The organism is Aeromonas sp. R1-2, from assembly GCF_040908505.1.
In the GTDB taxonomy this organism is placed as follows: domain Bacteria; phylum Pseudomonadota; class Gammaproteobacteria; order Enterobacterales; family Aeromonadaceae; genus Aeromonas; species Aeromonas veronii.
Genome location: NZ_JBFODU010000012.1, coordinates 173015 through 229620, shown reverse-complemented (window position 1 = coordinate 229620; position 56606 = coordinate 173015). Strand labels below are relative to the sequence as shown.

The 56606-nt window shown below is 60.3% G+C and carries 56 protein-coding genes (2 of these 56 running past the window's edge); 36 read left to right on the top strand and 20 right to left on the bottom strand.

What is annotated here, in order from left to right:
- The 10 genes from mscM to AB5Y76_RS04450 form a co-directional block, all read left to right on the top strand.
- Positions 1–1327, top strand: the final stretch of a protein-coding gene (mscM, locus tag AB5Y76_RS04495) for a miniconductance mechanosensitive channel MscM (RefSeq protein ID WP_263716923.1). It extends 1955 nt beyond the left edge of the window; only the last 1327 of its 3282 coding nucleotides appear in the window; its start codon lies beyond the left edge, outside the window; the stop codon is at positions 1325–1327.
- Positions 1328–1351: 24 nt separating this feature from the next.
- Positions 1352–2035 carry a glycerophosphodiester phosphodiesterase gene (locus AB5Y76_RS04490; RefSeq protein ID WP_263716924.1) on the top strand — a complete coding sequence of 228 codons (684 nt, stop codon included), beginning with the start codon at positions 1352–1354 and terminating at the stop codon, positions 2033–2035.
- Positions 2036–2191: 156 nt separating this feature from the next.
- Positions 2192–4069 (top strand): methyl-accepting chemotaxis protein, encoded by a 1878-nt coding sequence (locus AB5Y76_RS04485; protein WP_263716925.1) that lies wholly within the window; start codon positions 2192–2194, stop codon positions 4067–4069.
- Positions 4070–4578: 509 nt separating this feature from the next.
- The gene (gene frdA, locus AB5Y76_RS04480; RefSeq protein ID WP_005362288.1) at positions 4579–6363 is read left to right on the top strand and encodes a fumarate reductase (quinol) flavoprotein subunit; all 1785 of its coding nucleotides are present in this window, start codon (positions 4579–4581) and stop codon (positions 6361–6363) included.
- Positions 6356–7090, top strand: coding sequence for a succinate dehydrogenase/fumarate reductase iron-sulfur subunit (locus AB5Y76_RS04475; protein ID WP_263716926.1), 735 nt, complete (start codon positions 6356–6358; stop codon positions 7088–7090). The genes frdA and AB5Y76_RS04475 overlap by 8 nt, the downstream gene beginning before the upstream one ends.
- 16 nt (positions 7091–7106) lie before the next feature.
- Positions 7107–7505: a hypothetical protein gene (locus AB5Y76_RS04470; RefSeq protein ID WP_005335058.1), complete on the top strand. Its 399-nt coding sequence runs from the start codon at positions 7107–7109 to the stop codon at positions 7503–7505.
- 10 nt (positions 7506–7515) lie between these two features.
- Entirely contained in the window at positions 7516–7872 is a 357-nt protein-coding gene (gene frdD / locus AB5Y76_RS04465) for a fumarate reductase subunit FrdD (RefSeq protein WP_263716927.1), read from the top strand.
- Positions 7873–8124: 252 nt separating this feature from the next.
- Entirely contained in the window at positions 8125–8853 is a 729-nt protein-coding gene (locus tag AB5Y76_RS04460; RefSeq protein WP_005335061.1) for a nucleoside recognition domain-containing protein, read from the top strand.
- Complete coding sequence (locus AB5Y76_RS04455; protein WP_005335063.1) at positions 8850–9317, top strand: YjiG family protein; 468 nt, start codon at positions 8850–8852, stop codon at positions 9315–9317. Before AB5Y76_RS04460 ends, AB5Y76_RS04455 begins: the two co-directional genes overlap by 4 nt.
- Positions 9318–9342: 25 nt before the next feature.
- Positions 9343–10467: a M20 family metallopeptidase gene (locus AB5Y76_RS04450; RefSeq protein ID WP_263716929.1), complete on the top strand. Its 1125-nt coding sequence runs from the start codon at positions 9343–9345 to the stop codon at positions 10465–10467.
- An 89-nt stretch (positions 10468–10556) separates the two neighbouring features.
- Here AB5Y76_RS04450 and AB5Y76_RS04445 read toward each other — a convergent pair whose 3' ends face one another.
- The 3 genes from AB5Y76_RS04445 to AB5Y76_RS04435 form a co-directional block, all read right to left on the bottom strand.
- Entirely contained in the window at positions 10557–11306 is a 750-nt protein-coding gene (locus AB5Y76_RS04445; protein WP_139473663.1) for an ABC transporter substrate-binding protein, read from the bottom strand.
- 91 nt (positions 11307–11397) lie between these two features.
- A complete protein-coding gene (locus AB5Y76_RS04440) occupies positions 11398–12624 on the bottom strand; it encodes a winged helix-turn-helix domain-containing protein (RefSeq protein ID WP_263716930.1) in 1227 nt (408 codons plus the stop codon).
- Positions 12625–12729: 105 nt separating this feature from the next.
- Positions 12730–13323: a TetR/AcrR family transcriptional regulator gene (locus AB5Y76_RS04435; protein ID WP_236354447.1), complete on the bottom strand. Its 594-nt coding sequence runs from the start codon at positions 13321–13323 to the stop codon at positions 12730–12732.
- A gap of 107 nt (positions 13324–13430) precedes the next feature.
- On the opposite strand from AB5Y76_RS04435, the gene AB5Y76_RS04430 reads away from it, so the two are divergent.
- Together AB5Y76_RS04430 and AB5Y76_RS04425 are read left to right on the top strand one after the other, a co-directional pair.
- Positions 13431–14354: an ABC transporter six-transmembrane domain-containing protein gene (locus AB5Y76_RS04430; RefSeq protein WP_263716931.1), complete on the top strand. Its 924-nt coding sequence runs from the start codon at positions 13431–13433 to the stop codon at positions 14352–14354.
- A gap of 28 nt (positions 14355–14382) precedes the next feature.
- A complete protein-coding gene (locus tag AB5Y76_RS04425) occupies positions 14383–15771 on the top strand; it encodes an FAD-binding oxidoreductase (RefSeq protein WP_263716932.1) in 1389 nt (462 codons plus the stop codon).
- 41 nt (positions 15772–15812) lie between these two features.
- Here AB5Y76_RS04425 and AB5Y76_RS04420 read toward each other — a convergent pair whose 3' ends face one another.
- On the bottom strand, positions 15813–16460 hold the full coding sequence (locus tag AB5Y76_RS04420) for a class I SAM-dependent methyltransferase (RefSeq protein WP_263716933.1): 648 nt from the start codon (positions 16458–16460) through the stop codon (positions 15813–15815).
- A 144-nt stretch (positions 16461–16604) separates the two neighbouring features.
- Here AB5Y76_RS04420 and AB5Y76_RS04415 point away from each other — a divergent pair, with 144 nt between their 5' ends.
- From AB5Y76_RS04415 to AB5Y76_RS04385, 7 genes are all read left to right on the top strand, one after another.
- On the top strand, positions 16605–17279 hold the full coding sequence (locus AB5Y76_RS04415) for a thermostable hemolysin (RefSeq protein WP_263716934.1): 675 nt from the start codon (positions 16605–16607) through the stop codon (positions 17277–17279).
- Positions 17276–18772 carry an AMP-dependent synthetase/ligase gene (locus tag AB5Y76_RS04410; protein WP_263716935.1) on the top strand — a complete coding sequence of 499 codons (1497 nt, stop codon included), beginning with the start codon at positions 17276–17278 and terminating at the stop codon, positions 18770–18772. Before AB5Y76_RS04415 ends, AB5Y76_RS04410 begins: the two co-directional genes overlap by 4 nt.
- A complete protein-coding gene (locus AB5Y76_RS04405; protein ID WP_263716936.1) occupies positions 18769–19422 on the top strand; it encodes a TenA family transcriptional regulator in 654 nt (217 codons plus the stop codon). Before AB5Y76_RS04410 ends, AB5Y76_RS04405 begins: the two co-directional genes overlap by 4 nt.
- Positions 19423–19456: 34 nt before the next feature.
- A complete protein-coding gene (locus tag AB5Y76_RS04400; RefSeq protein ID WP_263716937.1) occupies positions 19457–20326 on the top strand; it encodes an SDR family oxidoreductase in 870 nt (289 codons plus the stop codon).
- A 1-nt stretch (position 20327) separates the two neighbouring features.
- Positions 20328–20960 (top strand): tetratricopeptide repeat protein, encoded by a 633-nt coding sequence (locus AB5Y76_RS04395; RefSeq protein WP_263716938.1) that lies wholly within the window; start codon positions 20328–20330, stop codon positions 20958–20960.
- A gap of 130 nt (positions 20961–21090) precedes the next feature.
- Positions 21091–21777: a response regulator gene (locus tag AB5Y76_RS04390; protein ID WP_005335091.1), complete on the top strand. Its 687-nt coding sequence runs from the start codon at positions 21091–21093 to the stop codon at positions 21775–21777.
- Positions 21774–23216: an ATP-binding protein gene (locus tag AB5Y76_RS04385; RefSeq protein ID WP_263716939.1), complete on the top strand. Its 1443-nt coding sequence runs from the start codon at positions 21774–21776 to the stop codon at positions 23214–23216. Before AB5Y76_RS04390 ends, AB5Y76_RS04385 begins: the two co-directional genes overlap by 4 nt.
- A gap of 95 nt (positions 23217–23311) precedes the next feature.
- Here the strand turns inward: AB5Y76_RS04385 and AB5Y76_RS04380 are convergent, their stop codons facing one another.
- From AB5Y76_RS04380 to AB5Y76_RS04370, 3 genes are all read right to left on the bottom strand, one after another.
- Entirely contained in the window at positions 23312–24604 is a 1293-nt protein-coding gene (locus AB5Y76_RS04380; RefSeq protein ID WP_263716940.1) for a phospholipase, read from the bottom strand.
- A gap of 33 nt (positions 24605–24637) precedes the next feature.
- The gene (locus AB5Y76_RS04375; protein WP_245096328.1) at positions 24638–25114 is read right to left on the bottom strand and encodes a CesT family type III secretion system chaperone; all 477 of its coding nucleotides are present in this window, start codon (positions 25112–25114) and stop codon (positions 24638–24640) included.
- A gap of 138 nt (positions 25115–25252) precedes the next feature.
- Positions 25253–25747, bottom strand: a complete 495-nt coding sequence (locus AB5Y76_RS04370; protein WP_263716941.1) for a RimK/LysX family protein — start codon at positions 25745–25747, stop codon at positions 25253–25255.
- 381 nt (positions 25748–26128) lie between these two features.
- On the opposite strand from AB5Y76_RS04370, the gene AB5Y76_RS04365 reads away from it, so the two are divergent.
- The 5 genes from AB5Y76_RS04365 (at position 26129) to AB5Y76_RS04345 (ending at position 31076) form a co-directional block, all read left to right on the top strand.
- Positions 26129–27172, top strand: coding sequence for a GMP reductase (locus AB5Y76_RS04365; RefSeq protein ID WP_005348017.1), 1044 nt, complete (start codon positions 26129–26131; stop codon positions 27170–27172).
- Between the two features lie 96 nt (positions 27173–27268).
- Positions 27269–28465, top strand: coding sequence for an elongation factor P maturation arginine rhamnosyltransferase EarP (gene earP, locus AB5Y76_RS04360; protein ID WP_368177688.1), 1197 nt, complete (start codon positions 27269–27271; stop codon positions 28463–28465).
- Positions 28466–28510: 45 nt separating this feature from the next.
- Positions 28511–29077 carry an elongation factor P gene (gene efp, locus AB5Y76_RS04355; protein ID WP_005362323.1) on the top strand — a complete coding sequence of 189 codons (567 nt, stop codon included), beginning with the start codon at positions 28511–28513 and terminating at the stop codon, positions 29075–29077.
- A 134-nt stretch (positions 29078–29211) separates the two neighbouring features.
- Positions 29212–29976: an alpha/beta hydrolase family protein gene (locus AB5Y76_RS04350; RefSeq protein WP_263716943.1), complete on the top strand. Its 765-nt coding sequence runs from the start codon at positions 29212–29214 to the stop codon at positions 29974–29976.
- Between the two features lie 143 nt (positions 29977–30119).
- Positions 30120–31076: a D-2-hydroxyacid dehydrogenase gene (locus AB5Y76_RS04345; protein WP_263716944.1), complete on the top strand. Its 957-nt coding sequence runs from the start codon at positions 30120–30122 to the stop codon at positions 31074–31076.
- A gap of 96 nt (positions 31077–31172) precedes the next feature.
- Here the strand turns inward: AB5Y76_RS04345 and AB5Y76_RS04340 are convergent, their stop codons facing one another.
- Positions 31173–31655, bottom strand: coding sequence for a YMGG-like glycine zipper-containing protein (locus tag AB5Y76_RS04340; protein WP_263716945.1), 483 nt, complete (start codon positions 31653–31655; stop codon positions 31173–31175).
- Positions 31656–31902: 247 nt separating this feature from the next.
- On the bottom strand, positions 31903–33453 hold the full coding sequence (locus AB5Y76_RS04335; RefSeq protein ID WP_263716946.1) for a sensor domain-containing diguanylate cyclase: 1551 nt from the start codon (positions 33451–33453) through the stop codon (positions 31903–31905).
- Between the two features lie 248 nt (positions 33454–33701).
- On the opposite strand from AB5Y76_RS04335, the gene AB5Y76_RS04330 reads away from it, so the two are divergent.
- On the top strand, positions 33702–34304 hold the full coding sequence (locus AB5Y76_RS04330) for a nitroreductase family protein (RefSeq protein ID WP_236396609.1): 603 nt from the start codon (positions 33702–33704) through the stop codon (positions 34302–34304).
- Positions 34305–34417: 113 nt separating this feature from the next.
- Here the strand turns inward: AB5Y76_RS04330 and AB5Y76_RS04325 are convergent, their stop codons facing one another.
- Positions 34418–35065, bottom strand: coding sequence for an HAD-IA family hydrolase (locus AB5Y76_RS04325; RefSeq protein WP_263717027.1), 648 nt, complete (start codon positions 35063–35065; stop codon positions 34418–34420).
- Between the two features lie 20 nt (positions 35066–35085).
- Positions 35086–35331 (bottom strand): hypothetical protein, encoded by a 246-nt coding sequence (locus tag AB5Y76_RS04320; protein WP_263716947.1) that lies wholly within the window; start codon positions 35329–35331, stop codon positions 35086–35088.
- Between the two features lie 116 nt (positions 35332–35447).
- Between AB5Y76_RS04320 and AB5Y76_RS04315 the strand changes: the two genes are divergently transcribed.
- A complete protein-coding gene (locus tag AB5Y76_RS04315; RefSeq protein ID WP_100653104.1) occupies positions 35448–36356 on the top strand; it encodes a LysR family transcriptional regulator in 909 nt (302 codons plus the stop codon).
- A gap of 92 nt (positions 36357–36448) precedes the next feature.
- On the opposite strand, the gene AB5Y76_RS04310 is transcribed toward AB5Y76_RS04315, so the two are convergent.
- From AB5Y76_RS04310 to AB5Y76_RS04295, 4 genes are all read right to left on the bottom strand, one after another.
- A complete protein-coding gene (locus AB5Y76_RS04310) occupies positions 36449–37387 on the bottom strand; it encodes a sensor domain-containing diguanylate cyclase (RefSeq protein WP_129503445.1) in 939 nt (312 codons plus the stop codon).
- A 199-nt stretch (positions 37388–37586) separates the two neighbouring features.
- On the bottom strand, positions 37587–38243 hold the full coding sequence (locus AB5Y76_RS04305) for an excalibur calcium-binding domain-containing protein (RefSeq protein WP_263717028.1): 657 nt from the start codon (positions 38241–38243) through the stop codon (positions 37587–37589).
- 132 nt (positions 38244–38375) lie between these two features.
- On the bottom strand, positions 38376–38942 hold the full coding sequence (locus tag AB5Y76_RS04300) for a cysteine hydrolase family protein (protein WP_263716948.1): 567 nt from the start codon (positions 38940–38942) through the stop codon (positions 38376–38378).
- Between the two features lie 49 nt (positions 38943–38991).
- Entirely contained in the window at positions 38992–40155 is a 1164-nt protein-coding gene (locus AB5Y76_RS04295; RefSeq protein WP_263716949.1) for an FAD-dependent oxidoreductase, read from the bottom strand.
- A 265-nt stretch (positions 40156–40420) separates the two neighbouring features.
- Between AB5Y76_RS04295 and miaB the strand changes: the two genes are divergently transcribed.
- From miaB to lnt, 5 genes are all read left to right on the top strand, one after another.
- Entirely contained in the window at positions 40421–41854 is a 1434-nt protein-coding gene (gene miaB, locus AB5Y76_RS04290; RefSeq protein WP_005335132.1) for a tRNA (N6-isopentenyl adenosine(37)-C2)-methylthiotransferase MiaB, read from the top strand.
- A 54-nt stretch (positions 41855–41908) separates the two neighbouring features.
- Positions 41909–42958 (top strand): PhoH family protein, encoded by a 1050-nt coding sequence (locus AB5Y76_RS04285; protein WP_263716950.1) that lies wholly within the window; start codon positions 41909–41911, stop codon positions 42956–42958.
- Entirely contained in the window at positions 42955–43419 is a 465-nt protein-coding gene (gene ybeY, locus AB5Y76_RS04280; protein WP_005354089.1) for an rRNA maturation RNase YbeY, read from the top strand. The genes AB5Y76_RS04285 and ybeY overlap by 4 nt, the downstream gene beginning before the upstream one ends.
- A 95-nt stretch (positions 43420–43514) precedes the next feature.
- Positions 43515–44399, top strand: coding sequence for a CNNM family magnesium/cobalt transport protein CorC (gene corC / locus AB5Y76_RS04275; RefSeq protein WP_005354092.1), 885 nt, complete (start codon positions 43515–43517; stop codon positions 44397–44399).
- Positions 44400–44547: 148 nt separating this feature from the next.
- Positions 44548–46092 (top strand): apolipoprotein N-acyltransferase, encoded by a 1545-nt coding sequence (gene lnt, locus AB5Y76_RS04270; protein ID WP_139426675.1) that lies wholly within the window; start codon positions 44548–44550, stop codon positions 46090–46092.
- 66 nt (positions 46093–46158) lie between these two features.
- Here lnt and AB5Y76_RS04265 read toward each other — a convergent pair whose 3' ends face one another.
- The 3 genes from AB5Y76_RS04265 to AB5Y76_RS04255 form a co-directional block, all read right to left on the bottom strand.
- Positions 46159–47343 (bottom strand): MerR family transcriptional regulator, encoded by a 1185-nt coding sequence (locus tag AB5Y76_RS04265; RefSeq protein WP_263716951.1) that lies wholly within the window; start codon positions 47341–47343, stop codon positions 46159–46161.
- 177 nt (positions 47344–47520) lie between these two features.
- Positions 47521–49251, bottom strand: coding sequence for a single-stranded-DNA-specific exonuclease RecJ (gene recJ, locus AB5Y76_RS04260; RefSeq protein WP_263716952.1), 1731 nt, complete (start codon positions 49249–49251; stop codon positions 47521–47523).
- Positions 49217–49864, bottom strand: coding sequence for a disulfide isomerase DsbC N-terminal domain-containing protein (locus AB5Y76_RS04255; RefSeq protein WP_005335146.1), 648 nt, complete (start codon positions 49862–49864; stop codon positions 49217–49219). The genes recJ and AB5Y76_RS04255 overlap by 35 nt, the downstream gene beginning before the upstream one ends.
- Positions 49865–50180: 316 nt before the next feature.
- Here AB5Y76_RS04255 and mscL point away from each other — a divergent pair, with 316 nt between their 5' ends.
- The gene (mscL, locus tag AB5Y76_RS04250) at positions 50181–50591 is read left to right on the top strand and encodes a large-conductance mechanosensitive channel protein MscL (protein WP_047438040.1); all 411 of its coding nucleotides are present in this window, start codon (positions 50181–50183) and stop codon (positions 50589–50591) included.
- A 72-nt stretch (positions 50592–50663) separates the two neighbouring features.
- On the opposite strand, the gene xerD is transcribed toward mscL, so the two are convergent.
- Positions 50664–51563, bottom strand: coding sequence for a site-specific tyrosine recombinase XerD (gene xerD / locus AB5Y76_RS04245; protein ID WP_263716953.1), 900 nt, complete (start codon positions 51561–51563; stop codon positions 50664–50666).
- Between the two features lie 250 nt (positions 51564–51813).
- Here xerD and fldB point away from each other — a divergent pair, with 250 nt between their 5' ends.
- From fldB to AB5Y76_RS04230, 3 genes are all read left to right on the top strand, one after another.
- A complete protein-coding gene (fldB, locus tag AB5Y76_RS04240) occupies positions 51814–52332 on the top strand; it encodes a flavodoxin FldB (protein ID WP_021229741.1) in 519 nt (172 codons plus the stop codon).
- A gap of 202 nt (positions 52333–52534) precedes the next feature.
- Positions 52535–53935: a TldD/PmbA family protein gene (locus AB5Y76_RS04235; protein WP_263716954.1), complete on the top strand. Its 1401-nt coding sequence runs from the start codon at positions 52535–52537 to the stop codon at positions 53933–53935.
- Complete coding sequence (locus tag AB5Y76_RS04230; protein WP_263716955.1) at positions 53935–55275, top strand: TldD/PmbA family protein; 1341 nt, start codon at positions 53935–53937, stop codon at positions 55273–55275. The genes AB5Y76_RS04235 and AB5Y76_RS04230 overlap by 1 nt, the downstream gene beginning before the upstream one ends.
- A gap of 84 nt (positions 55276–55359) precedes the next feature.
- Here AB5Y76_RS04230 and AB5Y76_RS04225 read toward each other — a convergent pair whose 3' ends face one another.
- A complete protein-coding gene (locus tag AB5Y76_RS04225) occupies positions 55360–55854 on the bottom strand; it encodes a zinc ribbon-containing protein (protein ID WP_005335155.1) in 495 nt (164 codons plus the stop codon).
- Positions 55855–55999: 145 nt separating this feature from the next.
- On the opposite strand from AB5Y76_RS04225, the gene leuS reads away from it, so the two are divergent.
- Positions 56000–56606 carry the 5' end (the start) of a leucine--tRNA ligase gene (gene leuS, locus AB5Y76_RS04220; protein ID WP_263716956.1) on the top strand. Its footprint extends 1970 nt past the window's final position, so the window shows 607 of its 2577 coding nt (coding positions 1–607); it begins with the start codon at positions 56000–56002; its stop codon lies beyond the right edge, outside the window.

The window sequence follows — 56606 nt, the reverse complement described above, 5'->3', positions numbered from 1 at the left end:
CTTTGCCCGTCTCAACCGGGAGCGATTGCCGCTCACCTGGGGCCAGACCGATATGACCAAGCCCCATCTGCTGCACCACTTCATCTGGAACAGCCTGATGCTGGCGCCGCTGCTGGCGGTGATTGGCGCCCTGTTTGGCTACTTCTATACCTCGCGCACCCTGCTGCGCCAGCTGGAGCTTAGCCTGCTGATGGGGCTGGGTTGCCTGCTGGTCTACTATCTGGCCAGACGCTGGATGCTGATCCAGCGCCGCCGCCTCGCCTTCGAGCGCGCCAAGAGCAAGCGGGCCGAGATCCTGGCCCAGCGCGGCCGGGAAGAGGGGCATGACGAGCTCAGCTCCGAGACCCCGGACGTGGTGGAAGAGACTGAGCTGGATCTCGATACCATCAGCGCCCAGTCGCTGGGACTGGTGCGCACCCTGCTGATGCTGGGCTTCACCATGCTGGTGGTGGTGCAATGGTCGGATCTCAACTCCGCCTTCAGTTTCCTCAGCAATATCGAGGTGTGGCAGGTAAGCAGCAAGATTGGCGGCATCGAGCAGCTCTCGGCCATCACCTTGCAGGATCTGATGCTGACCGCCTTCGTTTTCATTCTGACCGTGGTGACTGCCCGCAACCTGCCGGGGCTGATGGAGCTGACCCTGCTGCAACACCTCAGCCTCTCCCCGGGTACCGGCTTTGCCCTCACGACCACCAGCAAGTATCTGGTGATCCTGATCGGTGCCCTCACCGGCTTCTCCATGCTCGGCATCGACTGGTCGAAGACCCAGTGGCTGGTCGCCGCCCTCTCGGTGGGGCTGGGTTTCGGTCTGCAGGAGATCTTCGCCAACTTTGTCTCCGGCCTCATCATCCTGTTTGAGAAGCCAATCCGGCTCGGTGACACCGTCACCATCCGCGATCTCACTGGCACCGTCACCAAGATCAAAACCCGGGCGACGACTATCGTGGATTGGGATCGCAAGGAGATCATCGTGCCCAACAAGGCTTTCATCACCGAACAGTTCATCAACTGGTCACTCTCCGATGCCATCACCCGGGTCAAACTGCGGATCCGGATCGGCCTGACCCGGGATCCGAAACTGGTGCAGCGCATTCTGGAAGAGTCCATCCAGGCATCGACCCTGGTATTGGAGACGCCGACGCCAGAGGTCTTCCTGATCGAATTCACCGACTCGGCACTGATCTACGAGATCCGCCTCTACGTCAACAACATGGATCACCGGATGCCCATCACTCACGAGGTTCACTCGCTGGTGCTGGAGAAGATGCAGCAGCAGGGACTTACCCTGCCCCATCAACAGATCGACATTCACCTGAGCCGCGGCTGATCCGCGAGGTAAAAGGAGCAGAACATGCAGATTATTGCCCATCGTGGCGCCAGCGGTCTGGCACCGGAGAACACCCTCAAGGCGATGGCCAAAGCGCTGGAGCTGGGAGCATCAGCCATCGAGATCGACGTGCAGGCGGCCGATGGCGAGTTGTGGGTCTTCCACGACCGGCGGCTGGAGCGCTGCACCAATGGCAAGGGGGTGCTGACCGAGCAATCGCGCTCCTATCTGGAGCAGCTCGATGCCGGTGAGGGAGAGGTGATCCCGACCCTGTGGCAGGTGATGGAGATCATCGCCGGACGCTGCGAGCTGCATATCGAGCTCAAGGGCGCCCATACCGCCGATGCGGTGGCAGCCCTGACCCGACGGGCAGAAGCCAAGCTGGGCTTTACTCCCGGCCAGTGGGTGGTCTCCTCCTTCCATCACCCGGAGCTGGCCCGATTTGCCGCCTTGCGGCCCGATATCCGGCTCGGTGCCCTGACCGCCAACCAGCCGCTCAACCTGGCGCAGTTTGCCGACGAGCTGGGGGCCTGGTCCATCAATTGCGATGTTGATTTTATCGATGCCGCGCTGGTCGATGATGCACATCGCCGGGGGCTCAAAGTTCTGGTTTATACCGTTGATTATCTAGAAGATTATGAAACGCTCTCTAGCATGGGGGTCGATGGAATCTTCACCAATCGACCAGATCGTTTTCTGGCGCAGTAAGGGGGGGGATACGCGCATGGATAACCACTGATTTAGGCACTAACTTTAAATAGCTGACCGGGATACAAAGAGTTCAACTTCAGCCGATAAACAGAGGCTCATAACAATAACTAGATTCCACACACACTTCAGACTGACGCTCACAAGGATGTAACTATGAACTTATCCATTAAAAACAAGCTTGTCCTGGCTATCGGGGTCATCATTCTGGTGATCACCTGCCTGCAGGTCTGGTACAACACCTCGCAACTGCGCAGCGAGACCCAGCGACTGGTCTGGAACATCATCGACGAAAGCTCCATGGCCAACGTCAAGGGGATCTCCCGCTGGGTCGACTCCCGGATCAGCATGGTCAGTACCACCAAGGAAGCGTTCGCCAAAGAAGACGAGCCCATCAGTCATCTGGCCCAGTCCATGAATGCCGGTGGCTTCGACCTGGTCTATGCCGGTACCGCAGACGGCAAAATGATCCAGAGCAAACCAACCGACTTGCCCGCCGGTTATGACCCACGTCAACGCCCCTGGTACAAGGACGCGGCCGCCGCAGGCAAGCTGGTCATCACAGCCCCCTATGCCGACATCTCCTCCGGCCAGCTGATTGTCACCATTGCCGAACCGTTCCAGCGTGGCAATACCCAGGGGGTCATCGCCGGTGACGTCTCCATCAGCTCACTGATCTCGGATATTCTGGCGGTCACCACCGAGGGCACATACGCCATGCTGGTGGACAGCAATGGCACCATCATCGCGCACCCCGATGCCTCCCTGAGCCTGAAATCCGCCACCGCTCTGGCACCGGAACTGACTGCGGCCTACATCAATCAGGTCGCCCATGACGGCATGATCAACGAGCTGGTGATCAGCGGCAAGAAAGAGGTCTACGACTTTAATGCCATCCCCAATACCAACTGGTATTACGGCATGATGGTGGATGAAGAGATCGCCTACCAGTCGGTACGCCGCATGGTTACCTCCTCTCTCATTCAGGGGCTTATCACCATACTGATCGTGGCAGGCTTCTCCTATGTCGCCATCAACAGCTCGCTGGCCCCTCTGAAAACCCTGGGCGAAGCGATTGCCGATCTCTCCCGTGGCAACGGCGATCTGACCCGCCGCATCAAGATTGAACGTGAGGATGAAGTAGGCGCGGTTGCCAAACACGTCAACACCTTCATCGAGCGGATCCATGTGATGGTGCAGGATATCTCCAACTCCTCCGGCCAACTCAACCAGCAGGCCAAGTCCTCCCACAGCATGGCGGAGAAGGCCAATCAGGGGCTGGCACGCCAGCAAAACGAGATCTCCCAGATCGCCACTGCGGTACACGAGATGTCGGCCACCGCGGTCGAGGTCGCCAGCAACGCGGAGCAGACCGCCGAGGCGGCCCGCAGCTCCTCCAGCAGCTGCGAGCATGGCAAGCAGGTGATCGCCCGCAACCAGCGATCCATCACCGATCTGGCCACCCAGGTGGAACAGGCCTCCAACATCATTCAGGAACTGGAGAAAAACGCTCAGGAGATCAACACCATCCTCTCCACCATTCAGGGCATCGCCGAGCAGACCAACCTGCTGGCACTCAACGCCGCCATCGAAGCAGCACGTGCCGGTGAACAGGGCCGCGGCTTTGCAGTGGTAGCCGACGAGGTGCGCGTCCTGTCACAGCGTACCCACAGCTCCACCGTCGAGATCCGCAATATGATCGAAACCCTGCAACGCAATACCCAGGGAGCGGTCAGCACCATGCACGAAGGCCAGCTGCTGGCCCAGAACAGCGTGGATGACGCCAACAACGCCACCCATGCGCTGGAACAGATCACCACCTCGATCAACCAGATCTCCGACATGGCGACCCAGATCTCCAGCGCGGCTGAAGAGCAGCGGGCCGTCACCGACGAAGTAAGTCGCAACATTCAGGCAGTGAAAGATGTCTCGGACGAACTGGCAGTGGATGCAGACAGCTCACGCCATCTCTCTGAACAACTTAAAAATATTTCGGGTGAACTGAGCAATCAGGTCGGCATGTTCCGCATTTGAGCATGAGCAAAAGGGGCCGTACAGGCCCCTTTTATTTTTCTAAATAGCGCTTAATTTTCAGTGAGTAATCTCACATTACCCGCCAAATACCCCGCCTTGAAATCCTTGTAATTCGTCTGGAATTATCAGATCACCGCCGTGGTCACCGCAGCATTTCGGATTATCTATTTCTATCCGAATAGATAAATGCCAATAATTCTCATTAAAAAATTACAATAAAAAACTTAAAATTTTTTTCGAGAGTACCTAAAAAGAGAGGTGATTCGCATTTTATTGAAAGAAAACTACGTACAATCCAGAAGTTAAAGTGCTCGTAGCTAGGTGTTCAACTGCTCAGTAACACCAAAAAATGACGATAATAACGACATTTTCATCCAGGGATTTGGGTGTTTTATAGAAAAATAACCAATAAAAAGGGAATAAAACCTAGCAGTTTGACTTGCATCAAGCCTGAATTTTTTTCATAGAGCAAAATCGTGCCCAGCAAATCTATCCCTAAGGAGGCAGATGTGGATATTATCAAGACCGATGTGGCCATCATCGGTGCTGGCGGTACCGGCTTACGCGCCGCTATCGCTATAGCCGAATCACAGCCAGACCTGGACATCGCCCTGATTTCCAAGGTTTACCCGATGCGCAGCCACACGGTTGCTGCCGAAGGCGGCGCCGCCGGTGTCGTCCGTGATGACGACTCCCTCGAAAACCACTTCAACGACACCGTCTCCGGTGGTGACTGGCTGTGCGAGCAGGACGTAGTGGAATACTTCGTCAACAACGCGACCAAAGAGATGATCCAACTGGAGCACTGGGGTTGCCCCTGGAGCCGCAAGCCGGATGGTAAAGCCAACGTGCGTCCGTTTGGTGGCATGAAGGTTCCGCGTACCTGGTTCGCCGCAGACAAGTCCGGTTTCCATATTCTGCACACCCTGTTCCAGACCTCCGTCAAATACCCGAGCATCAAGCGCTTCGACGAGCATTTCTGTCTTGATCTGATCGTGGACGATGGCCGCGTTCAGGGCGTACTGACCTTCGACATCCAGAACGGTATCACCCGCTTCATCCAGGCCAAATCCGTGATCGTGGCAACCGGCGGCGCTGGCCGTGTCTATCGCTACAACACCAACGGTGGCATCGTCACCGGCGACGGCATGGCACTGGCCTACCGTCACGGCGTACCGCTGCGTGATATGGAGTTCGTCCAGTATCACCCGACCGGTCTGCCGGGCACCGGCATCCTGATGACCGAAGGTTGTCGTGGTGAGGGTGGCGTCCTGCTGAACAAGGATGGCTACCGCTACCTGCAAGACTACGGCTTGGGCCCGGAAACCCCGATCGGCCAGCCGAAGAGCAAATACATGGAACTGGGTCCGCGCGACCGTGTTTCCCAGGCATTCTGGCAAGAGCAGCAGAAAGGCCGCGTCATTCAGGGCCCGATGGGCGATGTGGTTCACCTCGACCTGCGTCACCTTGGCGAGAAGTACCTGAAAGAGCGTCTGCCGTTCATCTGCGAACTGGCCAAAGCCTACGTCAACGTGGATCCGGCCAAAGAGCCTATCCCGGTACGTCCGACTGCCCACTACACCATGGGTGGTATCGAGACTGACAACAAGTGTGCCACCCGTCTGCCCGGCCTCTACGCCGCGGGCGAATGTGCCTCCGTCGGTCTGCACGGTGCCAACCGTCTGGGTTCCAACTCCCTGTCCGAGATCGTGGTATTCGGCAAGCTGGCCGGTGAGCAGGCAGGTGAATTTGCCAAGACTCAGAAGCATGGCAACACCGAAGCCCTGGCCGCCAAGGCCGAGGCGCTCATCAAGCAGCACCTCTCCCTGATGGACGTAGACGGTACCGAAAACCCGGCCGATATCCGCAACGAACTGGGCATGTCCATGGAAGCCGGTGTCGGTATCTACCGTACCGAAGAGCTGATGCAGGGCACCATCGACAAGATCAACGAGCTGAAAGCCCGTTACAAAAAGGTCAAGATCAACGACAAGTCCTCTGTCTTCAACACCGATCTGCTGTACGCCATCGAACTGGGCTACATGCTGGACGTGGCTGAAGCCATGGCGCACTCCGCCATCAATCGTAAAGAGTCCCGCGGTTCCCACCAGCGTCTGGATGGTTACGAAGAGCGTGATGACGTGAACTTCCTCAAGCACACGCTCTCGTTCTACCAAAATGGCGAAACGCCCTCCATCGATTACTCCGATGTGAAGATCACTAAGTCCCAGCCGGCAAAACGCGTGTACGGCTCCGAGGGTGAGAAACAAGACGAGGCTAAGAAGAATGGCTGAGATGATTGAAATTGAGATCCTGCGCTACCGTCCGGAACAGGATAACGAGCCCTGGATGCAAACCTTCCAGGTGCCATACCAGAGAGAGATGTCTCTGCTGGACGCCCTGCAGTACATCAAGGATCACCTGGACTCTACCCTGAGCTTCCGCTGGTCCTGCCGGATGGCGATCTGCGGCTCCTGCGGCATGATGGTCAACGGTGTTCCCAAGCTGGGTTGCAAGGCATTCCTGCGCGACTATCTGCCGGGCAAGATGACCATCGAGCCGCTCAACAACTTCCCGATCGAGCGTGACCTGGTGGTCGACATGTCCGATTTCATCGAGAAGCTGGAGAGCATCAAGCCGTACATCATCCCGAGCGAGCCGCGCACCCTGTGCGATGGCGAGTACATCCAGACTCCGGCAGAGATGGCGAAGTACAAGCAGTTCTCCCAGTGCATCAACTGTGGTCTCTGCTACGCGGCCTGCCCGCAGTACGGCATCAACAAGAAGTTCACCGGTCCGGCGGCACTGGCTCTGGCCTATCGCTACAACGTCGACAACCGTGATGCCGGCGCCAAAGAGCGTATGCGCATCATCAGCCAGGACGAAGGCGTCTGGGGCTGTACCTTCGTGGGCTACTGCTCCGAAGTGTGCCCGAAAGGCGTCGATCCGGCGGCGGCCATCCAGCTTGGCAAGGTCGAAAGCGCCAAGGACTACATGATCGCCATGTTCAAGCCAGATTGAGAGCAGGATTGAGACCATGAACAACACTGATAGCAAACGTAAACCTTACGTCCGCGAAATGAAGAAAGACTGGTGGCTGAAGAACGCCTTCTACACCGGTTACATGATCCGTGAAGGCACCAGTATCTTCGTCTCCATCTACGCCGTTGTGCTGATGTGGGGCCTGATGCGCCTGGTTCAGGGTCAGGAAGCGTTCAACGGCTGGCTGGAATCCCTGCAAAGCCCGATCGCCATCCTGTTCCATGTCGTCGCTCTGGCGGCGTGCCTGTTCCATGCCAAAACCTGGTTCGCCCTGGCGCCGAAAGCCATGCGTATCTTCCGTGGTGAAGACCTGGTACCGGAGAAGCCGATCGTTCTCGCCCAGTATGTGGCGCTGGCGGTGGTGTCCCTGCTTGTCCTGATCATCGTGGCCTGAGGAGAAAACAATGAGACGTTCTGACGAACCAATTTACTGGGGTCTGTTTGGTGCGGGTGGCATGGTCGTTGCCGTGCTGCTGCCGGTCATTGTCCTCATCACCGGTCTGCTGGTGCCCATGGGCATCATGGACGTGGAAACCATGAGCTATGACCGCGTGCACGCGTTCGCCAGCTCCTGGTGGGGTGCCTGCATCCTGCTGGTGATCATCGCCCTGCCAGTCTGGCACGGCATGCACCGTATCTACCACGGTCTGCATGATCTGGGGATCCACACCACCAAGCTGCACCACTATGTGTTCTATGGCTTTGCCTTCCTGGTATCTGCCATTACCGTCGGCCTGCTGATGGTACTGGTACTCCAGTAATCACATCTGACTGATTGACCAAACCGGGCCTCGTGCCCGGTTTTTTATTGCCCCGCTATCCCGCCCCTGCTTTTTATTCACTCAAACAATTCGATAAAAACCAGATTATCGTCCAAGCATATGGCGATCACAGTCACATAACCCCAATACATTCGTCATTTGTAGCAAACCATTTTGACCACCATCAATTTAGTGACATCCATATCAATTATAATTATTCAGATTAAATAATTATTCATATGGAGCTAGCTAATGACAGACAAAACACGCTCGGTGAGCATAGGCAGTTACCTGGCACTGGCCTTCGCCGTGGTCTTCTTCTCCGGACTGTTGCAATCCGGCGAGTGGTACGGGGTATTCGATTTCACCACGCTGAACGGTTCGTTCGGTACCATGGTCCAGAGCGTCAGCGAGAATGGTGACGGCATCAAGACCGCCATGACCGACATGCGCGGCAAGGGGGGCAACGGGGCGCGAGATGGCTTTCTGTTTGCCCTGACCCTGATCCCCACCGTGATGTTCGCCCTCGGCATGATCAACGTACTGGAGCACTACGGCGCGCTGGAAGCGGCCCGCAAGTTGCTGACCCCGCTGCTGCGTCCACTGATGGGGATCCCCGGTAATACCGGTCTGGCGCTGATCGCCTCCCTGCAGAGTACCGATGCTGGTGCCGCCATGACCCGCCAACTCAAGGATGAAGGGCTCATCACCAAGCGTGAAACCGACGTGTTCACCATGTTCCAGTTCTCCGCTGGTGCCACCATCGTCAACTTCTTCTCCTCCGGTGCAGTGCTGTTCACCCTGACGCTGGCAGATGGCAGCCCGGCGGTCAGCTCCTCCATCGGTCTGGCTGTCATCGTGATGTTCGCCTTCAAATTTGTCGGGGCCAACCTGTTCCGAGTCTACCTCAATATGAGCGAAGGCAAGCAGACCGATAACAACACCCAGCAGACCCTCAACACTCAGGAGCAAGCCAAATGAGCCAGGCCAACATCAAGAAACCCATCGTCACCGATATCTTCGTCGAAGGGGCCAAGAAGGGCTGGGTCATCGCCACCACCTCCACCGTACCCAACGTACTGATGGCCTTCGTCATCATCAAGGCGCTGCAGATCACCGGCGCGCTGGATGCCATGGGCGCCATCTTCTCCCCTGTCATGGCCATCTTCGGGTTGCCCGGTGAGGCGGCAGCCGTGCTGATCGGCGCCTGGATGTCGATGGGGGGCGCAGTCGGTGTGGTCATCACCCTGTTCGATCAGGGGATCCTCAACGGCACCCACATCGCCATTCTGGCGCCAGCCATCTACCTGATGGGCTCCCAGGTACAGTACATGGGCCGCATCCTCGGCTGCATCGGCACCGAAGGGCGTTACATCCCCATCATGGTCGCCATCTCGGTACTCAACGCCTTCGGCGCCATGCTGGTGATGAACATCCTTCTCTGACCCGAACCTGATAGTGGAGCAAGCAATGACTTTTTCTCTGGATCAATACCTGACCGAACTGGCCCCGCTGATCAATCTGGATTGCGGATCCCTGCACCAGCCGGGCATTGCGGCAGTGGCCGACCTGATGGCCGCCAAATATGAGACGATGGGCGGCTGGCAGATCAAGCGGGTCGACTGCGGCGCCGCCGGGGTGGGGCTGGAGATCCGCAACCAGCCTGATGCGGCGCAGATCGATGTAATGCTGATCGGCCATATGGATACCGTCTTCCCCCTCGGTACCGCCGCTGCCCGCCCGATGAGCATCGATGGTGAGCGCGCTTACGGCCCCGGTGTCTCCGACATGAAATCCGGCCTGCTCAACATCGTCTATGCCCTGCGTGAACTGCCCCGCGAGGTGCGCGATCGCCTGAGCATCTGCGTCTGCATGAACCCGGACGAGGAGATCGGCTCCCTGCACTCCAGCGACTGGCTGGCAGCGGTGGCCAAACAGGCGAAACAGGTGCTGGTGGCCGAAGCGGCCCGAGCCGATGGCTCGCTGGTCAAGGCGCGCAAGGGGATGGCCCGTTATCGCATCGACTTCACCGGCAAGGCGGCTCACGCGGGCAACGAACCGCAGAAGGGGCGCAGTGCCATCACCGAGCTGGGCCACTGGATCCTGGCCATCAACGCCCTGACCAACTTCGAGAGCGGCACCACCCTCAACATCGGCATTGTCGAGGGGGGCAATGGCGCCAACATAGTGCCGGCCCATGCCAGCGCCGTGGTAGACGTCCGCTTCTGGGACAATCAGGAGTACCACCAGATCGACGATCATCTGCTGACCCTGGCCGAGCGGCCCCATCTGGACGGCGTCACCATCCAGCTGACCCGCGAGGCCCACAAACCGGCCATGGTGCCGTCAGAGGGCACTCAGGCACTGATGCAACTGGTGGAGGAGTGCGGCGCCGAACTGGGGCTGCCCATTCGCTGGCAAGAGGTAGGGGGCGGCTCCGATGCCAACCTCACTGCCGCCCTCGGCATCCCCACTCTGGATGGTCTGGGCCCTATCGGTGCCGGTTTCCACAGTGACGAGGAGTATCTGGATCTGGCCAGCATTGCCCCGCGCATCGAGCTGCTGGTGAAGGTACTGACCCGCTTGGCGGCCTGAGAGCCTCTCACGTAAAAAAGGGCCAGCCGGTTTGCACCGGCTGGCCCTCTGTTTATCTGCTCCCCCTGAATGACAACCCCCCTTCGCTATTACTCCATCGGTGGCAAGAAGCGGCGCATCACCTCATCCGTATGCCCCCCTTCCTGAAATGCCACCAGCGACTGATTGAGGATGTTCACCAGCTGGTGACCGCGGGGGGAGCCCTTGCTCACCAGCAGATAGAATCCCTTGCGGCTGGGCAGGGCGAGATTGAGCAACCCGCTCTCGCTGCGGTAGATGCCAAGGCTGATGCCTGCCACCAGAGGTTCGATTTCGCTCGGCAGAAAGTCGCAACGATCCCGCTCCAGCATGTCGAGCGCCTGCTGCAACTGTTTGACCCGGCGTGGCTCCTGCGCAAGCCCGTAGGGGGTGTAGTTGTAGCCAATCACCCCGCACACCCGGGAACGATTGACCGTCTGCAGATCCGGCGGTTCGGGGTAGCGGCGCTTGAGATAGAAGAAACCCAGGTGGGTGTAATAGAGGGGAACGCTGTAGAAGGCAAACTCGGCCCGCTCCGGCTTGTAGCTGGCATCCCAGGTCAGCTCGCACAGACCATTCTGGCGATAATCCGCCAGCTCCTGCTGCACCCGCGCCCAGGGCAGATAGCGGATCTGGTGCGAGAGCCCGCTCTGTTGTAATGAATCGAGCACCAGCGTCGTCGCCGAACCGGTCAGGCGGCTGGTATCGGGCACCCCGTCCTTGCGCTCCCAGTAGGTAAAGGGGGCCCACTCGTTGCCCTCCCCCAGACAGATCTTCACTGGTGGCTCTTGCCCCCATAGCGCGGGGGACAAGATGGCCATCGCCAATCCCACCCACCATGTTGCCGCTCGTCTCATCTCCCGCTCCCGAACTGTTTATCCCTCTTGCAGCTTAGCCCAGAAGGGATAGTGCTCACTTTGCAGGGGCGCTTTCATGCCACAACGTCAGCAAATTGGCCGGAATGGCACCATAACGGAGCTGCGGCGTCTGATGCCAGTCAGCCAGCTTTTGCAGGGCTTTCGCCAGATCCTGTGCAAGCGTGCGGGTCACTCTCACCCCGGCTTCCAGATAGAGGCTCTTGACCTCGAAGATCCCCTGCTGGCGATGGGCCTTGGCATCCATCCTGCCCACCAGCTTGCCACGATGGAGCAAGGGCAACACGAAGTAGCCGTACTGACGCTTGGGGGCCGGGGTATAGCACTCGATGCGATAGTCGAAGTTGAACAGTTCACTGGCCCGCTTGCGATCCCACACCAGCGGATCGAACGGCGACAAGACGGTGGTATGGGTTGCCTTGAGGGTGCCCGCCTGTGCCCTTGCCAGCTCATCGGCCAGAGATACGTGCACAAAAGCGCCGTGCTGCCACCCCTCCACCCGTACCGGCAACAGTTCACCCTCATCAGCCAGCTGATGGAGCAGGGCGTCATATTTGCCGCGCCGCAGCCGGTAGTAGTCCGCCACCCAACCGGTTTTGACCAGCCCCAGCGCCCGGCAGCTAGCGCGCACCATATCCCGCTGCGCCTGCTCGGTGCTCGGCAGATCCCGCTCATCACACCACTCGGGGATGACCCGCTCGGCCAGGTCATAGACCCGCTGAAAGTTGCGCCGCTCCCGCACCATCAGCTGACCGGTGGTAAACAACACCTCCAGATGGCGCTTCTCCGGTTTCCAGTCCCACCAGCCATTCCCCTTGCCTGTTGTGCGCTCAAAGTCAGCCGCCCGCACCGGGCCATGGTGGCGAATACGCTCGATAAGCTGGCCAATCTCCTGCTGATGGGTGGCAAGCCAGTTGGCCGAAAACTTCCAGCCCATGGCGACGGGGTCGAGCATCCGGTGGCGCAGCAATCGGTAATCTTCGCGGGGCACAAAGCAGGCCTCGTGGGCCCAATATTCGAAGATCTCGCCGTCAGCCAGCAGTTGCTCCAGCCAACGCGGTTCATACTGGCCAAGCCGGCTAAAGAGCACCAGATAGGGGCTGCGCGCCACCACCGAGATGGTATCGATCTGCAGCAGCGCCATGCGGCGAATGGTGGCCAGCAGATCGGCCGGGGTCGCCTTGCAGCGACGGGGGGCAAGCAGCCCTTGCGCCGCCAGTTGCAGATGACGGGCATCTTGCAGTGACAAATGGGTAATCGACATCAACAACCGCTCCCTGGAATATGACCATCGCGCGCCCGGCGGATAGCCAACAAAACCGGGGGAGGCACCACGCTGGCACGCCTCCCCCCTTGTGTACCTGCGCCGCTATGAGTGGGCCGGGGGCAAGACCAGCAGATTCACCACCAGCATGATCTCTTGATAAGTGGCCTCTACCGTCTCGGGGGTCGGCTCCAGAATAAGGTCATCGGCATAGCCGTTGATGAGGGAGGTGATCTGACGCGCCAGTCGCCGGGCATCGCCCGCCACAAACTCGCCGCTGTCGATCCCCTTTTGCAGGATCTGCTCCAGCACCTCCCGCCACGCCAGAATGATTTTGCGGTAGCTCTCGGCAAACACAGGATCGCGCAGTGACTCGTTCCAGGCATCCAGATAGATGGCCCAGGAGGCATCCTGACTGGTCGGCAGGTTGTCCCGCACAAAGAGCGGCAACGCTTCGCGGGCTGGCAGCGGCAACAACCACTCCCGCTGTTCGGCGATCTCCTGACTGGTGAAGCGCTCCACGGCGCAGAGGCAGAGCTCCTTCCAATCCTTGAAGTAGTGGTAGACGTGACTGCGCGCCAGACCGGTGCGCTCGGCAATATCACGGGTTGACGATGCCGCCATTCCCTTCTCTCGAAACAGGGCCAGTACGGCCTCGATGATCATCTCTTTGCGCTGTTCTGCTGATGGGCGTGCCATCTGACCTCCTGCGATATCAATCGATCTGCTTGACTTTGAGCAGTCGCTCAAACAAACTTTGAGCACTCGCTCAAACTTGGCGTTTCCGACATCTTAGGAGATAACCCATGACAACACCAACCACTTCGGCAGCCAGTTGCGACGAGCAGGCCACGCCGTTGCCACACTCGGCCGGTCGTTCGCTGGGGGCGATTGCGCGGGCCAATCCCCTCAAGCTGGCGGGCACCTTCTCGCTGGTGGCCCTCGAAAACATCCTGCTGGTGGTCTATCCCCTGTTCGCCGGCTTTGCCATCGACGCCATCGTCAAGGGCCAGTGGTGGCAGGCTTCAAGCTACGCCCTCATCGTGCTGCTGTTCTGGCTCATCGGCGCCCTGCGCAGGGCGGTCGATACCCGCACCTTTACCCATATCTATGCGGCACTGGCGGTGCCGGTGATCCTGACCCAGCGCCAGCAGCAAGAGGGGCAATCCACCATAGTGGCGCGGGTCACCCTGGCGCGGGAGTTTGTCGACTTCTTCGAGAAACATATCCCGATCCTGGCCACCAGCCTGATCTCCATCGTCGGGGCGGCCATGATGCTGATGGTGATCGAGTTCTGGGTCGGCATCGCTTGCATGGGGGTATTGCTGCTGTTCGGCCTGCTGCTGCCCGGCTTTTCGCGCAAGAACCAGCTGCTGCACGAGCGGCTCAACGATCGGCTGGAACACGAGGTCAAACTGGTCACCCATGCCCAATCAGCCAGCCTCGCCCGCCACTACCGCGCGCTGGCCTGGCTCCGAATCCGGATTTCGGATCGGGAGGCACTCGCTTTTCTGGCGGTCGGCATCAGCGCCTCCCTGCTGTTCCTGCTGGCCATCACCATGCTGATGGCCCAACCCCAGGTCTCGGCAGGCCATGTCTATGCTGTGATGACCTACCTCTGGAACTTTGTCACCAGCCTGGATGAGGGGCCCGGTCTTGCCGATCAGCTGGCCCGGCTGAGAGACATAGGTCGCCGGGTCAACACCGCCCAACCCGATGAAATGATTTGATATTTTGTATCTGTAACCGGAGTAGAAGATGAATCCGACCACCCTTTGCCAACGAGCGTTGACCATGTGCATCAGCTGTTTTTTCCTCGCCGCCTGCGGCCCCAAGACGAGCGACTTTGAGCCCAACACCAGCTACTGGTTCAAGGAGAAACCGGCAGAGGAGAGTGCCCCGCTGGCGCAAGACCTGAAGGTGGATATCGCCATCATAGGTGGCGGCTACAGCGGCCTCTCCAGCGCCTGGCATCTGGCCAAGGCCAATCCGTCGCTCAAGATCGCCATCTTCGAAGCCACGCAGGTGGGCAGCGGTGCCTCGGGCCGCAACGGCGGCATGGTGTTGCCGGGCTCCGAGGTGATGGACCTCTACGAAGAGGGGGAAGCGAGCAAGCGCCACTACGATCTCACCGTCGCCAGCATGCGCAAGCTGCAGGCGCTGGTCGCCTCAACCGACGTCGAGGCCGACCTCAAGCTCGATGGCTATGTGGAAGCGATCCTCGATGAGGAAGATATCGCCGAGTACCGCGACTATGTGAAAACCGCCAATCGCCTCGGCATCCCGCTCCAGTACTGGAACGCCGATACCACCGAGGAAAAACTCGGCACCGACCGCTACGTGGGGGCGGTCTACGACCCCAATGGCGGTCAGGTACACGCCATGAAGCTGGTCAATGCCCTGCGCAAGGCGGTGGAGCAGGCGGGCGTCACCATCTATGAGCAGAGCCCGGTACTGGGGATCAAGGAGGGCAAGCAGATCGAGCTCAATGTGGCCGACAAGTACAAGGTGACCGCCGACAGCATAGTGCTGGCGACCAACGGCTATACCTCAAAACTTGGCTACTTCAGCGGCCGGGTCTTTCCGGTGCACGCCCAGAGCGCCGTCACCGAGCCGCTTACCAAAAAACAGCTGGCCGCCATCCAGTGGCAGAGTCGGGTGCCCTACTACGACACCCGCAACATCCTGTTCCATCTGGTGTTGACCCCGGATAACCGCATCGTCATCGGTGGCGGCAATGCCGAGTACGTCTTCAACGACGGCCTCAACTACAAGGGCGATCTTAACCGGGTCAGCGAAATGATGATGACCGAGCTGGTGACCCTCTATCCGGCCCTCAAGGGGATCAAATTTGAGCAGGTGTGGGACGGGGTGCTCGGCATGACCGGCGACAGCACCGAAGCGGTGGGGGTGATGGGGGCTCACAAGAACATCTACTATGCCCTCGGCTACAACGGCCACGGCATCAACCTCTCCTTCCTGTTTGGCGACATCGTAGCCAGCCTCTATCAGGGCAAGGGGCACCCCTGGTTCAACCACGCCGAGCAGAGTCTGCCGATGTGGCTGCCGCCAGAGCCGTTCAAGTCAATCGGCGTCAAATCTGCCCTGATGTACTACCAGTGGCAGGACAAGGGCTACAAGGAGTAGCGCCGAGCAAGAACTCGACGAGTAACAGACGAAGGCACGCCTCAGGGCGTGCCTTTCTGCAATACCGCCACATCGGCGTGGGGGAAGCTGAGTTCGGCCTGCCAGCGAGCGGCCAACACCTGAAACGATGCCTCGGCAAAGAAGACGATGTGGGTCGGGTCGTGGCGATAGCGCCAGTTTTTAAACCGCTCGTCACTGAGCACCCGCTGGGTTTGCAGCACCAGCAGGCCGCCGGGCTTGAGACAATCCCACAACTGCGCCAGCACCGTGCGCGGCTCAGCAATATGCTCGATCACCTCGGTACTGGTGATGAAGTCATACTGACGCGTCAGCAACTCGGGAAAATCTGCGTAGAACTTGTCATACCCCGCCATCTGGTAACCCGCCTCGCGCCCCATCGCCACCAGCGCCGGCCCCGGGCCACAGCCAAAGTCGAGGCCACTGGCAGGGGTTGGCACCCGCGCCAGCACCTCACCAAAAGCCCGCATCAGAAAGCTGCGATAACGGGGATCATCCACCCGATTGTCATGACCGTCATAGACCGCCTTCTCCGCAGCCTCATCCAGATGATCCACCTCATCCAGCCAGACCAGCTCGCACGCGAGGCAGCGATGATAGTGCTTGCCCGCCACCGGCAGGGGATAACTGCGATTGCTGGCACACAGGGGGCAGCTGACGGTGGATGACATGGCGGTTCCTCTTGGGGGCTTCCTGTTGGATAACAGCGGCGCAGATTGCCTGCCCGCTGCCTCGCTGACAACTTTTTTTGCTCCTTAAGGGTTTCTTAAGTTTGCCCTTTTACTCTCAAACCATCGCAAGAGAAGGAGTCACCCATGACCATCGAGATCCAGGCCCCCTACCGATTGCTGCTAGCCAAGTCCCCGCAGCAGGTCATGGCGCTGCAAACCTATATCCAGGCCGCCTACACCCTCGAGTTCAACGCCCGCATCCCCCATTTCCTCCCCTCTCTGCTGGGGCTCTATCGGGCCGACGGGACGCTGGTCGGTGCCTGTGGTCTCAATCATGCCAGTGAGGGGACTCTCTATCTGGAACAGTATCTGGATCAACCCATCGAGGCCGCAATCAATACCCGCCTCGGGGTCTATCCGGTACGCAACCGCATTATCGAAGTGGGCAATCTGGCCTGCAGCGAACCGGGCAATGCCCGCCTGATGTTCGCGGCACTGTGTCGTCTGCTGTGTGAAAACGCCCTCGACTACGTGGTCTTTACCGGCACAGCCAAGCTGCGCAACAGCTTTGCCCGCCTGCAACTCAATCCGGTTGAGCTGGCCCCCGCACAGGCCCATCAGGTGGGGGCCGACGCCGACGCCTGGGGTGAGTACTACCGTTGCCAACCCAAGGTGATGGTGGGCGACATCAATCAGGGGCGCGAGGTGCTGGCCCAGAGCAGCCTGCTGCTCAATCTGCTGGCCCCCATGCCAACCCTGTTTGACGATGCTGGCAAGAGCAGTGATAACCAGCCCCATCAAAAAAGGTGCGCCCAATGAGCCTGTTCGACGCCATCGCCAAACATGCCCACGAGCATCCGCAATCCCCTGCGCTGCTGAGCAACCAGCAGCGTCTCGATTACCAAACCCTGTGGCAACAGATCCAGCGTCTGGCCAGCCAGCTGCAACAGCTCGACATCAGCCGTCTGGCGCTGCAACTTGACAACGGCCTGCCCTGGGCGCTGCTGGATCTCGCTTGCACCCGCGCCGGTATCGTGGTGATCCCGGTGCCCCACTTCTTCAGTCAGGCCCAGCAGGCCTGGTTGCTGGAGAGCAGCGGTGCCGATGCGCTGGTAGGCCCACATCATCAGGGGTGGCATGCCGCCGAACCGATCTCGCTGATCACCGGCGAGATACCGCTCTGGCGCCATACCCCGGCCAATCGACCAGCGCTGCCCAAGGGCACTGCCAAGATCACCTACACCTCCGGTACCACGGGCCAGCCCAAGGGCGTCTGCCTGTCACTGACCCAGATGATGGCGGTGAGCCATGCGCTGGCCGAGCGGGTCGCGCCAGCCAAGGTGGAAAAACACCTCACCCTGCTACCTCTGGCCACCCTGCTTGAGAACATCACCGGCCTCTATGTGCCACTGCTGACCGGCGCCTGCAGCCGCATTCCGTCCCTCGGGGAGCTCGGTTTCACCGGTTCCAGTTCGCTCAATCCAGCCATGCTGGGGGAGGCGCTGCTGCGCTGGCCGACCCACAGTCTGGTGCTGGTGCCCGAACTGCTGCGCCTGCTGCTGGCGCTCTGCACCAGCACACCGACGCTGGCCCAGCAGCTCAAGAGCCTGCGCTTTATTGCCGTCGGTGGCGGCAAGGTAGCCCCAGACCTGATCAAACATGCCCGCCAGCTCGGCCTGCCGGTGTATGAGGGATATGGCCTCTCGGAGTGCGGCTCCGTGGTGGCGCTCAACAGCCCGGATGCTGACAAGCCCGGCAGCGTCGGCCGCCCCCTGCCCCACTGTCAGGTCACCATCGCCAGCGACGGCGAAATTATGGTGAGCGGCAGTGCCATGCTGGGCTATCTCGGCAGCAACGCACCGACTCCCGAACAGATCGCCACCAGCGAACCTTCTGCCATGCAGATCGCCACAGGCGATCTGGGTCATCTGGATGATGAAGGCTACCTCCATATCACCGGGCGCAAGAAGAATGTCCAGATCACCGCCTTTGGCCGCAACTTCTCCCCCGAGTGGGTGGAAGCCGAGGCCCAGCTCTGCCCCGCCATCGCCCGCATCGTGGTCTTTGGCGATGGTCAGCCTGCCAACGTGGCGCTGATCCAGCCCCTGCCGGGCAAAGAGGCGGATCTGCCACGCCAGATCGCCGGTCTGAACCAGCGGCTGCCCGATTATGCCCGGCTGCACCACTGGTTGCCGGTGGCACTCGACCAGCATCCCGGCCTGCTGACCGCCAACGGGCGCCCCCGTCGCAACGAGATTTACCAACACTTTTCCCGGCAAATCAGCCAATGCCTTACAGGAGAATCGTCATGAGCTTCTACCAGACTCTGCAACAAGCCACAGCCCAGGAGCGTGAGCATCTGTTCAACGCCCCCATCATCGAAGCCTGTCGCCGTGGCGATATCAGCCGTGACACCTATCTCGCCTTTCTGGCGCAGGCCTACTACCACGTGCGCCACACAGTTCCGCTGCTGATGGCAACCGGCGGCAAGCTGGGTCAGGAGTACGAGTGGGTGCGCGGCGCCATTGCCGAATACATCGACGAGGAGTATGGCCATCAGGAGTGGATACTCAACGATATCCGCGCCTGTGGCGGTGATGCCGAGACGGTGCGCCACGGCCAGCCCGGGCTGCCCATCGAGCTGATGGTCGCCTTCCTCTACGACCAGATCCAGCGCGGCAACCCCATGGGCTTCTTCGGCATGGTGCAGGTACTGGAAGGCACCAGCGTGGCCATCGCCCTCACCGTCGCCGACCAGCTGAAAAAGGGTCTCGGCCTGCCACCCCAGGCGATGAGCTACCTGAGTTCCCACGGCGCCCTGGATCAGGAGCACCTCAAGTTCTTTGAATCCCTGATGGATAAGGTCGAGAGCCCGGCAGATCAGGCCGCCATCATCCACGGGGCCAAGGTGGTCTACCGCCTCTATGGCGAGATGCTCTACAACCTCACCGCCACTGCGTAAATCGGCAGCAGACAGCAAAAAGGGAACCCACACCATGAACCTTGAAGGGAAACTCGTGCTGCTCACCGGCGCCAGTGGTGGCATAGGTGAGGAGCTGGCGCAGGAGCTGGCGGCCCAGGGGGCACACCTGCTGCTGCACGGACGTCGCGGCCCGGCACTGGAGCGGCTGCGCAAGTCACTGCCTCATCCCGAGCGCCATCAGGTGGTGCTCGCCGACCTCGGCTCTGCGCAGGAGCGGGCCAAGCTGTTGCAACACCCTGCGCTGGAGGACGGGATCGACATCCTGATCAACAACGCTGGCTGCAACCAGTTTGCCTGGCTGGAAGATCAGAGCTTCGAGCAGGTGGAGCGCCAGCTGCTGCTCAATATCGAGGCGCCCATCCAGCTCACTCGTGCCCTGCTGCCAACCATGCGCAAGCCGGGGATCATCATGAACATGGGCTCGAGCCTGGGCAGCATCGGCTACCCCGGTTACAGCGTCTACTGCGCCAGCAAATTTGCCCTGCGCGGCTTTAGCGAAGCGCTGGGACGGGAGCTGGAGGGGAGCGGCATCAAGGTGCTGCACTTTGCCCCCCGCGCCACCCGCACCAAACTCAATTCCGAAGCGGCTTACGAGATGAATGCAGCGCTCGGCACCCAGACCGACAGCCCGCAGGAGGTGGCCGAAGAGGCCGTCATCGCCCTGTGCAACGAAACTCGCCGCAGCTGGCTCGGCTGGCCGGAAAAGCTGTTCGTGCGGCTCAATGCCCTGCTGCCCGGCATCGTCGACAAGGCGCTGGCCAGACAGCTGCCGATCATCAAACGTTATGCCCGTCATCTTCAGCCAGGGACGACTGATGCCGGCGCAAACAGTGCGCCACAACCAGACTTGTCCCGCCCGATCCCGACCAAGAAGGAGCATTAATATGAATTTTTCCCGTCAATCAGTGACCTCTTGTGCCATCGCCATCCTGCTGGGGTCCTCCTCGGTCATGGCCGCGAGTGATGCCCTCATCCCCATCCAGCAACAGTGGGCCGTCTGCCAGTATCAACAGAGCGGCAAGGCGAAAGAGAGCTGCCTCGAAACCCTGAGCACCCAGGCCGAAGCGGCCAGCGCCAAGGAGCCTTTTCGCGCCGATCTGCTGATCTGGTCTGCCATCGTCAAGAGCACCTGGGCGGGGGCCAAAGGGGGGCTGGGGGCACTGGGTCTGGTGAAAGAGGCCAAGGCCAAGCTGGAGCTGGCGCTCAAGCAGGATCCCAAGGCGCTGGACGGCTCCGCCTATACCAGCCTGGGCTCCCTCTACTATCAGGTGCCCGGCTGGCCGGTCGGCTTTGGCGATGACGAAAAGGCAGAACAACTGCTCAAGCAAGCGCTGGCCATCAATCCCGATGGCATCGATCCCAACTTCTTCTATGGCGACTTCCTGCTGGATCAGGGTCGCAAGGCCGAGGCCAAAACCTACCTCGACAAGGCGCTGGCCGCCCCGGCCCGCCCGGGTCGCGAAGTGGCCGATGAAGGGCGCAGAATGGAGATCCGCGATCGGCTGGCCAAGCTATAAAACCCTGATGGATCAAAGAACTATTTAAACTCTGCCCACCAGCTTGCATACTGGTGGGCAGGGTTGTTTATGCCACGGCACGCCCTGGCGCTGAGCCAGATCGCCACACCCAACAAACAGGGAGAAAAGAATGCGGATCCTGCTGGTGGAAGATGATGTGATGCTGGGGGATGGTATGCAGGATGCACTGCGCCATAGCGGCTACACGGTGGACTGGCTGCAACAGGGGTTGCCCGCTCTGGCAGCCCTCAAGAGCGACGAGTTCGCCGCCCTGATCCTCGATCTCAACCTGCCCGACATCGATGGCCTCAGCCTGCTGCGCAAGTTGCGGCGTGAAGGACACCAGCTGCCGGTGCTGATCCTCACCGCCCGCGATGCGCTGGACGATCGGGTAGTCGGCCTCGATGCCGGCTCCGACGACTACATGGTCAAGCCCTTCGCCCTGCAGGAGCTCAACGCCCGTCTGCGAGCCCTGGTTCGCCGCAGCAAGGGGCAGGCTCAAGCGGTGCTGGAGTATGGTGATATCCTTATCTATCCCGAATCCCAGCAGGTCACCTATCAGGGGGAAGCGGTCAAACTCACCCCCCACGAATACAAATTGCTGCAGGAGCTGATCAGCCAGAGCGGCCGGGTGCTGAGCAAGGATCAGCTGCAACAGAGCCTCTACGGCTGGGATGAAGGGGCCGAGAGCAACGCGGTAGAGGTGCATATCCACCATCTGCGCAAGAAGTTCTACAGCGACCTCATCCGCAATATTCGCGGGGTCGGCTACATCATTCCCCAGCTCGAACAGCCAAGCCGGACACCCGCACGATGAAACGCCCCCGCTCCATTCGCCGCTTTCTGCTCACCGGTATCCTGACGCTGGTGAGCCTGAGTCTCACCATCAGCGCCTTTATCGGCTACATGGAGGCGAGCCACGAGATGGAGGAGCTGTTTGATGCCCGCCTCGCCCAGTCGGCCCGCATCACCAACCAGCTGCTGGCTCGCTATATGGCCCAGCAGGGGCAGCTGCCCGCCAACGGCACCGTCTATCAGGAGTGGGAGGCGCAGAACCCCGATGAGTGGCAAAAAGACCCCAGCCTCAACCTGACCGGTGAGGATCGGGAGATCACCCCTTACGGCCACGAGTTCGAACGCAATCTCTACTTCCAGCTGCTCGATGAAAAGGGCGGCTTGCTGCTGCGCGCCCCCAGCGCCCCGGAGCAGCCGCTGGTCACCCTGGCTATCGGCTTCGACACGGTCGAAAAAGATAACCACCAGTGGCGCACCTTCACTCTCTACAACCAGCAGGAGCAGACCTGGCTGGTGGTAGCCGAGCGGGACGACGAGCGCAGCGAACTGGCCAGCAAGATGGCCACCCTCACCATGCTGCCGCTGCTGATCACCCTGCCCTTTCTGCTGGCCCTGCTTTGGTGGCTCATCACCCGCGGGCTGGCCCCCCTGCGTCAGCTGGCCCAGGCCATCAGCGAACGTCACCCCGCCAACCTGAGCCCGCTCAGCCTCAAGATAAGCGCGCAGGAGCTGACGCCCCTCACCAACGAGATCAACCGGCTGATGCAAGCGCTGGCGGAGACCATAGAGCGGGAGAAACAGTTCACCAACGAGGCGGCCCACGAGCTGCGCACCCCGCTGGCGGTGCTGCGGATCCACAGTGAAAATGCCCTGGCTGCCGAAGATGAAGTGAGCCGCCAGCAATCCCTGCACAAGATGCTGCAAGCCCTAGACCGCAGCGATCGGCTGATCCGCCAACTGCTGACCCAGGCCCGTATCGACAACCAGCAGGGACTGGTACTAACCGAGCTGGAGATAGGCCACCTGCTGCAAGGCACCCTCGCGACCCTGGCACCCATCGCGCTCAAGAAGGATCAGCAGCTATCGCTGGAGTGTGAATTGCCGCAGCTGGTGATGGGACAGGCCACCCTGCTCGAACTGCTGTTCAGCAATCTCATCGACAATGCGCTGCGCTACACCCAGCCGGAGGGCGAGATCAGGGTGCGGGTACTGCGAGAGGGCAACCGGGTGAGGGTAGATGTGAGCGACAACGGCCCCGGCATTCCCGCCAACGCCTTGCCCCGGCTGTATGAACGCTTCTTTCGGGTCAATCCCCAGCAGGGGGATGGCGTGGGGCTCGGCATGGCCATCGTCTCGCGCATCGCCCAGTTGCACGGCGCCGACCTCGATGTCCACAACCGGCCGGAAGGGGGGCTGGAGGTGAGCGTCTGGCTACCGACCCACACCCACTCCCAGCCCTGATCCGAAAATGACAACGTCTCCCCAAGGGAGGCGTTGTTCATGGATAGTTCGCACACTGACGCTACACGACTTGTTGCGGCGCCATCACCCGTAGATCAGGCAAGCAGTGCATCCAGACCTGCCGTCACCGCCTCCATGCGATGCCCGCCAGAGTGTTCAATCACATAACGCTTGCCCACCTGGGAAGAGGCATCCAGCCCGAACACACCGTGCTCCACCTTCTGGCTCAGCGGATCCCCGCTGGTGTTGACGTGGGTGACATTGGCATCGTCCAGCTTGTGAGCGAGGCGATCACGCAATCCGACATGCAGCCCCATGCTGTTGAACGCCGTGACCTTGAGCCCGTGCTTGATGCCGGCATATTGCGCCAGACCGCCCCCCAATGAGTGGCCTAGCACCTCGACCTTGCCGCCATACTGCTGGGCAAAGGCCTTAACCAGCCGGTCGGCATCTTGAAACGCACTGTCCTTGATGCCAAGGGCCGCGCCAGCATCGCTCTTCAGGGTGCTGGGGCGTTTGGCAGGCTGAGTGCCCACAAACGAGAGCACCATGGTATCGCCACGCTTGTAAACGGCGACCTTGAGCGCAGACCAGGCATCACCTGTCAGGATAAAGGGGTCATTCTCGTTCTTGCCCGGGGTGACATGAAGTGTCAGGGCACTCCCGGTGCCACCGGAACCATCTTCACGGCGGGCCAATATCGAAGGGGGAATATCTGCCAGCGTGGCGTGACTGTAGCCTGCCGGCATCTCCCGATAACTGCTGGAGCAGCTGACCCGCGCCAGCTGGGCCGCATCCACCACAGCTCTCGCCCCCTCGGCAGTCAGTGGTTCCTGCTGCGCCTTCGCCACGAAGGCCGGTTTGATGATCCCCTTGGCGGTACTCAAGGCCTGCTGTGAGCCCTGTTGCAACCGCTCTGACATACCAAGCGGTAGATGGGAGGCCCCCTTCATCACGCTACCCGCCAACCCCAGAGAGGAGGAGGCCACCAGACGCGCCGCTGACTCGCAAAGGTTTTTCACCCCGGCCACCCCAGCCGTCACCGCACCGCTGGCCACGCTGCTGACACCACCGGTGATATTGGCCAGCCCTTTGATGATGGCGCCCGTCCAGTAACGGGCTTTGCCCTTGGCACTCTGGGCATGGGAATCATGGCCGCCCTGGATGGCGATGCCAATCTTGCGAGCCGGGGCACTGAGGGTCAACCACTTGAGCGAGGTGTTCAAGACCTTGCCCGGCTGAACCCGGGAGCCGAAGCCGAGGCTGGTATAGTGAGAGACCAGATTGTGATGAACCGAGTGCTGGCGCGATGAGGATTGCACCTCCCCATGCTCATGAGAGGCCACAGCGCTAGCACGCTGGGGTTGTCCAATGCTTTGAATAGACATCTTCTACTCCTGATTAATACCAATGACGATCCATCAACACGGGATCATGACGCCAGATAACGGGGAGGGAATGGCAGCTGTCTCCTGCCGGGCGTGCAACGCCTGCAATTGCGTCTGCAAGGTGACGCCGAGATCAAGAAATTCGCCCAAGGTCTGCATAAACAGAGTTTTATCGAGCATTTCGATAAGAGAGGAAAAGGTCAGCACCAGATGGTTGCTGCGACTGTCCAGACTGATCTGGCTTCCCCCCGTGGTCAAACCAAACATGTTCAGCTCAAGGGCCGAGCGGGTCAGCTGCAACTGACTTACCGCATCGTCAGGCAGACGCAGCAAGGGGATATAGAGGTAGCATGCCTGCAGATCATCGTTATCGGGCACTTCGACCAGGCACTCGCCATCCAGACCGAATGGCACACGGCAGTGGCCATCGTTGCCCAGACTCAAGGCTACGCCCTGCTGTTCGCCCGCGAGCAATAGCCATTCAGATACGATTTGTTGATAGGGTTTCACTATGATGCACTCCACGCTCGAGCCCTTGCTGGCGAACGAGCTCGCACGCTTCAGGGTATGGTGGAGATGCTACCTCTGGCAGAGGTGCGGGGATTTAGCTGTGAAACGGCGTTTTTTAGATTCACGCCGAAATTGCCCCTAACGGCAGGCGGGCTGCACGGTAAAGGTTCGACCGGAGTCAACCGGACCCAACCCCGCCAGCAGGCGGCGGCCCAGCAGCACCGGATAGATCATCTTGCTGCGATCCCGCAGGGTGAACCACTCCTCATACACCTTGTCCCCCAGACAGATGGACATGGTCACCGTTGGCCGCTGCTCCATGCCGCCCGCCCCGCGCACCGTCACGCTGCGCTCGACCCGCCGCTCGAACTGCTGTTTGACCAGCTTGCCGCTGTCGGCATCGGTCACCACCAGCATGAAGCGCACCCAGGGCTTGCCATCCCGTTTGAATCTGGTGATGGCGCGTGCATCGAGGGAAGAGGTGAGCGCTCCGGTGTCGAGCTTCATCTTCACCGCCACGCCGGTAGGCAAAATAAGCCCCTTCTCGATCCAGCCATAGCTGGTCGGGGTCTCAGCCAGCGCACTGCCACACAGTGCCAGCATCAGGGTGATCCCCACCATCATCTTGCCCATTTTACTGCCCTGCCTTGTCAATCCTGCGCCCAGATCTACCACAGTCCCATTGTGGGTCAATCCGACTTATTTCAGCTACTTGGATAATATCTGGCGGGTCAGGAGAGAGACGACAAAGAGTGGCCGAACGGCGGCCCAAGCGGGCGGGAATATCGAAGGAGAGCAAGGCACCGAACGGTGCTGGATGAAACTGGTGGTTAACCTCAGGTTGTGACGCCAAAGGCTACCACAAGGATTTACAAATTATCAGTCTTGTTCTGAAGGGATTTTTGCCTACACTGTTGTAAACCGGAGGGCCTGAAAACCACCGGTTTTTTTGCGCCTGCCGAAAATTTGCCACTGCAAAAGTGACTTTCAACAAGGCTCAATAAGGAATTTGTAATGCGTATCGAAGAAGACTTGAAGCTCGGTTTCAAGGATGTCCTGTTCCGCCCCAAGCGCTCTACTCTCAAGAGCCGTTCCCAAGTAAGCCTGACCCGTCAGTTCACCTTCAAACACACTCAGACCCAATGGCAAGGCGTACCCGTCATCGCCGCCAACATGGATACCGTCGGCAGCTTCGCCATGGCGCGCACGCTGGCCGGTTTCGAGATGATGACCGCGGTACACAAGCACTACAGCCTTGAGCAGTGGCAAGCTTTCGTCAACGAGACCGATCCGGCGCTGCTGGGCCATGTGATGGTCTCCACCGGAACCTCGGCTGAAGATTTCGCCAAGACCCGCCAAATCCTCGCCATGTCCGAAGCGCTGCGCTTCATCTGTGTCGATGTGGCCAACGGCTACTCCGAACACTTCGTTGAGTTCGTACGCAAAATTCGTGAAGCCTGCCCCAACCACGTCATTCTGGCGGGCAACGTGGTGACCGGCGAGATGGTCGAAGAGCTGATCCTCTCCGGCGCCGACATCGTCAAGGTCGGCATCGGCCCGGGCTCGGTCTGCACCACTCGCGTCAAGACCGGCGTCGGCTACCCGCAGCTCTCTGCCATCATCGAGTGTGCCGATGCGGCCCACGGCCTCGGCGGCCAGATCGTCGGTGACGGCGGCTGCACCTGCCCGGGCGACGTCGCCAAAGCCTTCGGCGGCGGCGCCGACTTCGTGATGCTGGGCGGCATGCTGGCAGCCCACGAGGAGTGCGGTGGCGAGATCGTCGATGTAGACGGTGAGCCTTTCATGAAGTTCTACGGCATGAGCTCCTCCAGCGCCATGGACAAGCACGCCGGCGGCGTCGCCGAATACCGTGCCTCCGAGGGTAAAACCGTACTGCTGCCCTACCGCGGCCCGGTCGAGAACGCCGTGCGCGACATTCTGGGCGGCGTGCGCTCCACCTGTACCTACGTGGGTGCCAGCCAGCTGAAAGAGCTCACCAAGCGCACCACCTTTATCCGGGTGCGTGAGCAAGAGAACAACGTCTACGGCAAGGAGTAACCTGCCACAGACCGCCGTCACACGCTGACGGTTAGAAGCCAGTCAACCGGTGTGCTACCCTGCGCACCGGTTTTATTGCATCCGGGATCCCGAGCCATGACAACTCCCCTGCCCCCGTTTGACTGGGACATCTTCTGCTGCGTCGTCGACAACTTCGGCGACATCGGCGTCACCTGGCGACTCGCCCGCCAGCTAAAACGGGAGGGGAATATTGCGGCACATGGCAATGAGGTTCAGGTGCGGCTCTGGGTCGACGATCTGGCAAGTTTCGCCCGCATCTGCCCCGGGCTCGACCCGGCGCAGGATGGCCAGTGGGTCGAAGGCATCTATATCCAGCACTGGCATGAGACCCTGCCGAGCGACATGGCACCGGCCAAGGTGGTGATCGAGGCCTTTGCCTGCGAGTTGCCCGCCCCCTTCATAGAGCTGATGGCGAGCCAACCCAAGCCCCCCTGCTGGATCAATCTGGAGTACCTCTCGGCGGAGAGCTGGGTCGAGGATTGCCACGGCCTCGCCTCGCCCCAGCGAGTTGGCAACCAGAGCCTCAACAAATACTTCTTCTTCCCGGGCTTTACCGCTAAAACCGGCGGCCTTTTGTGCGAGCACGACCTCATCACCGAACGGGAGCAGTGGCAGCAAGATGATGCGGGACTGGCAGCCTACTGGGCCAGCCTCGGTTTGCCGCCCAAACAAGAGAACGAGCTGCGGGTCAGCCTCTTTACCTACGAGAGCGATGCGCTGCAAAGCCTGGTCGAGAGCTGGTGCCAGAGCACCACGCCCGTCACCCTGCTGCTGCCGCTGGGGCGCTCTCTCAACGATGTGCTCACCGGTGCCGGTCTGACTGATGCCATCCCTGCGGCCAACGCGGGGGATCTGCTCCACTCGGGTAACCTCACCATCAAGCTGCTGCCGATGACCGATCAGGCCGGTTACGATCGACTGCTGTGGAGCTGCGATCTCAATCTGGTGCGCGGCGAGGACTCCTTCGTACGGGCCCAGTGGGCGGCTCGTCCTTTCCTCTGGCACATCTACCAGCAGGAGGAGGAGGCCCATCTGGTCAAGCTGGAGCAGTTCCTTGACCACTATCTTGCCGATCTGCCCGCCGAATGTGCTCAATGGCTGCGCCGCTTTAATCTGGCTCTCAACCGTGGTGAAGATTGCGGCGAACTTTGGGCCCAATGGCCCCGATATAGCGCCATTTGGCAGCAACATGGGCGAAGCTGGTCACAGAAGTTGCTCCAGGATGGGGATCTCGTCACACGGTTGGTGAAATTTTTAGAAAGCCGTATATAATCTGGCAGTTTTTATCCGTCCGTTTCACGAACAGGAATTTTTTACATGAAAACCGCACAGGAAATCCGCGCTGGTAACGTAGTCATGATCGGCACCGAGCCGATGGTGGTTCAGAAGGCTGAATTCAACAAATCCGGCCGTAACTCCGCCGTGGTCAAAATGAAGCTGAAAGGCCTGCTGAACGGCAGCGCCACCGAGACTGTCTTCAAGGCCGACGACAAGCTGGACGTTGTTCAGCTGGAGCGTAAAGAGTGCACCTACTCCTACTTCTCCGACCCCCTGTATGTCTTTATGGACACCGAGTACAACCAGTACGACGTAGAGAAAGACAACCTGGGTGACGTGCTGAACTACCTGGTAGACGGCATGGAAGACATCTGCGAAGTGACTTTCTACAACGAGAAAGCCATCTCCGTAGAACTGCCGACCACCATCGTGCGTGAAGTTGAGTACACCGAGCCGGCTGCCCGTGGCGACACCTCCGGTAAAGTGACCAAGCCTGCCCGTCTGAAAGGCACTACCTACGAGCTGGCTGTTGCCGCTTTCGTAGAGATCGGTGACAAGATCGAAATCGATACCCGCACCGGTGAATTCAAGCGTCGCGTCAACTAATTGACCGCTTTGAATTGATTACAAAAAAGCGAGCCACCGGCTCGCTTTTTTATTGCCTCCGAGTTGCCATCACACCGCCCGCCTTCAGAAAATCCCGCCGCCGCCGCTAACCCAGATAACCGGGGGAGCACACTATGGCCAGATTATCCTTATCACTGCTGTTATTGACCTTGCTGGCTGGCCATGGGGCAGAGGCGAGCGAGGTCGCGCCCCCCGTTGCCGAGCCAATGCCCCTCGACCATTGGCAAGCCAGCGACTGGAAAGGGCTACCCGATGCCACCCAGATCGACAAGCAGACTGTGCTGTTTGCCAAACACGACAGTGAAAACTATCTGGGGCTCGCCATTTTACTGCCCGACTGGCAGCGCAGCGGCCAGCTCTGGCAACTGACTCGCGCCCTCGGTCGGCTGGGCTTTGATACCCTGCTGCTGCTCCCCTCCCCCCAGCAGACCAAACTGGACCCAGCCGCCGAGAAAAAAGCGAAAAACAGCGATGAGTTTCGCAAGCAGTTTGCCGAGCGGATCAGCAAGCTGGTCGATGCCAAGCTGCAGGAGGGGGGCTTCAAGCTGATCCTGGCGCAAGGCACAGGCGCAGCCTGGACCACCAACCTCATTGCTAGCGAACAGTTGCCAGCCCCCGATGCACTGGTGCTGCTCGATGGCTTCTTCCCCAATCAGCAGAGCAACCAGACCCTGGCCAAACAGGTGGCTCAGGCGGCCATCCCCACTCTGGACCTCTATCAGGAGGATGGCGGTCGCTGGCCACTGCTGGCCGCCGAGGCCCGCAAAAGCGAGAGCCGGCGCAGCAACAAGCTCAACTATCGCCCCTATGCCCTGATGGAGCTGGAGGAGACCCCCACCCGCATTCAGGGCTGGCTCAACCATCTGGGCTGGCTCTAAACCGGCCGCTAGCGTGGCGCAATAAAGCGCGCAAGCTCACATCTGCCGGATAAAGCCCAACCCTGCCACAGCGGCAGGCTGGCCCTGACTGCATCCTCTTTGGCATCATGGCCTCTCGAACCTGAACAATGGCAGGAAGGCTCATGCAGCAGATTGTGTTTCTCGACAGCGATACCCTGGATGCGGGCATCACCCTGCATCACCCCGACTTCCCCCACCACTGGCAAAGCTATCCAAGTACTACCCCGGAACAGGTGGTGGAACGGCTCAAAGATGCCAGCATCGCTATCATCAACAAGGTACGGATCGGCGCCGCCGAACTGGCCCAGCTGCCGGAGCTCAAACTCATCGCCCTGGCCGCAACCGGCAGCGACAACGTGGATCTGGAAGCGTGCCGCGCCGCCAACGTCGGGGTGTGCAATATCCGCAATTACTCGGGCCCCTCGGTGCCGGAGCACGCCATGGCGCTGATGCTGGCCCTGTCACGCAACCTCTTCTGCTGGCGCCAGTCGCTGCTGGAGGGGCGCTGGCAACAGAGCGGCCAGTTCTGCTTCTTCGACCACAACATCATGGATCTGCACGGCAAGCAGCTTGGCATCATCGGTAAGGGAACTCTGGGACAGGCGCTTGGCGAGCGGGCCAAAGGCATGGGAATGAGTGTGCGCTACGCCCAGAGCCAGGTCGGCGCCAGCCACGACGAGGATCGCCTGCCCCTCGACGAGTTGCTGCAAAGTTCGGATGTGATCAGCCTGCACTGCCCGCTCACCCCCTACACCCGCAACCTGATTGGCGAGCGGGAGCTGGATCTGATGAAACCGGGCGCCCTGCTGATCAACGTCGGCCGTGGCGGGCTGGTGGATGAGGAGGCGCTGCTGCAAGCGCTGGCCAACGGCCGCCTCGGTGGCGCCGGTTTCGATGTGGCGAGCGTCGAACCCCCGCCTCCCAACCACCCCTTGATGAAGGCGCTGCAATACCCCCACTTCATTCTGACCCCCCATGTGGCCTGGGCCAGCGAGGAGTCGATGCAGCGTCTCGCCGATCAGCTGATCGACAACATCAACGCCTTTGCCGCCGGTCGCCGCCAGCACCGGCTGGTGTAACCGCACGAGCGAGTAACCGCAAAATCGAGTGACCACACCATGCAAAACGGGACCAACAGGCCCCGTTTTGCATCTTTCGCACTCACTGCGTGCACATCAATCGTCGTCGTGCCATCTGTGCTTCTTATACTTTTTGTACTTCTTGTGGTGCTTGTGATGGTGATGATCATCGTCATCATCGTAATAGCGATCCTGGCTCTTGTGGCCATCGCCGGTCTTGGCACCGATGGCCGAACCGCTCGCCCCGCCGACCCCGGCGCCGATCAGCTGACCGGTATCACCACCGACACTCTTGCCGATGGCGGCACCGCCCAGCGCCCCCACCGCGCCGCCAAGGGCCGCTTCATTCTTGTTGCCCTTGTTGGCCGTCGCGGCGCCACCGGCAGCACCGCCCAACGCAGCCCCCACCAGCGCACCGGTATCGCCACCCAGCTCCTTGCCGATCATGGTGCCCGCCACACCGCCTGCGCCGCCACCCAAAATGGTATTAAGGGTCTCGGAAGCATGCACGGTCGTGCTGCCAGCCAGCAAGGCGCCCAGCAATGCCAGTGCGCGAAGAGCACGCGAATTCATCTCCATGGGTACTCCTGTCAAAACTGATTAATATTCAGCGGCACTATACAAAGTGCCACGGGGTTCGCCAGCCAGCAGAAATGAGGGATGCGACAGTCAATGGCCGCACGGCCACCGCCCAGAATGGAAGAGTAAAATCAAGCAATTGAATTTAAAGATTAAAATCACCAAAAAGCCAAACTATTACGGCTGGGCGCCCCACAATCAGGTTGTCGTGTCCCGGCACAGACCCGCCGCGCTGGGACAAAAGCTGTCAGTCAGCAGCCTCATCCGCCAGATGCCAGCAGTCCCGGCCAGCCTCCTTGCTACGATAAAGGGCTGCATCAGCACGCTCAAAGATGGGGTCGGCAACGGGTGAATGGCAGGCGCCGCCGATACTCAAGGTGACCTGCCCCTTGTGCTCACGCCACTGCTGATGTCGCACCACCTCAAGCAGACAATTGAGCTTCTCCGCCAGCTCATCCTGTGGCTGTTGCAGCAGAGCGGCAAACTCATCGCCACCAATCCGGTAAACCGTGCTCACCCCCAGCACATCAGCAAGGCAATTGGCCACCCGACACAGCACCTGATCGCCGAAGGCATGACCCCGACTGTCATTGAGTCCTTTGAAGTGATCAATATCAAACAAAAGCAGCCAGAAGCGCTCCCCCCTCAGCTCCAGCGCGCTCTTGTGCTGTTCGAAGGCTCGCCGGTTCATGATACCGGTCAGAGGGTCCCGCAACAGCGCATCCTGCCCCTTGAGGAAGCTGGCCCTGACCTGATCGATCTCGTTCAGGCTGCGACGCACAAACCAGGTATTGGCCTTGGTGATGGGGGGAGAACTCTCCAGATTGCGCACGATACCGGTCAGTGAACCCGACACCAGCGCCTGCTCCTGGCGGAAGATCCGCACCAGCAGACTCAGCGTGCAACACCAGATGGCAAACAGGGAGATCAATGGCAAAACCACCATCTGCAGCGCCTCATAGAGGCTGTTGCGAAACAGCACGGGCGGCAGATAGATATTCAGATCCCAGCCAATGTCCGCCAGCTCGCGCTTAAGGAAAGTACCATGACACAACACATCCAGACCGAGCCACTGCTGGCCCTGATGCTGCTCGATTGGGTGATCTGCCAGCAGATCCATATTGCTGCCCACCACCAGCTGGCCGCTGTCGCGCAAGGTAAGATAGAGTGCAGCCTGATTGCCGCCAACCGTCCGCTGTAGCGCCTGCTGCAGCGAGTCGAATGACATGTCGACCATCAGCAGACCCAGCAGTTGCCCCTGATCGTCCCGCACCCGTTTGATCAGGCTGAGTATCAGTTCATTGGTATTGTATTCAGGGTAGGGGCCAAACCAGACGAGCTCGTCGCCCGGCATGGTGGTCACCTGATACCAGGGTCGCAGCGCCGCCTGATAACCGGGGGGCGGTAGCCAGTCCGGGTAGCTGTCGATACGATCCGCGTTCAAGTTGTAAAAGTAGATGTAGTGGTTGCCTGGTTTGATCTTGTGTGCAATGGCCCAGATGGGGGAGTCGGCCAGCCCGCCGCGAGCGATCTTCTCCTTGTCGAGCGAGGCCTCCAGCACCGCCAGTTGCCGCTCATTGACCTTCACCATCTCGTGGATCAGGGACGCTTCAACGGAGGAGGCCATGTGGCCGAAGCCGGATACCGTCATGTCGATATCCCTCAGATAACTGGCAATAGCCATGATGATCGTCACTATCAGGATCATCAAACCAATCAATGCAGAGAGGGGGACCAGCACATAGTAGCGTTTATTGAGATACGAACGGCTCACATCACATCCGAACCAAGAAAACATACGGGGATTGTGGGAGAGAAGGGAGAGTGAATCATTGATTAATATCACTTTCGCGCCCCTTAAATGACATTTCCAACATTAGTGAAACGTCAAGGTTCGCAAACGAATATCAACTGACAGGAAAAACGCTAGTTACCCCGGGTTAACCCCGCTCTGCATTGCGGGTGTTATAGTCTATACCTGATTCGGCAGGCGCTGGACAAACCGTCCATCACCGGCTGCAACGCCAAGCAGAACAAGGAGATGTTATGAGCAGTCCGTTTATCGAACAGATCAAAGCACGTCGTACCATCTATGCCCTAGGTGACCAGGTGTCCCACACGCCGGAGCAGCTGACGACCCTGATCCAGGATGCCATCAGGCACAGCCCCTCCTCCTTCAACTCCCAGAGCTCCCGTGCCGTCATCCTGTTTGGCGCCCAGCACCACAAGCTGTGGGATATCGTCAAAGCCGAGTTGAAAAAGATTGTGCCGCCAGAGGCCTATGCCCAGAGTGAGGCCAAGGTAGATGGCAGCTTTCGCGCAGGCTTCGGTACCGTGCTGTTCTTCGAAGACACCGGCGTCATCAAGGATCTGCAGCAAAAATTCGCCCTCTACGCCGACAACTTCCCTATCTGGTCGGAACATGCCACCGGCATCGCCCAGTTTGCGGTCTGGACGACGCTGGCACAGGAGAAAGTCGGTGCCTCCCTGCAGCACTACAACCCGCTGATCGACGAGGCGGTACGCAAGGAGTGGAACCTGCCCGCCAGCTGGCTGCTGCGCGCCCAAATGCCCTTTGGCAGCATCAAGCAACCGGCCGGTGACAAGACCTTTATCGACGACGCTACCCGTTTCCGCGTTTTCAAATAACGGCCAGATAGCAAAACGCCCCCGCATCTCGGGGGCGTTTTTATTGCGGCATACAGTGTTGATGGCGATGGTTCATACCGCAATCTGCGGTCATAACACGCTTTATCCACCGCTCAGGCGGGCAGCGTCACCAGCAGGGATGTCTCTCCAATCTCCACATTCACCTCGCGCCAATCGCGGATCACCGCCACCACCGCCGGATTGAGCGGCGCATCGCCCCCTACCTGCACCACACTGCAACCTGCACGCAGGGCACTCTCGATACCGGCCGGGGCATCCTCGAACACCAGACAGCAATCAGGCGAGACGCCAAGCCGTTCAGCCCCCAGCAGATAGGGCTCGGGATCGGGTTTTCCATTGATCACAGCTTCGGCCCCCACGAGCACGGCCGGCAGCGGCAAACCGGCACAATTCAGGCGGTGACGGGCAACCTGCTCACTGGCGGAGGTCACGATGGCCCAAAGCTCTGGCGGCAAGCGGCGCAGCAACTCGCCAGTCCCTGCGATGGCGTCGCCGCCGGTATGCAGCATCTCCAGCTCGTCGAGCCGCGCCGCTTCCCGCTCCACATCCAGCTGCGGGGCCAGCGCCCGGATCACCTCCCGCGAACGCATACCGTGACACATCGCCAGCACCGGCTCAGGGGCAAACTGATGATACTGGCACCAGAACCGCCACACTTTCTCCACATCGCCGGTCGAGCAGACCAGAGTACCATCCATATCGAGCAGCAGGGCGGATACCGACAGGGTGAGCGTGTTCATGCCAGCACTCATACAGACACTCATACAGGCACCCCGGCCAGCTCAGGCAGAGAGCCAGAGAACGCATCGGCAAAGGCCTGCTGCTGGGCGGCACGCTCATAACAGGCCAACGCCTGCTCGGCACTGCCAGCCCACACTTGCAAGGGGCCGACCACAAACCCCTGTTGCAACAGGCTGCCGAGCAGCTCCCCCGTCTCCGGGGCCGCCAACGGCTGAGCCAGCACCAGCTTGCCCTTGATCAAAAAGAGATAGCGTTGGGTAGACATGATATGGCTCCTTGTTCCGGTTCAGAGGAGGGCGATTCCCCCCTTGCCGAGCCATTAGAACAAGGCGATTAGATAATTTATAATCAATAAATCGCCACCTTGGATAACCAATTGGAATGAAATTCGACTTGAGGCAACTACAGGCGTTTGTGACGCTGGCCGACACCGCCAACTACCGGGAAGCAGCCAGCCGCCTCTTTATCACCCAGCCGGCCCTCACCAAGCAGATCCAGGGGCTGGAGCAGACGCTGGGCTGCACCCTGTTCAAGCGGGGCCGCCATGGTGCCGAGCTGACGGCGCTCGGCGCCCAGCTGCTCACTCAGGCGAGTGCACTGGTCAAACACGGCAGGGAGTTTGAACGTCACGCGCTGGCGGTGGCGAGTGGCGTGGCCGGTCGGCTCAAGATTGGCTTCGGTCTGTCGAGTTTCGCGCTGGCCCCTGCGCTGGTGGCCCGCTTCAAGCAGCAGGTTCCGGACGTGATGGTCCATCTGCAGGATATGCCCTCCGCCATCCAGCAGGAGCAGCTGCTCTCCGGCCAGTTGCAGCTTGGCTTTATGCGCAGACCTCAGATGCCGCAGTTGCAGGAACACAGACTGCTGATCGACCGGCTGGTGCTGGCGGTGCCGACACGGATGACCGAGCCAGACCCGGCCGCATTCGACGTCCAGCAGGCACTGACCAGTCAACCCCTGTTGCAGATGGTGGGCCACCGCTGCCCCGGTCTCAGCCAGCAGATCGCCGGTTTTCTCGGCGCCAATCGGCTGACCGGCATGGTTCAGGAGGCCGAAGATATCCAGACGCTGGTGGCATTGGTCGCAGCAGGCATAGGCAACGCCATCCTGCCGCGCAGCGTCAGCTTTATCGCAGGGCCCGATGTCACCCTCTATCCTCTCTCTGGTCCCAGCTCCGAGTGGGAGGTCAGCATGGTATGGAATCCGGACTTTGCCGACCCCATCCGGGATCACTTCGTCAGGCAGGTGATCGCCAGCCATCCCCTGCCGGTGTCAGCCACACCCGAGCGCTGAAACCAACGCTCGCTGGTAGCTAACATCGTGCCACGTCAAAACAGTGCGACCCCATCAAGGGGGCGCATGCAGGACAAAAGCGGTAATGCGGCTCAACAGCTGGCGCAGTGACTACGGTTTTTACCCGCCCCCTTGGCGCAATAAAGCGCCGCATCGGCCGCAGCCAGCAACGCCCCTTCCCCCTCCAGCAGTTGCTCTGCCGTGTAGGTGGCAATGCCAATGCTGGCGCTAAGCTGAATATTATTTGCCACCACGATGTCGAGATCGTTGATGGCCTGGCGGATCTCCTCTCCAATCCGCTGAGCCGCATCTCGATCTGTATTGCCGAGGATCAGGGCAAACTCGTCACCACCAAAACGGCAGGGCAGATCCGCCGGACGCTGGCAGAAGGATTGCAGAAGATGGCCCACCAGCTGGAGGGAGCCATCCCCCATCTGATGACCAAGATGGTCATTACACGCCTTGAAGTTATCCAGATCCAGCATGATGAGGGAGAGCGGGGTATGTTCACGCATGCTGCGCCGCCACTCGTTATGCAAAAAGCTGTTGAACAGCCGCCGATTGGCCAGTCCGGTCAGGGGATCATGTTGGGAGAGGCTGGCAACTTCCAGCTCCAGCAGCTTGCGCTCGGTGATATTGATATGGGCGATGGAAAAATACTCGGCATCAAGCCCGGGTACCGGCGCGACTCGCATCATAAACCAGCGCTGGGTGTCGGGGCTGTGGCAGGGGTATTCCAGATAGAACTTCTCCTGCTGATGACGGATAACCCGGAGGATCCCCTCCACGGCAGCCAATCCAGAGGGCTCGGATTCAGCGTCACAAGCCCCCATGTAATTGACCCCAATCCAGTTATATCCCTTGGGCATACCGTTTTGCTCGGCAAACAGATCCCAGGCGAGATTGGTGTAATGGATCACGCCATCCCGATCTATCACCGATATCTGGTCTTCCAGCGAATCCAGCAGTGCAGCCAGATGATGGGCTCGCTCGGCGAAGTGACTCTGCCGCGTCTGTATCTCATCCGCCATGGTGGCCATCCTGTGGCAAAAGTGGCATACCGCCATCTATTAACAATTAAGTCAGCAGATAGAGTAAAGCACCCCATTCCCACTTAGCCAACTGAGACCAAATTTCACCATCGAACACCATCCGGCAAGGTTTCAGGACAGTTTCCCTGTTCCGGATAACAAGAGCACATCATGAGCATATGTATCTGATAAGTCACATTTAATGACCACACCACTGATTTTCACAGGGGATGCCATCTCCTTCCCCATCCATCTTGGTACCAGGGCAGTTTTGTAAAAACCAGGTTGCCTCCTCGCAGGAGGTCATCTGGGAGCAATGCTGCCGACCATCACACTGGCGAATAAAGGTCGTTGCCTGTGGCGTACTGACCTCCTCCTGATTGAAAGAGGAGACCGGCAATGGCGCCATCGACTCGGCCGAGAAACGGGAATAGATGGAAAAGAGGCCGACGAGCACCAGCAGGGGGATCAGTTTGCCACTCCAGCTGCTCTTGCGACGTCGATAGGGGTTACTTCTCTCTCTGGTCAAGGTAGGTCGTGGCGGCTGACTTGCCGCCCGAAACGATGGCGCCGCTGATGATGCGGATGAAGGCTCGGCATCCGCCAACGTGAGCGGGCGATCGGGGAAAAAGACCTGCAACGCCCTTGGCTTACCATCCTGATCACTGCCGATCAGATAGGTGACACGCTCCCCCGGCTCGGGCACGCGACCATCTGATTGCAGCGCCGTAACATGCACAAACAGCCCTGCACCGCGTGATCCATTGATTATCTGCTCGGCGCCATTTTGCTCCGGCGTAATAAATCCAAAGCCGCGCGCCTCGTTCCAGCTCGCGATCCGTCCCTGATAACGCATCTGCCCATCCTTGTTGTTGTCCATGTGAGTACCATATTGCCCGACAATCATGTTGCCCAAAAGCGCTGCGGGCCGACAGAGGGCCGCTGAGTCAATCTCAACACGGTGCTCGGGTGCTGCCTGCGTTAAGGATCAAGCCAGCTGGGACACCTTGATGATCTCGGCGATGCGCCCCAGCATCCGCAGCGAGGTGTGATGCTCGGTGGCATCTGCGGCGGCGCAGGCATCCTCCAGTATGGTGATGGCGTAGTCGCGATCGTGACCATCCCGCGCTGCCGCCTGAATGGCCCAGCTAGTGCTCACCCCGCACAGATAGAGGTGGTCGATGTGATTGGCCCGCAGCGCAGGCTCCAGCGCCGTGCCATAAAAGGGGCTCACTCTGGGCTTGGCCAACACCAGATCGCCGGGCTGCACATCCAGATCAGGATGAAAGTCGGTGCCGCTGTCAGCCAAAGAGAGCGCCCCCAACTGGTGAGCCCGACCAAACATGGGGGAGCCCTTAGGCTGCAGCTGATAGCCACCGTCAAAGCCCACCTTGATCAGCACTACCAGCCAGCCGTTGGCGCGGGCATGGGCCAGCGCCTGATTGGCATGCGCAACAGCATCCTGCTCCAGCACATGGGTTGCGGAGGCGGCAATGCGCCCGTCAGGGTGGGCGATGTCGTTGATAAAATCGATCACCAGCAGTGCCTTGTTCATCACCTTTGCTCCTTCGCGCATTCTGCCCGTGTTATCTGGTTCCTACCTGTCAAACCAGCCCCAGTGCATAGCGCAACGCCATCTCCTTGAGCGGGCCCGCCTTGTCCGCCAGATTGAGAGCCAGATTGCGGGCCAGCTTGAGGGGGCCAATCTCGTTGCTGAACACCCCGTAGAAGAGATCCATCCCCGACTGCATCAGCAGGTTGTCGGGACGACGGCGCCGCTCGTAACGCTCGGCCAACGCCAGTTGATGCCAGTCGGCGCCAGCTCCTTGCAGCAGATCAGCCCAGCAGGCCACATCCTTGAAGCCGAGGTTGACCCCCTGCCCCGCCAGCGGGTTGATGGTGTGGGCAGCATCGCCAAGCAACACCACCCGACCGGCGTGATAGTCGTTGGCGTGGCGGCGCACCAGCGGGAAACTCCCCTTGCCGGTGACGGTAAATCCGCCGAGCCGGCTTGGGAAGTGGCTACGCACCTCGGCGGCAAGCCCTTCGTTGCTCATGGCCGCCAGCGCCCGGATACGGGCCGGGCTGTCATACCACACCAGAGAGCCGTGCTGGCCGGGCAGCGGCAGGAAGGCGCGCGGGCCGCTCGGGGTGAACTGCTGCCAGGTGATATCTTCCTGCGCAAAGTCGGTGTCGATATTGATCAGCATGCAGTGCTGGCGGTACTCGAAGCGCGATACGCCGATATCCGCCAGCTTGCGGGTGTGGGATTCGGCACCATCGCAAGCCAGCACCCAGCGGGCCGCCAGCTCGGTGCCGTCGTCCAGAGTCAGCACAGCTTCATCTGCACTCTGGCGCAGGCTGGTCACCGCCGCCGGGGTGTGGGTCTGGATGGTGGGGAAATCCTCCATCCGTTTGAGCAGGGCGAGCTGCACCAGCCGGTTTTCGATGATGTAGCCGAGCTGGGGCAGACCGAGATCGGCGGAATTGAAGCGGGTGGCAAAACCGTCCAGCTCCCAGGTCTCCAGTCGGCGGTAGGGGCAGAGCCGCATCTGCTGCAGATGGTGCCAGGCACCGGCCTGCTCCAGCAGCGCCACCGAGGCCTGACTGATGGCGGAGACCCGCAGATCCAGCGGCTGCTCCGGCGCGTAATGCTCCGGCAGTTGGGTCTCGATGACCCGCACCGAGAGGCCCTGAGCTGCCAGCAGACAGGCGGTGGCGGCGCCCACCATGCCGGCGCCGACGATGGCGATATCACACTGTTCCATACATTTATTCCTGAAAGGGTGCATCCGGCGACAGCGCCCGGACGTGAACCGGATGGCTGCATGATAGCGCAAGGGCGACTGATAAACAGTGAGACAAACGGGGAATTGCTGCGTCAAATCAAGGAGAAAGCTTATTGAGCTTGCTGGCAACAGGTATCGGGTGAGCACCATTGCCAGCTGGATATTAGCTAGGCAGTATCCAGATTGCGGAGTAAAATGCGCGGTCCTTTGACCATGCCGATTTCAAAACAAGTCAAGAGAAGCAATGAGCAAGAAACTTCACATTAAAACCTGGGGTTGCCAGATGAACGAGTATGACTCGTCCAAAATGGCCGACCTGTTGGATGCCAGCAATGGCTACACGCTTACCGAAGAGCCCGAAGAGGCAGATGTCTTGCTGCTGAATACCTGCTCCATCCGCGAAAAGGCGCAGGAGAAGGTGTTCCACCAGCTGGGACGCTGGAAAAAGCTCAAGGCCAACAAGCCCGGTCTGGTGATCGGCGTGGGTGGCTGCGTTGCCTCTCAGGAGGGCGATGCCATCCGCCAGCGCGCTCCCTATGTGGATATCGTGTTCGGCCCGCAGACCCTGCATCGCCTGCCCGCCATGATCAAGGAAGTGCAAGAGGGCCGTGGTGCCCAGGTTGATATCGCCTTCCCCGAGATCGAAAAATTCGACAGCCTGCCCGAACCGCGCGCCGAAGGGGCCACCGCGTTCGTCTCCATCATGGAAGGCTGCTCCAAATACTGTACTTACTGCGTGGTGCCCTACACCCGCGGTGAAGAGGTGAGCCGACCGCTGGACGACGTGCTCTACGAAATCGCCCAGCTCGCCCAGCAGGGTGTGCGCGAAGTGAATCTGCTCGGCCAGAACGTCAACGCCTACCGCGGTCCGACCTTTGATGGCGGCATCTGCACCTTCGCCGAGTTGCTGCGTCTGGTGGCCGCCATCGACGGTATCGATCGCATTCGCTACACCACCAGCCACCCGATCGAGTTCACCGACGACATCATCGAAGTCTACAAAGATACCCCGGAAGTGGTCAGCTTCCTGCACCTGCCGGTGCAGAGCGGCTCCGACCGCATCCTGACCATGATGAAGCGCCCGCACACCATCCTGGAGTACAAATCCAAGATCCGTCGCCTGCGTGCCGCCCGTCCCGACATCACCATCAGCTCCGACTTCATCGTTGGCTTCCCGAACGAGACGGACGAAGACTTTGAAGCGACCATGAAGTTGATCGAGGATGTGGGTTTCGACATGAGCTTCAGCTTCATCTTCAGCCCGCGCCCGGGCACCCCGGCCGCCGACATGCCCGACGATGTCGACATGGAAGTGAAGAAAGCCCGTCTGGCCCGCTTGCAGCACGTCATCAACAACCAGGCGATGCAGATTGGCCGCGCCATGCTGGGCACCACCCAGCGCATCCTGGTGGAAGGGCCCTCCAAGCTCGACCCGATGCAGCTGTGTGGCCGCACCGAGAACAACCGGGTGGTCAACTTCGAAGGCCAGCACACCCTGATCGGCGGCTTTGCCGACGTGGAGATCACCGAGGTGCGTCCCAACTCCCTGCGCGGCAAGTTCATCCGCGGCGAGAGCGAGATGAACCTGCGGATCGCCACCGCCCCGAGCGAAATCCTGGCCCGTCGCCCGGATAACGTACCGGACGAGCTGGGCGTTGCCGCCTTCACTCCCCATTAATCCCCTCCTCCCCATTCGCCCGGCGGATGGGGAGCGCCTTGAGACGAGGATATTTTGAGCCGACACATCTCGACCCTGAATCTGCATCTGGAGCCCGCCGACAACAAGCGCCTTGCCAGCCTCTGCGGCCCCTTCGATGACAACATCAAGCAGCTGGAGCGCCGCCTCGGCGTCGAGATCAGCTACCGTGACAGCCACTTCCAGTTGGTGGGCAAACCGGCCCAGCTGGATGCCGCCGCCGTCATCCTCAAGCACCTCTATGTGGAAACCCAGCCCCTCAAGGGTGGCAAGGTGACCGATATCACTCCCGATATGGTCCATCTGGCCATTCAGGAGTCGCGGGTGCTGGAGCAGGATGACGAACCGGCGCCGAGCATCCCCTATGGCAAGGAAGTGACGGTCAAGACCAAGCGCGGTCTCATCAAGCCACGCAGCCCCAATCAGGCTCAGTACATTGCCAACATCGTGCGCCACGACATCTGCTTCGGCATAGGCCCGGCCGGTACCGGCAAGACCTATCTGGCGGTCGCGGCAGCAGTGGATGCGCTGGAGCGTCAGGAAATTCGCCGCATTCTGCTGACTCGCCCGGCGGTGGAAGCGGGCGAGAAGCTCGGCTTCCTGCCTGGCGATCTTTCCCAGAAGGTGGATCCTTACCTGCGCCCGCTCTACGACGCCCTGTTCGAGATGCTGGGCTTTGAGCGGGTCGAGAAGCTGATGGAGCGCAACATCATCGAAGTGGCGCCGCTCGCCTATATGCGCGGAAGAACCCTCAATGACGCCTTTATCATTCTTGATGAGGCCCAGAACACCACCACCGAGCAGATGAAGATGTTCCTCACCCGCATCGGCTTCAACTCCAAGGCAGTGGTCACCGGCGACATCACCCAGGTAGACCTGCCGCGCAACGCCAAATCCGGCCTGCGCCACGCGCTGGAAGTGCTGCCAGGGGTCGATGGTCTGTCGTTCAACTTCTTCGAGTCCAAAGACGTGGTTCGCCACCCGGTGGTGGCCCGCATCGTGCAGGCCTATGAGGCGTTCGACGCCAAACAGGCAGCCGAGAAGGTGGCCGGCCAAACAAACTCCAGCAAAGAGAGCGAGCAATGAGCGTAACCCTGGATCTGCAGCTGGCCAGTGCCAGCACTGACGGCCTGCCCACCGAAGCCCAGCTGCAAGGCTGGCTCGACGGCACCATTCTCGGCTTCCAGCAGGAGGCAGAAGTGACGGTGCGCATCGTCGACGAGGCGGAGAGCAACGAACTCAACCTCACCTATCGCGGCAAGGACAAGCCCACCAACGTGCTCTCCTTCCCGTTCGAGGCGCCACCCGGTCTGGAGCTGCCGCTGCTCGGCGATCTGGTGATCTGCCGTCAGGTGGTAGAGCGCGAGGCCGAGGAGCAGGGCAAGCCCCTGATGGCCCACTGGGCCCACATGGTTGTGCACGGCAGTCTGCATCTGCTAGGTTATGACCATATCGAGGATGAGGAAGCCGAAGAGATGGAAGCGCTTGAGCGCGACATCATGCAGGAGCTCGGTTTTGCCGATCCTTATCTGAACGACGAAGAGTAAAGAACCGGATGGTCATCGTCTTGAAACAGCAGATGACCATCCTTATATAACCCGAACTATTTCAAGTGTGTTCATACGAGTAACCAAGAGAGAAAATGACCGACGATCACCCTAGTACCGGCTCGCCGAAGAAAACCTGGCTCGACAAACTCAGCCAACTCTTCCAGGGCGAGCCAAAAGACCGCAATGATTTGGTAGACGTGATAGCCGATGCCGAAGAGCGCGACCTCATCGATCAGGACACCAAGGACATGATCGAGGGGGTGCTGGAGATCGCCGATCTTCGCGTGCGCGATATCATGATCCCCCGCTCCCAGATGGTGACCATCGAGAAGTCCCAACCGGTGGATGCAATCCTGCCGGTGATCATCGAGTCCGGCCACTCCCGCTTCCCGGTGATCAACGAGGACAAGGACCATGTGGAGGGCATTCTGCTCGCCAAGGATCTGCTCCCCTTCGGGTTTGGCGGCCATCACGCCAGCGAGCCGCTGCAGCTCGAGAAAATCTTGCGCCCCACGGTGATCGTGCCCGAAAGCAAACGGGTTGACCGTCTGCTCAAGGAGTTCCGTGAAGAGCGCTACCACATGGCCATCGTGGTCGACGAATTTGGTGGCGTCTCCGGTCTGGTGACAATCGAAGACATACTGGAACTGATCGTTGGCGAGATCGACGACGAGTTTGACGACATCGAGGATGAACCGGACGAAATCCGCCGCCTCAGCAAGCGGGTCTTCTCCATCAGCGCCCTGACCGAGATCGAGGATTTCAACGACTTCTTCGGCACCAAATTCAGCGATGAAGAGGTGGATACGGTCGGTGGTCTGGTGATGCACGCCTTCAGCCACCTGCCCAAGAAGGGCGAGGAGATCGAGCTGGATGGCTACCTGTTCAAGGTGATGCATGCCGACCGGCGCCGTCTGCAGCAGCTGCAGGTGAAGATCCCCGAGCACCACGCGGCAGCGCAATCCGAGCCGCAATAAGCAGATCCGCTCGATGTGTGAAACAACGCCCCGACCTCGGGGCGTTGTGCTCTCTGCCACCGGCATCGAGGCTCGCCGTTGCCCCGCTTACAGGTTAAGATACCGGCCATTCGACCCCAGTTGCACACCAAGACGAGCACCATCGCCCGTGAGATTATCCCCTGTTACTTCCAAAATTCTGTTAAGCCTCAGTGCATTGGCCTCTGGTGCCATCGCCGTGCTGGCCTTCTCCCCCTTCGGCTACTGGCCGCTGGTGATCCCCTCCCTGCTTGGCCTCTACGCCCTGCTGGACAAAGCCACGCCGAAACAGGCCGCCTGGCGCGGTTTTGGCTACGCCATGGGACTCTTTTTGCCGGGGCTGTGGTGGATCCATGTCAGCATGACCGAGTTTGGTGGCATCCCGCTACCGGTCGCCTTCGTGCTGCTGGCCGGGCTCTCCGCCTATCTGGCCCTATACCCGACGCTCGCCTGCTGGGCCTTCGCCCGCTTCTTTGGCGGCCGTCACTGGAGCCGCTGGCTGCTCGCCTTCCCGGCCCTGTGGTTAGTGGCTGACTGGCTGCGCGGCTGGGTGATGACCGGTTTCCCCTGGCTCTGGTTTGGTTACAGCCAGATCGACGGCCCCCTCAAGGGATTTGCTCCCATTCTCGGGGTGCAGGGCATCACCCTCGCCCTGTTGCTGTCCGCCTCCGCTATCTGGCTGGTGTGGAAGTCCCGCTCCCCGCTCTGGCTGGCGGTGCCCGCCCTGCTGGTGGCCGGTGCCCACGGTCTGATGCAGCTCAACTGGGTGACCCGTGGCGAGCCGGTCAAGGTGGCACTGGTGCAGGGCAATATTGCTCAGTCCCTCAAGTGGGATCCGGAGGCGCTGGCCCCCACGGTGCGCACCTATCAGGACTTGAGCCGCGAGAATCAGGATGCCGACATCATCATCTGGCCGGAGTCGGCGATCCCGGCCATCGAGAAGGCGATGGGCCCCTATCTGGAGAATCTGGACAAGGCGATGAAGGTGAACGATACCGGCCTGCTGGCGGGGATCATTCACTACGACGAGCAGCAACAGCGCTTCTACAATACCGTGCTCGGCATGGGGGTGCAGGATGCGGATGGCAAGGAGTCCTACTTCTACAACCACTCCAACCGCTACAACAAGTACCACCTGCTGCCCATCGGCGAATTCGTGCCGTTTGAAGATCTGCTGCGCCCCATCGCCCCCTTCTTCAACCTGCCGATGTCCTCCTTCAGCCGGGGTGACGAAGTGCAGCCAAACCTGATCGCCAAGGGGCTCAAGTTTGCCGCCGCCATCTGCTACGAGATCATCTTCCCAGAGGAGGTGCGCCGCAACGTCAATGCCGATACCGACTTCCTGCTGACCGTCTCCAACGATGCCTGGTTCGGCACCAGCATCGGCCCGTGGCAACATATGGAGATCGCCCGGATGCGCGCGCTGGAGCTGGCTCGTCCGCTGCTGCGCGACACCAACACCGGCATCACCATCGTTACCGAAATCGACGGCAGCATCATCGGCCAGATCCCGCAGTTTGAAGCGGGTGTGCTGCGCAGCGAGGTGCGTCCCGCCCACGGTGAGACCCCCTACATGCGCTTTGGCAGCTGGCCCCTCTACGGCCTGACCGTGCTGCTGCTGGGTCTGGCGCTGGCGCTGCGCCCCAAGGCTCACCCCTGGGCCCGCGAACTGTAATGACCACCCGCAATCCCCGATAAACAAAGAGGCGCCCGCAGGCGCCTCATTTTTTACGACAACTTATCACGCATCTTTTTGCAGGCAGCAGATCACATAGCCGTAACTGCCCAGATATTGGCGGTGGATGGCCACTTCCCTGCTCAAGTCCTGCCAGGCGGCACTCTCCTCCAGCTCGTCTCGATAGCGCACCAGATTGACCTCGATAGGGTCCAGATAGTTGTTCCAGGCGCTCATCGGCAAGGGAGTGTGTGACAGGCAGCTGTAGCCTGCCGCTTGTATCGTCTCAAGCAGGCCCGCCAGCGTCTGCATAGCGGGATAATCCTGCTGCCAGAATGCCAATGCCTCCTCGGGCGGGTTATCGGTCAGCCAGACCGCATCACTGAGCACGATGCAAGCCTGTGGGCTCGCGAGCAGCGGGCGCCACGCCTTCAGTGCATTGGCAACCCCCATCACGTAAGCGCTCCCCTCTGCCCAGATGAGGTCGGCCGGGGCCAGATCATCCGGCAGTGCAGCCATGTTGGCGCAGAGGGTGGAGACATGCTCAAAGCCTGCTGCACGGGCGGAGTGCGCCACGGCGGCCAGCGCCTCCTCTTCCAGATCGATGGCCACAATGGCGGCATCGGTCACCTGAGCCAGCGCCATGGTCGAGGCACCGCGCCCGCAGCCCATGTCGAGGATCCGGCGCGGCCGAATGGGCAAGGCGGCAAACTGCTGCTGGGTGAAGGCGCGATCCCCCGGCCCCCAGTAACTCATGCCATCCAGCAGCTGGATAAAGTCCTTGATGTAACGCTCATGTTCATTCATGTCTTTGCTCAACCATTGCAAGTGGTAGCGATCTTTCTCGCTAAAACCCTGTTTCATCACCCACGCGAAGTAGGCCTCAGGTGCCTCGCGCTGCAGTTGCAGCTGCCAGGCCTTGAATTCCTCACCGGAGCGCGGGCGCAGCCCTGCCAGATCCGCCAACAGATCCCGGGCGCGCTGCATCCGCGCCAGCTCCTCATCCAGCTCCCTGACCCGGGCCTGCAATGCCGCTTGATCTATCTCGCCAGCCAGACAGGCGAGGCACTGCTTGAGGCTGAGACCACCCGCCTGCAGGGCCTGAACCATCTGCAGTCGCTGCAGATCCCCCTCGTCATAGTGGCGATAGCCGTTGGCGGCCCGGGTACCGGCAATCACCCCCAGCTTCTCGTAATAGAGCAGGGTGGAGCGGGCGAGACCGCAGCGGCGGGCCAGTTCGGATATTTTCATGGCAATCACTCACGGTGCAGGCCATCAGGTGACCCGATAGAGACGAGCTTAAACTGTGAAGCTATAGACAGGTCAACGCCCTTTTCCAGAGATCCGCCAACAAAAACGGCCACCCTCGGGTGGCCGTTGTCAGCGCTATCTGTGATAAAGCGGCGATAGAGCAGCGATGCTACCGGCTCAAAGACCGGCCGCCTCCAGATGCTCCACCAGCAGCTGCACGCTGCGGTTGCCGCGCCACTCGTTGACGTCAAGCCGGTAGACAAGCCGCACCCGCTTGACCGAGGCATCGGGCCAGCGCTTGAGATCGACGCCAAAGGCGATGGCATCCACCGCATGACCGGAATCGGTTGTCAGCATCATCTTGAGGTGCTTCTCCCCCACCAGCCGCTGCTGCACCAGCACGAATTCGCCGTCAAACAGCGGCTCGGGGAAGGCCTGACCCCAGGGGCCGGAGGCGCGAATAAGCTCCGCCAGCTCGAGGGTGAGCTCATCCGGCAACAACTCGCCATCGGTGAGCAGCACTCCGGTCAGCAGCTCGGGGGTCACCAGCTCGCTGATGACCGCCTCAAAGGCGCGGCTGAAGGCCTCGATATTGGCCTTGGGCAGGGTCAGCCCCGCCGCCATGGCGTGGCCGCCAAACTTGCCCATCAGGCCCGGATGGCGGGTATCGAGCAGTTCCAGCGCATCGCGCAGGTGCACCCCGGGGATGGAGCGGCCGGAGCCCTTGAGCTCGGTCTCGCTGCTCTCGGCAAAGGCAATGACCGGGCGGTAGTACTTCTCCTTCACCTTGGAGGCCACCAGCCCCACCACCCCCTGATGCCACTCGTCCCGGTGCAGCACTATGCCCGACGGTACCTCGCCATCGCGAAAGCGGATCTGCTCCAGAGTGGCGAGGGCCTCCTGTTGCATCCCCTGCTCGATCTCCTTGCGCTCCTGATTGAGGCTGTCCATCTCGGCCGCAAGCTGGCGCGCCAGATTAAGATCATCGCAGAGCAGACAGGCGACCCCGAGGGACATGTCATCGAGGCGCCCTACCGCATTGAGGCGCGGCCCCAGCGCAAAACCGAGGTCGGCGGCGGTGAGGCGGCGACCATCGCGGCCCGACACATCCACCAGCGCCTGAATGCCGGGGCGACAGCGGCCGGCCCGGATCCGCTGCAAGCCCTGATGGACCAGGATGCGGTTGTTGCCATCGAGCGCCACCACGTCGGCGACCGTGCCGAGCGCCACCAGGTCGAGGTAATCCGCCACATTGGGGGCTCGCAACCCTTGCCGTTCGTACCAGCCGAGCTGACGCAGATGGGTGTTGAGGGCCGCCATCAGGTAGAAGGCCACCCCCACCCCGGCCAGCGACTTGGAGGGGAAATCGCAACCGCTCTGGTTAGGGTTGACGATGGCATCGGCATCAGGCAGATCCTGACCCGGCAAATGGTGATCGGTAACCAGTACCTGCATGCCCGCCGCCTTGGCAGCCGCCACCCCGGCGATGCTGGAGATGCCGTTATCCACCGTGATAAGAAACTCGGCACCGCGGGCCACCGCCAGCTCGACAATCTCGGGGGTGAGGCCGTAGCCAAACTCGAAGCGGTTGGGCACCAGAAAATCGATGTGGCGACCGCCCATGGCGCGCAGGGCCAGCACACACAGGGCCGAACTGGTGGCACCATCGCAGTCGAAGTCGCCGACGATAAGGATCCGTTTCTGGGCAGTCAGGGCATCCGCCAGCAGCGGCACCGCCTGTTCCATGCCATAGAGGCGCTGGGGCGGCAACAGCTGACTGGCGCTGCGCTCCAGCAGGGCTGGATCCTCTACGCCACGGCTGGCGAAGATTTGGCGAATCAGGGGATGCAGGGTGGCAGGCAGATGGGAATCATCAACTCGCGGACGACGACGGATTTGCAGGGACATCAATATGATCCAGTATCTTGAGCAGCTGTTCGGGGCTCTGATACCCGCGCACCAGATCCCCGTCGGAGGAGACCCAGGCCGGCAGTACCTTGACCCCCAACCATTGGCTCAGGCCAATATTTTGGATAAGGGTCTCACTACATGCCGTTTGAGGCAAATAGGCTTTTAACGGATCATTTTGCAGCAGGGGATCGCTGCACCAGTCGGCGGCCCGTTCGGCGTGATCAATCACCGGATAGAGAGCCACGCTCACCCCGGATGCCTGCAGGTGTTGCAAGGTGCCGGAGAGCTGACGACGTTTGGCGTCCTGCTCGCCGAGAAACAGCGCAACCCGGTGACGCTCATCCCTGGCCTTGAGCACGATGGGGGCATGGGCCACCTGCGCCAGACCAAGTCGGCGCTGCTCGCGCATACCCGAGATGGTCAGGTTCTTCATGTCACGGGTCATATCCAGCATGACCCCCTGCACCACATAATCCCCTTTGGCATCGCTGTAGAGCACCCCCTGTGAGGTGCCCAGCATATACAACCCCGCGATCGGGGTCGGCTCAACCAGATAGACGGGGACCCCCAGCCGGGCTGTGATGGTCTGTTTCAAGGCTTGGGTATCCATCCCCGCTCTGGCAGCAAATGTGCACAAAAGCATCATTCCCAGTAGTAAATACTTCACTTGTTTACTCACGTGGTATGAATGAATCGACCCAGCAAACTACAGCAGCACAGCTCATCATTCAACCAGCTAATTACCAAAAAATTAATATCACTTTGTACCAAAAAAATGGCTCCCCCCGATTGCCAAGGACTCATAACGCCCGCAAGCTAGTCAGGACGACAGGAACAACGCGGCTTAGCCTCTGTTTTTCCTGACAAGAGTTCGCCCTTTGGCAAGGGTAATCAACGCGCTATCTTGTTTAATTTCGGAGGAAATAATGAGTCTGATTCAAGAGTTCAAAGCCTTTGCCGCCCGCGGCAACGTCATCGATATGGCGGTAGGTATCATCATTGGTGCCGCCTTCGGCAAAATTGTCTCCTCTTTTGTCGGTGACGTGATCATGCCGCCCATCGGCCTGATCCTGGGCGGCGTGGACTTCAGCGACCTGGCGGTCACCCTGAAGGCCGCAGAAGGTGCAACACCCGCCGTGGTCATCGCCTATGGCAAGTTCATCCAGACCATCATCGACTTTCTGATCATCTCTTTTGCCATCTTCATGGGACTGAAGGCCATCAACACCCTGAAGAAAAAGCAGGAAGAGGAAGCCGCCGCCCCGGCTGGCCCGACCAAGGATCAGGAGCTGCTGACCGAGATCCGTGATCTGCTGAAATCCCAGCAAGGGAAATAAGCGCCATCTCCTGTCGTGTAGAGATAAAAAAACCGCCTGCTGGCGGTTTTTTGTTTTTGGGAGGCCAGCCACTCAGGCTCTGGGGTGGTGCTCACCGTGCAGCGCCTTGAGTCGCTCGTTGGCCACATGGGTGTAGATCTGGGTGGTGGAGAGATCCGCATGGCCCAGCAGCATCTGTACCACTCGCAGGTCGGCGCCGTGGTTGAGTAGATGGGTGGCGAAGGCGTGGCGCAAGGTATGGGGGGATAGCTCGCCGTTGATCCCGGCCCGCAGGGCATAGAGCTTGATGCGGTGCCAGAAGGTCTGGCGGGTCATCATACGGGCCTGCTTGGAGGGAAATACCACATCCGAAGTGGTGCCCCCCAGCAGCAGGGTGCGGGCCTCTCGGTAGTAACGCTCCAGCCAGTGCATCGCCTCCTCGCCCATCGGCACCAACCGCTCCTTGTTACCCTTGCCAATAACCCGCACCAAGCCCTGCCGCAAACTGACATGCTCGGCGGTGAGCCCCACCAGCTCGGAGACCCGCAGCCCGGTGGCGTAGAGCAGCTCCAGCATCGCCTTGTCCCGCAGCTCCAGCGGGTCATCCACCAGCGGCGCACTCAGCAACCCATCCACCTCCGTTTCGCTTAAATCGGAGGGGAGTTTTTTCGGCAGCTTGGGCCCCTCCAACAGCACGGTCGGATCGTCGCTGCGCAGCTTCTCGCGGTTGAGATACTGGTAAAAGCGGCGCAGGGCCGACAGGAAGCGGGCGGTGCTGCTGGCCGCAAACTGGTGATCGACCCGCCAGGCGAGGTAGTGCTGGATCTCGTCCATCCCCGCCAGCAGCAGCGAGCTCCCCTGCTCGTCGAGCCAGAGGGAGAACTTCTCCAGATCGCTGCGATAGGAGCTGACCGTGTTGTCAGACAATCCCCGCTCCAGCCAGAGGGCATCGAGAAAGGGTTCAATCAGGGGATGTGGGTCGGGCTTGCTCATGGTGCGCTGCAATCAGGGGATCGATGGCCCATTGTAACGCGCCAACTCCTTGGAAAGACAAGGCACTTTCATTGGAAAGATAAGGCACGTTTGCCACGCCCCTTGCCGGGCGGTGAAGGTCGAATGGCAATCTGCTAGACTGGCGCCCTCCCCTTACGTTACCCATCGTGTTGCCAACATGGCGCAGCCCACACGAGCATGCGAGAACGCGCCAAAAGCAAGCGAGAAAGCGCCAACAGAGAGAAGAGCGATGAAGATTGGTCTGTTTTACGGTTCCACCACCTGCTACACCGAGATGGCTGCCGAGAAGATCCGCGCCCTTATCGGCCCCGAGCTGGTGGATATTCACAATATCAAGGATGTCTCCCTGCGCCTGATGGAGGATTACGAGATCCTGATCCTCGGCATCTCCACCTGGGATTTTGGCGAACTGCAGGAGGACTGGGAGTCCCGCTGGGAAGATATCGCCGATCTCCATCTGGAGGGACGCATCGTGGCCCTGTTTGGCCTCGGCGATCAGCTCGGTTATGGCGAATGGTTCCAGGACGCCCTTGGCATGCTGCACGATCAGTTGGTGCCAAAAGGGGTCAAGCTGGTGGGCTACTGGCCCAACGAAGGGTACGAATTCGATGCCTCCAAGGCACTGATCGACGATGGCCGTCACTTCGTCGGGCTGGCCCTGGACGATGCCAATCAATATGACCAGACCGATCCGCGCATCGAGCAGTGGGTCGAACAGATCCTGAGCGAAATCCACGCCCTGCTCTGATCTTTCCCACGTTTTGGCAAAACGACCCTGAGCGCCTGGCCCTGGCCGCCGGGCGCAGTTATCGCACCGATTTTCTCAATCGGTATCATCGCATGACGCTATAGCGACTTTTTTGTGCTGGTCTGCAACAATGGACTCGACATCCCATAACAATCAGAGCCGGATGTCGGAAGCAAACGGACAGACCAGAAAAGGATATTCTATGACCCCATTCTCCCTGTTGGCCCCCACCATCGCCCGTGACGTGCTCGATCACGCGCTGGCGCTGGGTGCCGATTTTGCCGAGCTGTTTGTCGAGCGCAAGCGCCGCAGCCAGCTCAGCCTGCTCTCCAGCCAGATAGAGAACATCAGCGGTGGCCTCGATTTCGGCATCGGTGTGCGCCTCTGTTACGGCCACAAGGTGCTCTACGGCTACACCAATCTGGCCAGCCGCGACGAGCTGCTGCGCATCGTCACCCTGCTGGCGGCCAAAGACCGCCGCGACCCCGTGGTGACCGCCACCGCCTTCGATTTCACCCGCCTGAGCGATCGCAACCCGGTGGCGCTGCCGCTCTCGGCAGACAAGCTGCTGGAGCAGAAGATCGCCTATCTGCACGCCATGGATGCGGCGGCCCGCGCCGAGAGCAGCAAGGTGAGCCAGTTCTCCGGCAACGTGCTGAGCTGGGAGCAGGAGGTGGAGATCTTCAACAGCGAAGGGCTGCAAGTGGCCGATCGCCGCCACTACAACCGCATCATGGCCCAGACCATCGCCGTGGAAGGGAGCGAGCAGAGCGTCGGTTACGAGGCCCCCGGCGCCCTGATGGGCTGGGAGCATGCCGATCGCATCGATCCGCGCGATCTGGCGCTCACCGCCACCCGTCAGGCACTGGTGAAACTGGGCGCGGCTCCCTGCCCGAGCGGCACCCTGCCGGTCATCATGGAGAACGGCTTTGGTGGCGTCATCTTCCACGAGGCGTGCGGCCACCTGCTGGAGACCACCTCGGTAGCCAAAAAGGCGTCTGTGTTCCACGACAAGATGGGCCAGCTCATCGCCAATCCGGTGGTCAATGCGGTGGATGAAGGCTTGCAGAGCAACGCCTGGGGCTCCATCAACGTCGATGACGAGGGGATGGCGACCCAGCATACCCAGCTCATCAAGGACGGGGTACTGACCGGTTTTCTGGTGGACAGAATGGGGGCCCTCAAGACGGGCTACGCCCGCACCGGCTCCGGGCGGCGCGAATCCTACAAGTACGCCCCCACCTCGCGCATGCGCAACACCTATATCGAACCAGGCAACCACAGCCTCGATGATATGCTGGCCACGGTGGAGCACGGCATCTACGCCAAGAAGATGGGGGGCGGTTCGGTACAGCCCGGCACCGGCGAGTTCAACTTCAATGTGCAGGAGGCCTACCTCATCGAGCACGGCAAAATCACCAAGCCGCTCAAGTCAGCCACCCTGATCGGTACCGGCCCGCAGGTGCTGAAAGAGATCTCCATGGTGGGCCGCAATCTGGCGCTGGCCGCCGGTATGTGCGGCTCGGTCTCGGGCTCGGTCCCCACCTCGGTGGGTCAGCCGGCGCTGAAAGTGGACAATATTCTGGTGGGAGGGAACGCCTGATGAGCACCATCGACATGAATCAACTGCTCACCCGCCTGCTCGACAAGGTGGCCGACCTCAACGCCGAGGCAGACATCATCGCCAATCAGGAGAAGGCCTTCTCCCTCAAGGCAGACAAGGGCGAGCTGGGTGAATACAAGGTCACCAGCAGCCAGCAACTCGGTATTCGCCTGATCAAAGAGGGCCGAGTCGGCATCGCCTACTCGGAATCCCTCGATGAGCTGGCGCTGGGTGCCATGCTGCAAGATGCGCTCGATGCCAGCCGCTTTGCCAAGGTTGACCCGGATCAGCGCATCTCGGTGGCCAATAGCCGGATCACCACAGATTGCGCCGAGATCAACCAGCCCGATACCACGCCGGTTGAGGAGAAGATCGCCCTGGCCCTGCGCCTCGAATCTGACATGCTGGCCATGCCCGATGTGAGCGGCGCCCCCTACAACAGCTTCTTCGAAGGGGAGAGCCAGCTCTGGCTCGCCAACAGTCAGGGTACCCTCTGCCAGCACGGCGAGTTCAGCGTCGGCTGCTACACCTCGGCGCTGGTGGAACGGGATGGCCGCCAGTCGATGCACTCGCAGGGGCAGTATGGCCGTCGCTTCGAAGAGCTGGATAGCCAGGCCCTGATCGAGCAGATCTACGCCATCGCCGATGGGCTGCTGCCCGGTGAAGCGGTGCCGAGCGGTCGCTACAGCGTCATCTTCAGCACCAACTGCTTCGCCAGCCTGTTTGGCTGCTTTCAGGGCGTGCTATCGGGCAAGTGGGCCCAGCAGGGGATCAACCCTTGGCGCAGCAAGGTCGGCCAGAGCGTGGCGTCACGCTGGCTTACTCTGGAGAGCCGGATCTATATGCCTGGCGGCATGAACATCAAGGCGTTTGATGGCGAGGGAGCGGCCAGCTCGGATCTGCTGCTGATTGGCGAAGGGGAGCTGAAGACCCTGCTCCACAACAGCACCACGGCCCGCCACTTTGGCGTCGCCAGCAACGGCTCGGCCGCCCGCGGCGCTCGCAGCGCCCTCGATGTGACCGCTCGCCATCTGGTGTTTGGCGCGGGCCCCCATAGCGAAGCGGAGGTGCAGAGCGGCGACTATCTGGAGCTGGTCAAGCTGGATGGCCTGCACTCCGGTGCCGATGCGGTGAGCGGCGACTTCTCCTTTGGCGCGTCAGGGTTCCTCTGTCGCGATGGAGTTCGCCTGCAGCCGGTGCGCGGCATCACGGTAGCAGGCAACTTCTACCGCCTGCTGGGCGAGCTGGAAGCGGTCGGTGACACCCTGCACCACAACGACGGCAAGGGCTTCTACGCCCCGCAGATCCGTTTTGGCGGCCTCTCCGTCGCGGGCAAGTAAACGCCCCGACGAAACCTACAAGTAAGAAAAAGGCGCCTGATGGCGCCTTTTTGCTCGTTATCTCGTCCACATTGATGGCATGACTCAGGGCGAGAGCGGCTCGCGGTGATACTCGGCGCAGCCGCATTCGGGGCAGGTATCGAGCTGTTGTGGGTGTAGCACGGTATGGCGCCAGCCGCACTGGTCGCACACCATGACCCCGAGCCCTACCCAGTCACCCGCTTCGTAAACACCCTTGTGCTCCAGCTCGTCGGCCAGCTCGCGCCACTCCACCTGGGCGCGGTCGGTCACATCCGCCAGCCAGGACCACGCGGTGTCTTTGAGGGCCAACATAAAGGCAGACTCTTCCACCTGCGCACTATCGTCATGGCGCCCCTCGTCATAGTTGCCCAGATCCCGCTTCACGTACTCGGCGATGAGCGCCAGCTCGTCCTGAGTCAGGTCGCTGGCGGCCTCCAGATAGGCCTGCACCTTGGCAATCATCCGGTTGAGGCGCTCCCCCTGGAACTCTTCAGTCTCTTGCCACTGTTTTTGCAGCTCGGCAATGAAGGCTTCGTACCCTTTTTGACGTTTGTCCATGGCTCTAACTCCTCTACTAAACCCTGATCTGGCCCGGCTTAAGGCCCAAGGGACGCTGGCGGTTGTTGCCGCCGCAGGATATGGGTATTCTATTGCGATTTCCCAGCTGATTTATCTATTCATTTCACAGATCCGGATGTCACCAATGCAAGAGCAATACGTTCCCCAATCAATCGAACCAGCAGTGCAAAAGCACTGGGATGCCAAGAAAACCTTCAAGGCCGTGGAGAAGGTAGACAAGGAGAAGTTCTATTGCCTGTCCATGTTCCCCTATCCGTCTGGTCGACTACACATGGGGCACGTTCGTAACTACACCATAGGTGATGTGATCTCCCGTTATCAACGCCTCAATGGCAAGAACGTGCTGCAACCCATAGGTTGGGATGCATTCGGTCTGCCGGCCGAGAACGCCGCGATCAAAAACAATACCGCACCGGCGCCCTGGACCTACGAAAACATCGAATACATGAAGAACCAGCTGAAGATGCTGGGTCTGGGTTATGACTGGGATCGTGAAATCGCCACCTGCAAACCGGACTACTACCGCTGGGAGCAGTGGTTCTTCACCAAGCTCTACGAGAAGGGTCTGGTCTACAAGAAGACCTCCTCCGTCAACTGGTGCCCGAACGACATGACAGTGCTGGCCAACGAGCAGGTGGTCGACAACTGCTGCTGGCGCTGTGACACCCCGGTGGAACAAAAAGAGATCCCCCAGTGGTTCATCAAGATCACCGACTACGCCGAAGAGCTGC

Coding starts and splice junctions, on each gene's coding strand:
- AB5Y76_RS04490 (WP_263716924.1), top strand. CDS start 1,352: ATGCAGATTATTGCCCATCGTGGCGCCAGCGGTCTGGCACCGGAGAAC.
- AB5Y76_RS04485 (WP_263716925.1), top strand. CDS start 2,192: ATGAACTTATCCATTAAAAACAAGCTTGTCCTGGCTATCGGGGTCATC.
- AB5Y76_RS04475 (WP_263716926.1), top strand. CDS start 6,356: ATGGCTGAGATGATTGAAATTGAGATCCTGCGCTACCGTCCGGAACAG.
- AB5Y76_RS04470 (WP_005335058.1), top strand. CDS start 7,107: ATGAACAACACTGATAGCAAACGTAAACCTTACGTCCGCGAAATGAAG.
- frdD (WP_263716927.1), top strand. CDS start 7,516: ATGAGACGTTCTGACGAACCAATTTACTGGGGTCTGTTTGGTGCGGGT.
- AB5Y76_RS04460 (WP_005335061.1), top strand. CDS start 8,125: ATGACAGACAAAACACGCTCGGTGAGCATAGGCAGTTACCTGGCACTG.
- AB5Y76_RS04455 (WP_005335063.1), top strand. CDS start 8,850: ATGAGCCAGGCCAACATCAAGAAACCCATCGTCACCGATATCTTCGTC.
- AB5Y76_RS04450 (WP_263716929.1), top strand. CDS start 9,343: ATGACTTTTTCTCTGGATCAATACCTGACCGAACTGGCCCCGCTGATC.
- AB5Y76_RS04445 (WP_139473663.1), bottom strand. CDS start 11,306: ATGGCCATCTTGTCCCCCGCGCTATGGGGGCAAGAGCCACCAGTGAAG.
- AB5Y76_RS04440 (WP_263716930.1), bottom strand. CDS start 12,624: ATGTCGATTACCCATTTGTCACTGCAAGATGCCCGTCATCTGCAACTG.
- AB5Y76_RS04435 (WP_236354447.1), bottom strand. CDS start 13,323: ATGGCACGCCCATCAGCAGAACAGCGCAAAGAGATGATCATCGAGGCC.
- AB5Y76_RS04430 (WP_263716931.1), top strand. CDS start 13,431: ATGACAACACCAACCACTTCGGCAGCCAGTTGCGACGAGCAGGCCACG.
- AB5Y76_RS04425 (WP_263716932.1), top strand. CDS start 14,383: ATGAATCCGACCACCCTTTGCCAACGAGCGTTGACCATGTGCATCAGC.
- AB5Y76_RS04420 (WP_263716933.1), bottom strand. CDS start 16,460: ATGTCATCCACCGTCAGCTGCCCCCTGTGTGCCAGCAATCGCAGTTAT.
- AB5Y76_RS04415 (WP_263716934.1), top strand. CDS start 16,605: ATGACCATCGAGATCCAGGCCCCCTACCGATTGCTGCTAGCCAAGTCC.
- AB5Y76_RS04410 (WP_263716935.1), top strand. CDS start 17,276: ATGAGCCTGTTCGACGCCATCGCCAAACATGCCCACGAGCATCCGCAA.
- AB5Y76_RS04405 (WP_263716936.1), top strand. CDS start 18,769: ATGAGCTTCTACCAGACTCTGCAACAAGCCACAGCCCAGGAGCGTGAG.
- AB5Y76_RS04400 (WP_263716937.1), top strand. CDS start 19,457: ATGAACCTTGAAGGGAAACTCGTGCTGCTCACCGGCGCCAGTGGTGGC.
- AB5Y76_RS04395 (WP_263716938.1), top strand. CDS start 20,328: ATGAATTTTTCCCGTCAATCAGTGACCTCTTGTGCCATCGCCATCCTG.
- AB5Y76_RS04390 (WP_005335091.1), top strand. CDS start 21,091: ATGCGGATCCTGCTGGTGGAAGATGATGTGATGCTGGGGGATGGTATG.
- AB5Y76_RS04385 (WP_263716939.1), top strand. CDS start 21,774: ATGAAACGCCCCCGCTCCATTCGCCGCTTTCTGCTCACCGGTATCCTG.
- AB5Y76_RS04380 (WP_263716940.1), bottom strand. CDS start 24,604: ATGTCTATTCAAAGCATTGGACAACCCCAGCGTGCTAGCGCTGTGGCC.
- AB5Y76_RS04370 (WP_263716941.1), bottom strand. CDS start 25,747: ATGGGCAAGATGATGGTGGGGATCACCCTGATGCTGGCACTGTGTGGC.
- AB5Y76_RS04365 (WP_005348017.1), top strand. CDS start 26,129: ATGCGTATCGAAGAAGACTTGAAGCTCGGTTTCAAGGATGTCCTGTTC.
- earP (WP_368177688.1), top strand. CDS start 27,269: ATGACAACTCCCCTGCCCCCGTTTGACTGGGACATCTTCTGCTGCGTC.
- efp (WP_005362323.1), top strand. CDS start 28,511: ATGAAAACCGCACAGGAAATCCGCGCTGGTAACGTAGTCATGATCGGC.
- AB5Y76_RS04350 (WP_263716943.1), top strand. CDS start 29,212: ATGGCCAGATTATCCTTATCACTGCTGTTATTGACCTTGCTGGCTGGC.
- AB5Y76_RS04345 (WP_263716944.1), top strand. CDS start 30,120: ATGCAGCAGATTGTGTTTCTCGACAGCGATACCCTGGATGCGGGCATC.
- AB5Y76_RS04340 (WP_263716945.1), bottom strand. CDS start 31,655: ATGGAGATGAATTCGCGTGCTCTTCGCGCACTGGCATTGCTGGGCGCC.
- AB5Y76_RS04335 (WP_263716946.1), bottom strand. CDS start 33,453: ATGTTTTCTTGGTTCGGATGTGATGTGAGCCGTTCGTATCTCAATAAA.
- AB5Y76_RS04330 (WP_236396609.1), top strand. CDS start 33,702: ATGAGCAGTCCGTTTATCGAACAGATCAAAGCACGTCGTACCATCTAT.
- AB5Y76_RS04325 (WP_263717027.1), bottom strand. CDS start 35,065: ATGAACACGCTCACCCTGTCGGTATCCGCCCTGCTGCTCGATATGGAT.
- AB5Y76_RS04320 (WP_263716947.1), bottom strand. CDS start 35,331: ATGTCTACCCAACGCTATCTCTTTTTGATCAAGGGCAAGCTGGTGCTG.
- AB5Y76_RS04315 (WP_100653104.1), top strand. CDS start 35,448: ATGAAATTCGACTTGAGGCAACTACAGGCGTTTGTGACGCTGGCCGAC.
- AB5Y76_RS04310 (WP_129503445.1), bottom strand. CDS start 37,387: ATGGCGGATGAGATACAGACGCGGCAGAGTCACTTCGCCGAGCGAGCC.
- AB5Y76_RS04305 (WP_263717028.1), bottom strand. CDS start 38,243: ATGCGTTATCAGGGACGGATCGCGAGCTGGAACGAGGCGCGCGGCTTT.
- AB5Y76_RS04300 (WP_263716948.1), bottom strand. CDS start 38,942: ATGAACAAGGCACTGCTGGTGATCGATTTTATCAACGACATCGCCCAC.
- AB5Y76_RS04295 (WP_263716949.1), bottom strand. CDS start 40,155: ATGGAACAGTGTGATATCGCCATCGTCGGCGCCGGCATGGTGGGCGCC.
- miaB (WP_005335132.1), top strand. CDS start 40,421: ATGAGCAAGAAACTTCACATTAAAACCTGGGGTTGCCAGATGAACGAG.
- ybeY (WP_005354089.1), top strand. CDS start 42,955: ATGAGCGTAACCCTGGATCTGCAGCTGGCCAGTGCCAGCACTGACGGC.
- corC (WP_005354092.1), top strand. CDS start 43,515: ATGACCGACGATCACCCTAGTACCGGCTCGCCGAAGAAAACCTGGCTC.
- AB5Y76_RS04265 (WP_263716951.1), bottom strand. CDS start 47,343: ATGAAAATATCCGAACTGGCCCGCCGCTGCGGTCTCGCCCGCTCCACC.
- recJ (WP_263716952.1), bottom strand. CDS start 49,251: ATGTCCCTGCAAATCCGTCGTCGTCCGCGAGTTGATGATTCCCATCTG.
- AB5Y76_RS04255 (WP_005335146.1), bottom strand. CDS start 49,864: ATGGATACCCAAGCCTTGAAACAGACCATCACAGCCCGGCTGGGGGTC.
- mscL (WP_047438040.1), top strand. CDS start 50,181: ATGAGTCTGATTCAAGAGTTCAAAGCCTTTGCCGCCCGCGGCAACGTC.
- xerD (WP_263716953.1), bottom strand. CDS start 51,563: ATGAGCAAGCCCGACCCACATCCCCTGATTGAACCCTTTCTCGATGCC.
- fldB (WP_021229741.1), top strand. CDS start 51,814: ATGAAGATTGGTCTGTTTTACGGTTCCACCACCTGCTACACCGAGATG.
- AB5Y76_RS04235 (WP_263716954.1), top strand. CDS start 52,535: ATGACCCCATTCTCCCTGTTGGCCCCCACCATCGCCCGTGACGTGCTC.
- AB5Y76_RS04230 (WP_263716955.1), top strand. CDS start 53,935: ATGAGCACCATCGACATGAATCAACTGCTCACCCGCCTGCTCGACAAG.
- AB5Y76_RS04225 (WP_005335155.1), bottom strand. CDS start 55,854: ATGGACAAACGTCAAAAAGGGTACGAAGCCTTCATTGCCGAGCTGCAA.